The sequence below is a fragment of the Streptomyces arenae genome, assembly GCF_022343545.1.
Taxonomy (GTDB): domain Bacteria; phylum Actinomycetota; class Actinomycetes; order Streptomycetales; family Streptomycetaceae; genus Streptomyces; species Streptomyces humi.
Genome location: NZ_JAKQYH010000043.1, coordinates 170,392 through 228,062 on the forward strand (window position 1 = coordinate 170,392; position 57,671 = coordinate 228,062).

Annotated in this window: 45 protein-coding genes and 1 tRNA gene (2 of these 46 only partly in view); 28 read left to right on the forward strand and 18 right to left on the reverse strand. The window is 71.7% G+C overall.

The annotated features are described in order from the left end of the window. Together MB828_RS18880 and MB828_RS18885 are read right to left on the reverse strand one after the other, a co-directional pair. Positions 1 to 4,798, reverse strand: the 5' portion of a protein-coding gene (locus tag MB828_RS18880; RefSeq protein WP_301649243.1) for an RHS repeat domain-containing protein. It extends 1,736 nt beyond the left edge of the window; 4,798 of the gene's 6,534 nt are visible here — the first part of the coding sequence; the start codon lies at positions 4,796 to 4,798; its stop codon lies beyond the left edge, outside the window. A gap of 72 nt (positions 4,799 to 4,870) precedes the next feature. Next, positions 4,871 to 8,521, reverse strand: coding sequence for a LamG domain-containing protein (locus MB828_RS18885; protein WP_301649244.1), 3,651 nt, complete (start codon positions 8,519 to 8,521; stop codon positions 4,871 to 4,873). Positions 8,522 to 8,867: 346 nt separating this feature from the next. Between MB828_RS18885 and MB828_RS18890 the strand changes: the two genes are divergently transcribed. The 7 genes from MB828_RS18890 to MB828_RS18920 all read left to right on the forward strand — a co-directional run bounded on the left by MB828_RS18890 (position 8,868) and on the right by MB828_RS18920 (position 16,886). After that, a complete protein-coding gene (locus MB828_RS18890) occupies positions 8,868 to 9,914 on the forward strand; it encodes an ABC transporter substrate-binding protein (protein WP_301649245.1) in 1,047 nt (348 codons plus the stop codon). Between the two features lie 46 nt (positions 9,915 to 9,960). Next, entirely contained in the window at positions 9,961 to 10,797 is an 837-nt protein-coding gene (locus tag MB828_RS18895) for a siderophore-interacting protein (protein ID WP_133021771.1), read from the forward strand. A 124-nt stretch (positions 10,798 to 10,921) separates the two neighbouring features. Continuing rightward, entirely contained in the window at positions 10,922 to 12,388 is a 1,467-nt protein-coding gene (gene desA, locus MB828_RS18900) for a lysine decarboxylase DesA (protein WP_133021770.1), read from the forward strand. Continuing rightward, on the forward strand, positions 12,372 to 13,655 hold the full coding sequence (locus MB828_RS18905; RefSeq protein WP_301649246.1) for a lysine N(6)-hydroxylase/L-ornithine N(5)-oxygenase family protein: 1,284 nt from the start codon (positions 12,372 to 12,374) through the stop codon (positions 13,653 to 13,655). The genes desA and MB828_RS18905 overlap by 17 nt, the downstream gene beginning before the upstream one ends. Then, complete coding sequence (locus tag MB828_RS18910) at positions 13,652 to 14,197, forward strand: GNAT family N-acetyltransferase (RefSeq protein WP_133021768.1); 546 nt, start codon at positions 13,652 to 13,654, stop codon at positions 14,195 to 14,197. The genes MB828_RS18905 and MB828_RS18910 overlap by 4 nt, the downstream gene beginning before the upstream one ends. Then, the gene (locus MB828_RS18915; RefSeq protein ID WP_301649247.1) at positions 14,194 to 15,963 is read left to right on the forward strand and encodes an IucA/IucC family protein; all 1,770 of its coding nucleotides are present in this window, start codon (positions 14,194 to 14,196) and stop codon (positions 15,961 to 15,963) included. The genes MB828_RS18910 and MB828_RS18915 overlap by 4 nt, the downstream gene beginning before the upstream one ends. A gap of 62 nt (positions 15,964 to 16,025) precedes the next feature. After that, on the forward strand, positions 16,026 to 16,886 hold the full coding sequence (locus MB828_RS18920; RefSeq protein WP_301649248.1) for a DUF4429 domain-containing protein: 861 nt from the start codon (positions 16,026 to 16,028) through the stop codon (positions 16,884 to 16,886). A gap of 24 nt (positions 16,887 to 16,910) precedes the next feature. Here MB828_RS18920 and MB828_RS18925 read toward each other — a convergent pair whose 3' ends face one another. Then, positions 16,911 to 18,476: a purple acid phosphatase family protein gene (locus tag MB828_RS18925; RefSeq protein ID WP_301649249.1), complete on the reverse strand. Its 1,566-nt coding sequence runs from the start codon at positions 18,474 to 18,476 to the stop codon at positions 16,911 to 16,913. A gap of 165 nt (positions 18,477 to 18,641) precedes the next feature. On the opposite strand from MB828_RS18925, the gene MB828_RS18930 reads away from it, so the two are divergent. Both MB828_RS18930 and glmS read left to right on the forward strand, forming a co-directional pair. After that, complete coding sequence (locus MB828_RS18930; protein WP_133022331.1) at positions 18,642 to 18,899, forward strand: hypothetical protein; 258 nt, start codon at positions 18,642 to 18,644, stop codon at positions 18,897 to 18,899. Positions 18,900 to 18,930: 31 nt separating this feature from the next. Next, on the forward strand, positions 18,931 to 20,748 hold the full coding sequence (gene glmS / locus MB828_RS18935) for a glutamine--fructose-6-phosphate transaminase (isomerizing) (RefSeq protein WP_133021764.1): 1,818 nt from the start codon (positions 18,931 to 18,933) through the stop codon (positions 20,746 to 20,748). Between the two features lie 241 nt (positions 20,749 to 20,989). On the opposite strand, the gene MB828_RS18940 is transcribed toward glmS, so the two are convergent. Beyond that, on the reverse strand, positions 20,990 to 21,556 hold the full coding sequence (locus tag MB828_RS18940; protein WP_301649250.1) for a GPR1/FUN34/YaaH family transporter: 567 nt from the start codon (positions 21,554 to 21,556) through the stop codon (positions 20,990 to 20,992). A gap of 94 nt (positions 21,557 to 21,650) precedes the next feature. Next, the gene (locus MB828_RS18945; RefSeq protein ID WP_046731599.1) at positions 21,651 to 22,178 is read right to left on the reverse strand and encodes a universal stress protein; all 528 of its coding nucleotides are present in this window, start codon (positions 22,176 to 22,178) and stop codon (positions 21,651 to 21,653) included. Between the two features lie 332 nt (positions 22,179 to 22,510). Between MB828_RS18945 and MB828_RS18950 the strand changes: the two genes are divergently transcribed. The 4 genes from MB828_RS18950 to MB828_RS18965 all read left to right on the forward strand — a co-directional run bounded on the left by MB828_RS18950 (position 22,511) and on the right by MB828_RS18965 (position 25,293). Further along, positions 22,511 to 22,825, forward strand: coding sequence for a hypothetical protein (locus tag MB828_RS18950; RefSeq protein ID WP_301649251.1), 315 nt, complete (start codon positions 22,511 to 22,513; stop codon positions 22,823 to 22,825). A 377-nt stretch (positions 22,826 to 23,202) separates the two neighbouring features. Beyond that, positions 23,203 to 24,375 carry a helix-turn-helix domain-containing protein gene (locus MB828_RS18955; RefSeq protein WP_133021763.1) on the forward strand — a complete coding sequence of 391 codons (1,173 nt, stop codon included), beginning with the start codon at positions 23,203 to 23,205 and terminating at the stop codon, positions 24,373 to 24,375. 129 nt (positions 24,376 to 24,504) lie between these two features. Next, positions 24,505 to 25,107: an oligoribonuclease gene (gene orn, locus MB828_RS18960; protein WP_133021762.1), complete on the forward strand. Its 603-nt coding sequence runs from the start codon at positions 24,505 to 24,507 to the stop codon at positions 25,105 to 25,107. Between the two features lie 113 nt (positions 25,108 to 25,220). Further along, positions 25,221 to 25,293 (forward strand) — tRNA-His (locus MB828_RS18965). A gap of 145 nt (positions 25,294 to 25,438) precedes the next feature. On the opposite strand, the gene MB828_RS18970 is transcribed toward MB828_RS18965, so the two are convergent. Then, complete coding sequence (locus MB828_RS18970) at positions 25,439 to 28,453, reverse strand: S53 family peptidase (protein WP_301649252.1); 3,015 nt, start codon at positions 28,451 to 28,453, stop codon at positions 25,439 to 25,441. Between the two features lie 364 nt (positions 28,454 to 28,817). Here MB828_RS18970 and MB828_RS18975 point away from each other — a divergent pair, with 364 nt between their 5' ends. After that, positions 28,818 to 29,393 carry a TetR/AcrR family transcriptional regulator gene (locus tag MB828_RS18975; protein WP_301649253.1) on the forward strand — a complete coding sequence of 192 codons (576 nt, stop codon included), beginning with the start codon at positions 28,818 to 28,820 and terminating at the stop codon, positions 29,391 to 29,393. 128 nt (positions 29,394 to 29,521) lie between these two features. Continuing rightward, on the forward strand, positions 29,522 to 30,316 hold the full coding sequence (locus MB828_RS18980) for an SDR family NAD(P)-dependent oxidoreductase (RefSeq protein ID WP_301649254.1): 795 nt from the start codon (positions 29,522 to 29,524) through the stop codon (positions 30,314 to 30,316). Positions 30,317 to 30,379: 63 nt separating this feature from the next. On the opposite strand, the gene MB828_RS18985 is transcribed toward MB828_RS18980, so the two are convergent. From MB828_RS18985 to MB828_RS19010, 6 genes are all read right to left on the reverse strand, one after another. Then, positions 30,380 to 30,943: a dihydrofolate reductase family protein gene (locus MB828_RS18985; protein WP_301649255.1), complete on the reverse strand. Its 564-nt coding sequence runs from the start codon at positions 30,941 to 30,943 to the stop codon at positions 30,380 to 30,382. A gap of 353 nt (positions 30,944 to 31,296) precedes the next feature. After that, complete coding sequence (locus tag MB828_RS18990) at positions 31,297 to 32,352, reverse strand: LacI family DNA-binding transcriptional regulator (RefSeq protein ID WP_301649256.1); 1,056 nt, start codon at positions 32,350 to 32,352, stop codon at positions 31,297 to 31,299. Positions 32,353 to 32,447: 95 nt separating this feature from the next. After that, entirely contained in the window at positions 32,448 to 33,905 is a 1,458-nt protein-coding gene (locus tag MB828_RS18995) for a GH1 family beta-glucosidase (protein WP_301649257.1), read from the reverse strand. A 207-nt stretch (positions 33,906 to 34,112) separates the two neighbouring features. After that, entirely contained in the window at positions 34,113 to 35,033 is a 921-nt protein-coding gene (locus tag MB828_RS19000) for a carbohydrate ABC transporter permease (RefSeq protein ID WP_133021747.1), read from the reverse strand. A gap of 14 nt (positions 35,034 to 35,047) precedes the next feature. Further along, a complete protein-coding gene (locus MB828_RS19005; RefSeq protein WP_046731583.1) occupies positions 35,048 to 36,040 on the reverse strand; it encodes a carbohydrate ABC transporter permease in 993 nt (330 codons plus the stop codon). Positions 36,041 to 36,552: 512 nt separating this feature from the next. Continuing rightward, positions 36,553 to 37,869, reverse strand: coding sequence for an ABC transporter substrate-binding protein (locus tag MB828_RS19010; protein WP_133021745.1), 1,317 nt, complete (start codon positions 37,867 to 37,869; stop codon positions 36,553 to 36,555). A gap of 1,089 nt (positions 37,870 to 38,958) precedes the next feature. Here MB828_RS19010 and MB828_RS19015 point away from each other — a divergent pair. Further along, a complete protein-coding gene (locus MB828_RS19015) occupies positions 38,959 to 40,389 on the forward strand; it encodes a GH1 family beta-glucosidase (RefSeq protein ID WP_301649258.1) in 1,431 nt (476 codons plus the stop codon). A 182-nt stretch (positions 40,390 to 40,571) separates the two neighbouring features. Then, entirely contained in the window at positions 40,572 to 41,249 is a 678-nt protein-coding gene (locus MB828_RS19020; protein ID WP_301649259.1) for a hypothetical protein, read from the forward strand. Between the two features lie 77 nt (positions 41,250 to 41,326). Here the strand turns inward: MB828_RS19020 and MB828_RS19025 are convergent, their stop codons facing one another. From MB828_RS19025 to MB828_RS19035, 3 genes are all read right to left on the reverse strand, one after another. Next, positions 41,327 to 42,805, reverse strand: coding sequence for a glycoside hydrolase family 18 protein (locus MB828_RS19025; protein ID WP_301649260.1), 1,479 nt, complete (start codon positions 42,803 to 42,805; stop codon positions 41,327 to 41,329). A 111-nt stretch (positions 42,806 to 42,916) separates the two neighbouring features. Next, positions 42,917 to 44,326, reverse strand: a complete 1,410-nt coding sequence (locus MB828_RS19030) for a sensor histidine kinase (RefSeq protein ID WP_301649261.1) — start codon at positions 44,324 to 44,326, stop codon at positions 42,917 to 42,919. Next, positions 44,323 to 45,033, reverse strand: coding sequence for a response regulator transcription factor (locus MB828_RS19035; protein ID WP_206306345.1), 711 nt, complete (start codon positions 45,031 to 45,033; stop codon positions 44,323 to 44,325). The genes MB828_RS19030 and MB828_RS19035 overlap by 4 nt, the downstream gene beginning before the upstream one ends. A gap of 98 nt (positions 45,034 to 45,131) precedes the next feature. On the opposite strand from MB828_RS19035, the gene MB828_RS19040 reads away from it, so the two are divergent. The 4 genes from MB828_RS19040 to MB828_RS19055 all read left to right on the forward strand — a co-directional run bounded on the left by MB828_RS19040 (position 45,132) and on the right by MB828_RS19055 (position 47,902). Further along, the gene (locus tag MB828_RS19040; RefSeq protein ID WP_301649262.1) at positions 45,132 to 45,650 is read left to right on the forward strand and encodes a hypothetical protein; all 519 of its coding nucleotides are present in this window, start codon (positions 45,132 to 45,134) and stop codon (positions 45,648 to 45,650) included. A gap of 88 nt (positions 45,651 to 45,738) precedes the next feature. Beyond that, complete coding sequence (locus MB828_RS19045) at positions 45,739 to 46,404, forward strand: MFS transporter (RefSeq protein ID WP_301649263.1); 666 nt, start codon at positions 45,739 to 45,741, stop codon at positions 46,402 to 46,404. Positions 46,405 to 46,433: 29 nt separating this feature from the next. Next, the gene (locus tag MB828_RS19050; RefSeq protein ID WP_301649264.1) at positions 46,434 to 47,297 is read left to right on the forward strand and encodes an MFS transporter; all 864 of its coding nucleotides are present in this window, start codon (positions 46,434 to 46,436) and stop codon (positions 47,295 to 47,297) included. Next, positions 47,294 to 47,902, forward strand: coding sequence for a TetR family transcriptional regulator (locus tag MB828_RS19055; RefSeq protein WP_301649265.1), 609 nt, complete (start codon positions 47,294 to 47,296; stop codon positions 47,900 to 47,902). The genes MB828_RS19050 and MB828_RS19055 overlap by 4 nt, the downstream gene beginning before the upstream one ends. A 48-nt stretch (positions 47,903 to 47,950) precedes the next feature. Here the strand turns inward: MB828_RS19055 and MB828_RS19060 are convergent, their stop codons facing one another. Together MB828_RS19060 and MB828_RS19065 are read right to left on the reverse strand one after the other, a co-directional pair. After that, positions 47,951 to 48,823: a spermidine synthase gene (locus MB828_RS19060; protein ID WP_301649266.1), complete on the reverse strand. Its 873-nt coding sequence runs from the start codon at positions 48,821 to 48,823 to the stop codon at positions 47,951 to 47,953. A 55-nt stretch (positions 48,824 to 48,878) separates the two neighbouring features. Continuing rightward, on the reverse strand, positions 48,879 to 49,283 hold the full coding sequence (locus tag MB828_RS19065) for a hypothetical protein (protein ID WP_301649267.1): 405 nt from the start codon (positions 49,281 to 49,283) through the stop codon (positions 48,879 to 48,881). Between the two features lie 255 nt (positions 49,284 to 49,538). On the opposite strand from MB828_RS19065, the gene MB828_RS19070 reads away from it, so the two are divergent. Continuing rightward, a complete protein-coding gene (locus MB828_RS19070; protein WP_301649268.1) occupies positions 49,539 to 51,017 on the forward strand; it encodes a hypothetical protein in 1,479 nt (492 codons plus the stop codon). Positions 51,018 to 51,049: 32 nt separating this feature from the next. Here the strand turns inward: MB828_RS19070 and MB828_RS19075 are convergent, their stop codons facing one another. After that, positions 51,050 to 51,646, reverse strand: coding sequence for a histidine phosphatase family protein (locus tag MB828_RS19075; protein WP_301649269.1), 597 nt, complete (start codon positions 51,644 to 51,646; stop codon positions 51,050 to 51,052). Positions 51,647 to 51,890: 244 nt separating this feature from the next. On the opposite strand from MB828_RS19075, the gene MB828_RS19080 reads away from it, so the two are divergent. The 6 genes from MB828_RS19080 to MB828_RS19105 form a co-directional block, all read left to right on the forward strand. Continuing rightward, positions 51,891 to 52,844 carry a phosphatase PAP2 family protein gene (locus MB828_RS19080; protein ID WP_133021733.1) on the forward strand — a complete coding sequence of 318 codons (954 nt, stop codon included), beginning with the start codon at positions 51,891 to 51,893 and terminating at the stop codon, positions 52,842 to 52,844. Continuing rightward, a complete protein-coding gene (locus MB828_RS19085; RefSeq protein ID WP_301649295.1) occupies positions 52,798 to 53,916 on the forward strand; it encodes a hypothetical protein in 1,119 nt (372 codons plus the stop codon). Before MB828_RS19080 ends, MB828_RS19085 begins: the two co-directional genes overlap by 47 nt. Continuing rightward, positions 53,907 to 55,496 carry a hypothetical protein gene (locus MB828_RS19090; protein ID WP_133021732.1) on the forward strand — a complete coding sequence of 530 codons (1,590 nt, stop codon included), beginning with the start codon at positions 53,907 to 53,909 and terminating at the stop codon, positions 55,494 to 55,496. Before MB828_RS19085 ends, MB828_RS19090 begins: the two co-directional genes overlap by 10 nt. Next, positions 55,493 to 56,833 carry an AAA family ATPase gene (locus MB828_RS19095; RefSeq protein WP_301649270.1) on the forward strand — a complete coding sequence of 447 codons (1,341 nt, stop codon included), beginning with the start codon at positions 55,493 to 55,495 and terminating at the stop codon, positions 56,831 to 56,833. Before MB828_RS19090 ends, MB828_RS19095 begins: the two co-directional genes overlap by 4 nt. A 278-nt stretch (positions 56,834 to 57,111) precedes the next feature. Beyond that, positions 57,112 to 57,477: a hypothetical protein gene (locus MB828_RS19100; RefSeq protein WP_301649271.1), complete on the forward strand. Its 366-nt coding sequence runs from the start codon at positions 57,112 to 57,114 to the stop codon at positions 57,475 to 57,477. 149 nt (positions 57,478 to 57,626) lie between these two features. Then, on the forward strand, positions 57,627 to 57,671 hold the start of the coding sequence (locus MB828_RS19105; protein WP_301649272.1) for a bifunctional DNA primase/polymerase. It continues 564 nt past the right edge of the window; only the first 45 of its 609 coding nucleotides appear in the window; its start codon is at positions 57,627 to 57,629; the stop codon falls past the right edge of the window.

Sequence of the window (57,671 nt, forward strand, 5' to 3'; positions counted from 1 at the left end):
CGAAGCACTGGTTGTCCGCCGCCGACGTCCCGCCGAGCGTGGTGGGGTCGAGGACGGAGGTGACGTTGCCCGCCTCGTCGTAGGCGTAGTTGAGCTCCTGGAGCTCGTAGCCGTGGGTCTGGTCGGTGACCGCGGACTGCTTGAGACGGCCCGTGCCCTCCTCGAAGGTGTTGGTGATGTACGCCTTCTTGGTGCCGGTGGCGGAGGAGGTGCCCAGGGTCAGCTGTTCGGTCTCGCCCACCGCCGAATAGCTGGTGCCGAGGACGTAGCCGCTGGCGCCGGAGACGGTGGTGGGCAGACCGACGCCGTTGTAGTCGGTGTTGATCTGCTCGGCCGCCAGACCACCGGCGGCGGGCTCCTTGGTGTACTGGCGGGTCCCGTCGACGTTGTAGTACGAGGAGAAGTCGAGCGTGGCGGAGGGGATCGCGCCCGAGGTGACCAGGGCGTCACCGGCCGGCAGGACGATCTGGCTGCCGGTGGGGTGGTACAGGGCGTCGTAGGCGGTGACCTTCTTCGTGTAGGCCGTGCCCGAGCTGCCGCTGCCGCCGACGTAGCGGACGGCGGTGTCCAACTGTCCCTTGGCCGCGGTGTCGTAGGTGTAGGCGGTCAGCTGGTTGGCGGCGACCTGCTCCTCGGTGGTGGAGGTCAGGTCGGCGGTGGCCGGGGCACTCCAGGTGCCGGAGACCCGGCCGAGGGTGTCGTAGGCGGAGATCACCACGCGCCCGGCCGCGTCCTTGATCCAGGAGACCTGGTCGAGGCTGGTGTAGCCGGTGGTGGTCCGCCCCTTGTCGGGGTCGGTGGAGGTGACCTTGCGGCCGTAGAGGTCGTAGCCGTAGGACCAGACGGAGCCGTCCGGTCCGGTGATCGTCGACTCCTTGCCGTCCGGGGTGTAGGTGAAGGACGTGGAGGTGTAGGCGGATCCGGTGCCGCTGCCGTAGGCGGCGTCCGCCGGGGAGGTGCCGGCGTACTCGCGCCGCTCCACGGTGCGGCCCAGCGCGTCGGTGACCAGCCGGGTCGCGGAGCCGCCGGACAGGCCGGTGGTCGCGCTGGAGTCACCGGTGTAGACGGTCGACGTGGTCCAGCGCTTGACGCCGTAGACGTACAGGGTGTTGTCGGTGGCCCGTTCCGCGCCGTCGAACGTGGTCGAGGTCTGCTGGGCGGCCTCGCCGTACTCGGCTCGGGTGTAGGTGCCGTTCGGTGTCTTGTCCTGGTCGAAGATCTGCGCGTACGTCTCGTAGGCGAGGCCCCGGCTGTCGTAGCGGGTGTCGGTCAGCAGCCGGCCGCCGAGCGCGCTCGGGGACTGGGTCTGCAGGGGGCGTAGCAGTGCGTCGTAGATGCTGTAGGCGGTGTTGTAGGTGTCGCCGTCCGCCTTCAGCGTCGAGGTCGACGTCCAGGAGGGGGCGTCGGCGGTGACCGAGTAGGCGTAGGTGTGGTTCGCCGACTGGCCGGAGGAGCGGGAGCGGTTGGGCAACCAGACCGAGGTGACCCGGCCCAGCGCGTCGTACGCCGTCTCGGTCAGCTTGGTGTTGACGTCGAAGACCTTGGTCTTGGAGCCGCGCGCCGGGTCCAGGTAGGTGTAGCTCTTCTGGCTCTTGGGGTTGGTGATCACCGTCCGGGTCAGCGGGCCGGCGTCGGTGGGGGTGTAGGCGGCGCTCGTGGTGTTGCCTGCCGCGTCGGTGACGGACAGGGGGCGGCCGAGCTTGGTCGTCGACGTGTCGTAGGCGGTCCTGCTGACGGTCCCCCAGGAGGTGGGCGCGCGTTCGCCGCCGGTGGCGCCGGCCGGGTAGGCGGCGGCGCGGCCCTTCCAGGTGGCCAGGCCCAGGGTCGGCGTCTGGGCGGCACTCCACGCGGTCGCCGAGGTGTTGTCGTAGACGGTCGCGGTGTCGGAGAGCACATCGCCCGGGCTCGCGGCGGACGTCGGCAGGCTCAGTGCCGTCTCGGCCACCGAGCAGGGCCGGCCGACGGTCCGGGTGCGGGAGGGCAGGGCGGTGATGCCGAGCGCGTCGTTGCGGGCGTACCAGGTGCGGGTGCAGGTCTCGTCGCCCGACTTGGCGGTGTCGCCCGAGTCGTCGACGGTGGCGGCCATGCCGTAGTCGTCGTAGGTGGTCGCGGTGGTGCGGGTGCGCCACTTCGCGGTGGCGGTCAGATAGGTGTGGGTGTACGCCTTGGCCTCGCGGACGTAGTAGGCCTCGGTGTCCGCGTACGACTTGTGCTGGGTGGCCGTCTTCCTGGACCAGGGGTCGTGGACGGTGACGCCGACCGGCGTCGACCCGTCATAGGTGATCCTCTCGCGCAGGAAGCCGGCGTAGGGCTCGCTGTCCGTCTGGTCGGCCACGTCGAGACCGCTGACGTCGACACCCGCGACACTCGCCGGACGGCGGGCGCTCGCGTCGAGTTTGCCGTCCGCGTCCAGCAGCCGGTCGCCGTCCATGCCCTGCAGGTAGACCGAGACGGTCTTGCTGCGGGTGGTGCCCGTGCCCTTGGTGGCGGTGACCTGGCCGTAGCCGCGGAAGACCGACCAGGTGCGCTCGTCGGCGGGGGTGAACGGGTTGTCGTCGTAGTGCCAGGCGGGATCCGCGTAGGAGTACTGGTACTCGACCGCGTCGTTGCCGCCGGTGGGGTCGGACACGTCGACGGCGAGGACGCGGTACTTGTGGAACCAGTCGATCGACGCCTCTTCGGCACCGTTGATGTTCCAGAACTGCGGGTAGCAGGACTTGGTGTTGTGGTCGGCCTTGGCCGGTATGTTCGAGCCGCGCACGCACTCCGGCTCGGAGAGGGTGACGCGGGTGATGGAGCCGGTCTCCGAGGTGACGCTCTCGATGCGGGGGCGGGACAGCGGGAGGATGTCGTCGGTGGCGTCGACGCGGTTCTCCCGCATCTGGTAGGTGAAGTCCACCGGCGGCAGGGTGATGGCGGTGCCGTTCCTGCCGGTGTGCCGCAGGCTCTTGAGCACCAGCGTCTGGTCGCTGGTGTCGCCGATGTCACCGCCGTCCAGGAACTGCTGGGTGAACGCCCATGAGTCGACGGCGGTGAAGTCACCGGACACCGCCGACCAGGCGTACGTGTCGAGCTGGGTGAGCCGCTTGCGGGTGAAGAAGAACGGGCCGCGGACATCGCAGTCGGCGTCCTTCTTGCAGATCGCGTCGGAGGGCACGTCCGGCCAGTTGTCGGCCGTGGAGTCCTTCAGTTCCGAGCAGTCGGAGGCGGTGCAGCGCTCCTCATAGGTGAAGGTGACCTTGTCGGAGGTGACGCCGGTGAACAGGGTGTCGGCGCGCTGCCCGTAGAGGATCCTGTCGAGGCGGCCGCCGCGGATGTACTCGGTCGTGGCGGTGGAGGCGCCGTTCTTGCCGTAGTAGTTGGTCTCGGGCGTGTACCAGTACGTCATGGCGTTGCCGTTGAGGTCCTCGACGTAGTCGAGGTTCCAGCGCCAGGCCTGGGTGACGGAGCGGTCGGCGAAGGCGGAGCCCTGGTCGTAGCCGGGTTCGCCGGAGTCGTCCCCGTAGACGGGCACGGTCCACACCGAGTTGGTGCGTTCGGTGCCGGCGCCGGCGAGCTTGTTCAGACCGAAGACGTACTTGGTGCCTTCGCCGGTCGTCACCGTCCAGTACTCGCCGTTGCCGTCGCCGTTCTCGGCGCCGGTGGAGTGGGTGACGGTGGAGGCGTCGTCGTTCTTCAGCCGCCAGACGCCGGTGGTGTCGTCCTTGACGAGCTCACCGGACTTGCCGTTGAGAACCAGGGAGGCGTTGTCGTACTTCCAGCACAGGTCCGACTTGCCGCTCTGACCGTCCTTGTCGCAGCTGCCGTAGGACCGCTCGACATAGGAGCCGGAGGTGAGCTCGAAGCCCTCACCGATCGAGGTGGACTGGTTGTTGGTGGAGGCCGTGCGCCCGTCGACACCGCCGGAGTCGTACGACAGTTCCAGGTCGGGCTGGGGGCCGATTGCGGCGGGCGGCGTGGCCAGGGGGTAGGACCAGGTGAACGCTCCGGACGAGCCGCCGGCCTCCCAGGTCGAGGACGAGGACAGCGGGGTCGCCGAGTAGTCGCCCGCGCCGGACGTGGAGGTGCCGGAGGTCGCGGCCAAGGCCAGCACGGTGGCGGAGGAGGCCGGGGCGAACGCGACGTCCGCCGAGACGGTCTGCCCGTCGCTGTCGTTGTCCGAGGCAAGCGGCGCCCGAGTACGGCAGGCGGCCTTCTCGGGCGTGGTCAGCGCACACTCCGGGAGCCGCACCACCCCCAGCCGCCCCGACCAGCCGCCCCCGTACGCCGACGCGAACGCCGAGTAGTCCACGGTCAGACGGGCGCGGCCCGGCTTCGTGGCCGTCGCCGTGAGCAGGACGCCCTTGATGCCCGCCGCGGCCGTGGTGCCGCGGTCGAGGACACGGATCGACGCGTCGCCGTCCGCCGCGTTGCCCACGCTGCCCCGGGCGACCGTGACCGGGAGCCCGCCCGGCTCGGCCGTGGTACGGCCCGAGCGGCCGCGGGGCACGGCGACGGTCGCCCGGCCCGGCCTGGGCCAGGCGGCGTGCTGTTCCGCGGTGGCCCGGCGGGCCTGGGCGGAGTTGCGCTCGCGTGCCGCGGCGACGGCCGCGCGGGCCTTGTCCGCGCCGAGGCCGGTGACCGCCCGGACATCGCTGTCGCGCTGCTTCGGCACCTCGGGGCGCCCCAGGCCACCCGTCACGGCCTGGGCCGGAGCCGCGGCGGGCAACGCGCCGGTGGCCAGTGCGACGGCCAGTGTCACGACGATCCCGGCGCGTCTGCCGCGCAGCCAACGAAGCACTCTCGTACCGGTTTTCACGACATACCCCTGTCAAGGCACGGCCGCACACGCGGCCACGGAGGGAAAGAAGTCGGAGGAGGGCGGGCGGCGTCAGCCGCCGATCATGGTGTCGAGCTGGGTGCCGTCCGCCGCCGCGCCCGCCCAGATCCGGATGTCGGAGATCCGGCCGGGCAGGTAGTGACCCCAGGCGCCGCGCACGTAGTCCTTGCCCACGGCGAGTTCACCGGAGCCGACGACCGCGGTGAACGGGGTGTCGGTGTCGTTCTGGGTCGAGTCGAGGTAGAGGGCGACGGTGCCGGCCTGCGCGTCGTACACCCCGGTCAGCCGCACCCTGCTGCCGACCACGGCCGTGCTGTCGGAGTCGACCGCGGTGAAGGTGCCGTCGGCGGCCAGACGGCCGAACCGCCAGAAGCCGACGGGCACTTCGTAGGGGTTGTCGTCGTCGTCGAAACGGGTCTCCGTGCCGGTCGTCTCGTACCACAGGCCCCAGGCCGAGCCGTCGGCGGTGCGCTGGCCCAGTACCTGGCCGATGAAGCCGGCGCCCTTGGCGTTCAGGGCGGCCTGGTCGAGTTCGACCTCGGTGGTGACGGTGAAGGAACCGGTCTCGTCGACCACCGGTCCCGCGGTGCCGGCCGCGTCGTCGGTGCCGTCCAGGACGATCGCCTCACCGTCCAGTGCGGCGCCTCCGGTCAGCGTCAGCGAGCGCCCGTAGCCGGATACGGTGTCGGCCAGCGTGGTGCCGCTCGCGCCCTCGGGGTTCCAGGCGGCGACCAGTTCGGTGGCCGTGGCCGTTCCGGCGCTGTCCAGCAGTCTCGCCTCCTTGGCCACGTCGCCGGGCCGCAGCGCCTCCTGGAACACGGCGACCTCGTCGATGCGGCCGCGCCAGTACTGCGTGTAGGTGCCGTGCGCATAGCTCGCGCGGCCGATCTGCAGTGCCCCGTCCGGGGTCTGCTTCTCCCCGCCGGCCGGCACGGCGACCGGGTCGCCCTGTGCGCGGCCGTTGACGTACAGCTGGATGGTCTTCGCGTCGGCGTCGTAGACGGCCGCCACATGGGTCCACACCTTCAGCACCGGGCCTTCGGCGTCCGCCCCGTTGGTGACGTAGTGCCGGGTGCCCGCGCTGTCGGACCAGTCGTAGCGGAACACCCACCGCTTGGCGCCGGCCGAGTAGTAGAGGACGAATCCGGAGTCGTCACTGCCGGTCTGGGACAGGACGGCCCGGTACTCGGTGCTCTCCGTCAGATACGCCCAGGCCGAAACGGTGTACGAGGACTGGGTGTTCACGGCGGCGGTCGAGGTCGCCGCGTATCCGGACTGCCGGGTGGTGTCGGAGGTGTCGTTGAGCCACAGCGAGCGGTCGCCGTCGCCCCGCCGGCCGAACCCGGACCAGCCGGCGCCGGTGGTGTAGAGGGTGGCGGGGTGCCGGGTGCCCTCGGTCGCCGCGGAGTCGGCGGCGAGCGTGACGCCCGAGTTGGCCACGCCGTCGTCGAAGTGCCAGCGGCCGGTGGCTCCCTGGCTCTCCTGCACGTTGAACTTCACGCTCGCGATGGCGCCCCAGCGGCCGCTGCCCACGTTGTCCAGGGCCCGTACCTGGAGCACCTGGGTGCCGGCCAGGTCGGGTGCGATGGCCTTCTTCACCGTCGTCCCGGTGACCGTGGCCGACCAGGCGCTGGAGGAGGACAGCTTGTAGCGGTACCCCACGACCGTGGCCGCGTCGCCCGACGCCGGGGAGAAGGTGAAGTCGTCCTTGACACCGGGACCGCCGGCCGGGGCGCAGGCGTTGGCCGTGCAGGCCGTGTACTTCGTCCCGAACGTGATCACCGGCGCCTTGGGGGCCGTCGTGTCGACCTTGAAGTAGCACCAGCCCTTGGTCGTCACCGTGCTGTGCGACTCCAGATAACTGGCACCGCCGTTGTAGTAGGAGCGGGTGAACACCGCCATCCGGTAGGTACCGCCGTCCGCCAGTGTCACCGGTGAACTGACCGACACCTTCTGGTTGTCGTTCACATAGCCGGGACTGACCGGCCGTACCGGCTCGGTGACCACGGCCCAGGTGCCGTCGGTGGCCTTCTTCTGCACGTAGAAGTGCGTGCGCAGGTTCGCCTCGGACTCCCCTCCGGAGAGGGTCTGGGCCACCGCGCTGAAGGTGGGCGTCGGGTCGGACAGCACCGCCGGGTCGCTCGCGTCCGTCTCGCAGGAGGAGATCTCGCCCGACAGCACACCGGGGCTGGTCGGCGGCGCCGGGACGCCCACGTAGTCGACGTCCAGCACGGCGTCGTCGTCGAACCGCTTCCAGCCGTTGGGGTCCGACTCGTTGTACGCCTTCAGCATCAGCGTCAGCCGGGAGAAGTCACCGGCGGCGAAGGACTTCACGGTGTCGGTGAGGTTCTCGTAGTTCTGCGCCGGGTCGTCGTTGAACTCGATCGGCGCGTCCGGCTGGCTCGGGTCGCAGGCGGAACCGCGGCCCGCGGACACCGTGCGGTCGCCCATGATGTCCCAGCCGCTGGTCGGCCCCGGCCATCTGGTCGCGGACGAGATGTTCGGCGTCCGCACCAGCTGCACGGTGGTGTGGGTGCAGGACATCGACCAGCGCTCGGTCACCCGGAACGTGGCGTCCAGCACCCGCTTGCCGCGCAGCGCGGTCGGCGCGAACTCGAAGTACATGCGCTGCTTGTAGCCGGAGCCGCAGTAGTAGGCGTAGCCGCCGGTCACGTAGGTGCCGCAGTAGCCGACGCCCTCTCCGTCGTCGCCGCCGGAGAAGTTGTAGAAGGTGTCGCCGTCCGAGGACAGCAGGGTGCGCTCGGACTCCCCCCAGGAGACGTCGGGGTCGATGTAGAGCGGGAAGACCGTGTCGTCGCCGGTGAGCAGGCCGGCGTCGGGCACCACGGTGATCGAGTCGTCGTCGGCGGTCACGGGCAGCACGGCGGACGCGTCGCCGTCGCTGGGGCCGGCCGCGGGGTCGGGGGCCTCGGCTCCGTCGGAGGCGACCGGAGTGTCGGCCGCCCGCAGGGACATGGCCGACGTCCCGGCGGGTGTCGCCGTGTCTCCGGCCGAGTCCCACTGGCGGGCGGTCGGTGTCCGGAACACCGCGTTGCCGTCGGCGTCCACGGCGTTGAGACCGCCGCCCGCGCCCTCGCTCAGGGTCAGCCCCTCGGCCCGTACCGGGAAGTCGAGCCGCTTCAGTTCGTCGCTCGCCGCGGCCCCGGCCGTCTTGACGACGAGCGCCTCGCGGTAGCCCTCGGTGGTGGCGGTCATCCGCAGGTCCACTCCGGGCAGCACCTCGGAGTAGACGGCCGATGCGCCGTCCAGGGTGGGCTCGGGCAGCGTGCCGGGCCAGCCCACGGTCAGCGAACGGCCGCCCTCGGCCACCGTCACCAGGCCGGCGCCGTCCCCGCCGCCGGAGAAGGACACGTCCGCGACCGCAGCCCGCGGGCCCACGGTCCCGTCGGCGCGGCGCTCCAGCGTGGCGTCCGGTTCCGCCCAGGAGCCGTCGGCCCGCTCGACGCGGACCGGCACGGTCGAGAGGCTGAGGGAGAAGGTGCTGCCGTCGGGATTGGCGTAGGTCGTGGCGTATTCGGTGCGGTCGCCCTTCACCTCGACCCGCTCATTGCTGTCGACGGCTTCCTGCGAGGCTTTCTGTGCCTCGGTCAGCTGCGCCTGCGGATTCTGCCCGGCCACGGCGGGCGCCGGAATCGCCGTGAGCGTGCCCGCGCTCACCGCGACGACCGCGGCCAGACTCAACAAGCCTCTTGTGACACGGTTATGACGATGCGTCAGCTCAGGTCTCACTACAGCCCCCCGTAGTCCCCAGGTCCCCACCGGGGGCAATTTTTACGCACCTTGACCGACCATGGTCAAGATTGAACTCGGGATTACTCGCCTTTTGGTCCGTCGCCGGAAATCAGGGGCGGAGAGAATATGAACACGCGGTTAATGCGGGGCGGATGGAAAAAGCGCCGGGAAAAAGCGCCGCCCGTCGCGCGACGTTCGCGCGGGACCCCGGACACTGGACATCACGTGAGGTTAGGCTAACCTAAGCGACGACCTGTCCGGCGGGGTTTCCGCACGTCCGAAAGCAGCCACAGCCATGTCCAACGCCAGAGCAGCCCACCTCACCCGCCGTGGCATCCTCGCCGCCGGCGGCGCCCTCGGCCTCGGTGCCGTGCTCGCCGCCTGCGGTGACGACGACAAGAGCGGTGGCTCCTCCGGCAAGGGGACGACGGCCGCCGATTCCGGCCCCTGGAGCTTCAAGGACGACCGCGGGACCACGGTGAAGCTGGACAAGGCCCCGGCGAACATCGTCGCGTTCGTCGGTGTCGCCGCCGCGCTCCACGACTACGGCGTCGAGGTCAAGGGCGTCTTCGGCCCGACCACGACCAAGGACGGCAAGGCCGACGTCCAGGCCGGCGACATGGACGTCAGCAAGCTGACCGTCCTCGGCAACGCGTGGGGCCAGTTCAACGTCGAGAAGTACGCGGCCCTCGCCCCCGACGTCCTCATCACCACGATGTTCGACGCGGCCGGCACCCTCTGGTACGTCCCGGACGAGTCCAAGGACAAGATCGCCAAGCTCGCCCCGAGCGTCGGGATCTCCGCCTACGACCGTCAGCTGACCGTTCCGCTCCAGCGGGTCTGGGCCCTCGCCGAGTCGCTCGGCGCGGACCTGACGGCGAGCAAGGTGGTGGACGCCAAGAAGCGCTTCGAGGCCGCGTCCACCCGGCTGCGGGCCGCCGCCAAGGCGCACCCCGACATCAAGGTGCTGGCCGGGTCCGCCGCCCAGAGCCTGTTCTACGTCTCCGGCACCAACCTCTCGGTGGACCTGGAGTACTTCAAGGCGCTCGGGGTGAACTTCGTGGAGCCCTCGGCGTCCGTGCTGAAGAAGAGCGGCGGCTGGTACGAGGACCTGAGCTGGGAGAACGTCGACAAGTACCCGGCCGACGTCATCATGATGGACGACCGCTCGGCGACCATCCAGCCGGCCGACATCACCGAGGCCACCTGGAAGAAGCTCCCCGCGGTCCAGGCCGGCCAGGTCATCGCCCGCTCCCCCGAGCCGATCTTCTCCTACGACAAGTGCGTCGCGATGGTGGAGAACCTCGCCAAGGCCCTGGAGACCGCGAAGAAGGTCAGCTGACCTTCCCTCCGCGCCCCCTACAACTTCCTGACTCCCAGGAGCTCATATGACGACGGCCGTAGCCGCCCCGTTCCGTTTCTTCTCCCTCCGGGTCGTACGGACGAGGCGGCTCGGTCCGTCTCTGGTCCGGGTCACCTTCGCCGGTGCGGACCTGGCGCACTTCCACTCCCACGGACACGACCAGTCCCTCTCCCTGTTCCTCCCGGCACAGGGGCGCGCCGAGCCCGTCGTCCCGATCGAGCTGGGCGACAGCTGGTGGCAGGGCTGGCGTGAACTCCCCGACGACGTACGGGCCGTGATGCGCTCGTACACACTGCGGGCGCTGCGCCGGGATCCCGACGAGATCGACATCGACTTCGCGCTGCACGGCATCGGGCCGGGTGCGGCCACGCCCCCGGGGCCCGCCTCCCGCTGGGCGGCACGGGCCGGCGCCGGGGATCCGGTGGTGCTGCTCGGCCCGGCGGTCGCGGACAACCGGGCGATCCGTTTCCGGCCGCCGGAGGACACCGATCTGGTCCTGGTCTGGGGTGACGAGACGGCCGTGCCCGCCGCGACCGCGATCCTGGAGGCGCTGCCCGCCGGGACCCGGGCCCGCGCCTGGCTGGAGGTCCCGCACGCCGGGGACGTCCAGGACGTGGTCACCGGGGCGGACGTGGAGATCACCTGGCTGACCGGCGGGCGCGGCGCCCTGGCGGAGATCCGCGCCGCCCGGCTCCCGCGCTGCGAACGGCCGTACGTCTGGATCGCCGGCGAGGCGGGGCGGGTGCGGGAGCTGCGCCGGCATTTCGTCCGGGAGCGCGGGACCGACCGCCGCCGGGTCACCTTCGTCGGCTACTGGCGGCAGGGCCTGACGGAGGAACAGCTCCGGGCGGCCGGCGAGTAGTTGGGGGCCGGAGTGACCGCCGTCACGGGAGAGGCAGCGTTTCGCTCGCGTTACTTAGGTTAGGCTAACCTAAGTGGAGCTGATCGCTCCGCCCCTCGCACGGATCGTCCCGGAGGCCCCCCTCATGCGCTCGCACCTGCTCAATGACCTCACCGCGGAGCACTACCGCCGCCGCGTGACCGAAGGAGTAGAGCGGGTGGCGGCCAAACTCGCCGCCACCGACCGTCCGTTCACGGGTGTCGGCGTCGACGCCCTCGCCCCGCGCGTCGACCGCATCGACCTCGACCGTCCGCTGCACGACACCTCCGCGGTCCTGGACGAACTGGAGGACGTCTACCTCCGGGACGCGGTCTACTTCCACCACCCCCGCTACCTCGCCCACCTCAACTGCCCCGTGGTCATCCCGGCGGTGCTCGGCGAGGCGGTGCTCTCCGCCGTCAACTCCTCCCTCGACACCTGGGACCAGTCGGCCGGCGGCACCCTGATCGAGCGGAAACTGATCGACTGGACGGCCGCCCGCATCGGCCTGGGCGAGGCCGCCGACGGCGTGTTCACCTCCGGCGGCACCCAGTCCAACCTCCAGGCGCTGCTGCTGGCCCGGGAGGAGGCCAAACCGGGGCCGGGTGGGCGGGAAGGGTCCGCAGGCCTGGCCGACCTGCGCGTCTTCGCCTCCGAGGTCGGCCACTTCAGCGTGCAGAAGTCGGCGAAACTGCTCGGCCTCGGCCCGGACGCGGTGGTCTCCGTCCCCGTCGGCCAGGACAAGCGGATGGGGACCGTCGCCCTCGCCCGCGAACTGGAGCGCTGCAAGAGGGACGGCCTGGTGCCGATGGCGGTCGTCGCCACCGCCGGCACCACCGACTTCGGCTCCATCGACCCGCTGCCGGAGATCGCCGAACTGTGCGAGCAGTACGGCGTGTGGATGCACGTCGACGCGGCCTACGGCTGCGGGCTGCTCGCCTCCCTGAAGCACCGGGACCGGATCGCCGGCATCGAGCGCGCCGACTCGGTCACCGTCGACTACCACAAGTCCTTCTTCCAGCCCGTGAGTTCGTCCGCCGTGCTGGTCCGGGACGCGGCCACCCTGCGGCACGCCACCTACCACGCGGAGTACCTGAACCCGCGCCGGATGGTGCAGGAGCGCATTCCCAACCAGGTCGACAAGTCCCTCCAGACCACCCGCCGTTTCGACGCCCTCAAGCTGTGGATGACCCTGCGCACCATGGGCGCCGACGGCATCGGCGAACTCTTCGACGAGGTCTGCGACCTGGCGGCCGAGGGCTGGCGGCTGCTCGCGGCCGACCCGCGCTACGACGTCGTCGTCGAGCCCTCCCTGTCCACCCTCGTCTTCCGTTACATCCCCTCCGCCGTGACCGACCCGGCCGAGATCGACCGCGCCAACCTGTACGCCCGCAAGGCCCTGTTCGCCTCCGGCGACGCCGTGGTCGCGGGCACCAAGGTCGGCGGCCGCCACTACCTCAAGTTCACCCTGCTCAACCCCGAGACCACGACGGCCGACATCACCGCCGTCCTCGATCTGATCGCCGGCCACGCCGAGCAGTACCTGGGAGAGTCCCTTGACCGCGCGTCCTGAGAACCCGACCACCGTCCATGACTTCGTGGGGATCGGACTGGGCCCCTTCAACCTCGGACTCGCCTGCCTGACCGAGCCGATCGCCGAACTGGACGGCGTCTTCCTGGACGCCAAGCCCGCCTTCGAGTGGCACGCGGGCATGTTCCTGGACGGCGCCCACCTCCAGACCCCTTTCCTGTCGGACCTGGTCACCCTGGCCGACCCCACCTCGCCGTACTCCTTCCTCAACTACCTGAAGGAGAAAGGCCGGCTGTACTCGTTCTACATCCGCGAGAACTTCTACCCGCTGCGGGTGGAGTACAACGACTACTGCCGCTGGGCCGCCGGCAGACTGACCAACGTCCGCTTCGACACCACGGTGACGGAGGTCCGCCACGAGGACGCGGACGGGGTGTACGTCGTCGCCACGGCCGGCGGGGAGACCTACCGCGCCCGCCGGCTGGTCCTCGGCACCGGCACCCCGCCGCACATCCCGGCGGCCTGCGAGGGCCTGGGCGGCGACCTCGTCCACAACTCGCGGTACCTCGGGCACCGCGAGGCGCTCCAGGCCAAGGAGTCGATCACGCTGGTCGGCAGCGGCCAGTCCGCCGCCGAGATCTACCGCGACCTGCTGAGCGAGATCGACGTCCACGGCTACCGGCTGAACTGGGTGACCCGCTCCCCGCGTTTCTTCCCGCTCGAATACACCAAGCTCACGCTGGAGATGACGAGCCCCGAGTACGTCGACTACTTCCACGCCCTGCCCGAGGACACCCGTTACCGGCTCACCGCCGAACAGAAGGGCCTCTTCAAGGGCATCGACGGCGACCTGATCAACGAGATCTTCGACCTGCTCTACCAGAAGAACCTCGGCGGCCCGGTCCCCACCCGGCTGCTCACCAACTCCTCGCTGGAGGGCGCCACGTACGACAACGGCACGTACACGCTGAGGCTGCGCCAGGAGGAGCAGGGCAAGGACTACGAGATCGAGACCCAGGGCCTGGTCCTCGCCACCGGCTACCGGTACGCCGAGCCCGAGTTCCTCAGGCCCGTCCGTGACCGGCTGCGCTACGACGCGCACGGCAACTTCGACGTGGCCCGCAACTACGCGATCGACGTCACCGGCCGGGACGTGTTCCTCCAGAACGCCGGCGTCCACACCCACAGCATCACCAGCCCCGACCTGGGCATGGGCCCCTACCGGAACGCGTACATCATCCGCGAGCTGCTGGGCTCGGAGTACTACCCGGTGGAGAAGACCATCGCCTTCCAGGAGTTCGCCGTATGAGCACGACGACCACGACGTTCGCCTTCCGGCCCCTCGACCCCCTCCGGGACGCCGAGCTGCTGCACTCCTGGGTGACGCACCCCAAGGCGGCCTACTGGATGATGCAGGACGCGCGGCTGGAGGACGTCGAGCGGGCCTACATGGAGATCGCGGCCGACGAGCACCACCACGCGCTGCTGGGGCTCGGCCCGGACGGTGCGCCCGCGTTCCTGATGGAGCACTACGACCCCGTCCACCGGGAACTGGTGGGGCTGTACGAGCCCGAGCCGGGCGACGTCGGGATGCACTTCCTGACCCCCGCCACCGACACACCCGTGCACGGCTTCACGAAGGCCGTCATCACGGCCGTCGTCGGCCGTCTCTTCGAGGACCCGGCGACCCGCCGGATCGTCGTCGAGCCGGACGTCGGCAACACGGCCGTGCACGCACTGAACGAGGCCGTCGGGTTCGTGCCCGTACGGGAGATCGAGAAGCCGGAGAAAAGGGCGTTGCTGAGTTTCTGCACCCGGGAGCGGTTCGAGCGGGCGGTGGCCGCCGTATGAGCCTCGCAGACGCGGTCGCCCACCTCTCCCCCGAGCGCTGGGAGAAGGCCAACCGGCTCCTGATACGCAAGGCGCTCGCCGAGTTCGCCCACGAGCGCCTGATCACCCCGGAGGCGGACGGGCCGTCGTACGTGGTCCGCAGCGACGACGGGCTCACCCGCTACCGCTTCACCGCCGTCCGCCGCGCCCTGGACCACTGGCAGGTCGACCCGGACTCCATCAGCCGTACCCGGGACGGCGCCGAACTGCCGCTCGCCGCCCTGGACTTCTTCATCGAGCTGAAGGACTCCCTGGGGCTGAGCGACGAGATCCTGCCGGTCTACCTGGAGGAGATCTCCTCCACCCTCTCCGGCACCTGCTACAAGCTCACCAAGCCCCAGGTCCCGGTCGCCGAGCTGGTGCGCGCCGGCTTCCAGGCGATCGAGACCGGGATGACCGAGGGCCACCCCTGCTTCGTCGCCAACAACGGACGGCTCGGCTTCGGCGTCCACGAGTACCTGTCGTACGCCCCGGAGACCGCGAGCCCGGTCCGGCTGGTGTGGCTGGCGGCCCACCGGTCGCGTGCCGCGTTCACGGCGGGCGTCGGCATCGAGTACGAGTCCTTCGTGCGGGAGGAGCTGGGCGAGGAGACCGTCGACCGCTTCCACGGCGTCCTGCGCGACCGGGGCCTCGACCCCGCGGACTACCTCCTCATCCCGGTCCACCCCTGGCAGTGGTGGAACAAGCTCTCCGTCACCTTCGCCGCCGAGGTCGCCCGCGCGCACCTGGTCTGCCTGGGCGAGGGCGACGACGAGTACCTGGCCCAGCAGTCCATCAGGACCTTCTTCAACCGCTCCCACCCGGAGAAGCACTACGTGAAGACCGCCCTTTCGGTCCTCAACATGGGCTTCATGCGCGGGCTCTCGGCCGCCTACATGGAGGCCACCCCGGCGATCAACGACTGGCTGGCCCAGCTCATCGACAACGACCCGGTGCTGAAGTCCACCGGTCTGTCGATCATCCGGGAGCGGGCGGCCGTGGGCTACCGGCACCTGGAGTACGAGAAGGCCACCGACCGCTACTCGCCGTACCGCAAGATGCTGGCCGCGCTGTGGCGCGAGAGCCCGGTGCCGGGTCTCCGGGAGGGCGAGTCGCTCGCGACGATGGCCTCCCTCCTCCATGTGGACCACGAGGGCGCGTCCTTCGCCGCCGCGCTCGTCGAGCGGAGCGGGCTGACGCCGAAGGAGTGGCTGCGGGCCTACCTGCGGGCCTACCTCACCCCGCTGCTGCACTGCTTCTACGCCTACGACCTGGTGTTCATGCCGCACGGCGAGAACGTCATCCTGGTCCTGGCGGACGGCGTGGTCCAGCGGGCCGTCTACAAGGACATCGCCGAGGAGATCGCGGTGCTGGACCCGGACGCGGTACTGCCGCCGGCGGTCGAGCGGCTGCGCGTCGAGGTCCCCGACGACCAGAAGCTGCTGTCGGTCTTCACGGACGTCTTCGACTGCTTCTTCCGCTTCCTCGCCGCGAACCTCGCGACCGCGGGGGTCCTCACGGAGGACGACTTCTGGCGGACGGTCGCCGAGGTCGTCCGCGCGTACCAGGAGTCGGCACCCGAACTCGCCGACAGGTTCGAGCGGTACGACATGTTCGCGCCCGAGTTCGCGCTGTCCTGCCTGAACCGGCTCCAGCTGCGCGACAACCGGCAGATGGTGGACCTCGCGGACCCGTCGGGCGCCCTCCAGCTGGTCGGAACCCTGAGGAATCCCGTCGCGGGGTTCTGACCGGGCCGGCGGGCGCCCCCGGGTACGGTCCTCGGGGGCGCCCGCGGTGGAACAATCCCCCCATGGCGGAAATCATCCAGAAGGACGGCATCTGGGTCTTCGACGGAGACGCCCTGCGGCTGACCCCCGGGCGGGACCGGAACGTCGGGACGCTGCGCCGGGCGCTGGGTGAACTGGTCGTGCCGCTGGACGCGTTGGCCGGGGTCTCGTTCGAACAGGGCCGCAGGGCGGGGCGGCTGAGGCTGCGGCTGCGGGACGGCTCCGATCCGCTGCTGCACGCCGCCGGGGGCCGGCTCGCCGAGATCCACGACCCCTACCGGCTGACGGTCGAGCCGGACCGGTACGGGGTCGCCGAGTACTTCACCGACGAGGTGCGCGACGCGCTGCACCTGGCGCGGGTGCCGGGGACGCCGGTGAGCGAGTACCTGCTGCCGGGCCCGCCGCTGCCGCTGTCGGTGTCCGCCGGGGACGGCACCGCCTCCTTCGACGGGGAGCGGGTGCGGCTGGAGTGGAACTGGAAGACGGAGGACTCGAAGGCCGCCGCCGGACCGCGGACGCTGGACCTGGCGGACATCCTGGGCGTGGAGTGGCAGCCCTCCGCCGGGCTGGAGAACGGCCATCTGCGGTTCCGGGTGCGGGGCGCGCCGGCCGGGACCCGGGCCAAGTACGACCCGAACGCGGTGGAGCTGTGGGGGTTCGGACGGGACCCTTTGATGGCGCTGGTCGCGGCCGCGGTGCAGGCCCGGCTGCCGCACCCGTCGGCGGCCGCCGTGGCGGGCGTACCGCGGCGGGCTCAGGCGCCCGGGGCCGATCACGACGCGCTGCTGCGCCGGCTGCGGGAGCTGGGCGAGCTGCACCGCGCGGGCGTCCTCACCGACGAGGAGTTCACGACGGCCAAACAGGCGGTCCTCAGGGAGCTGTGAGGACCGCCTGCCGCCGGCCTGTGACTACTTGGCCTTGCGGGCCACCGTGAAGTGGTCGATGCGGTCGCCGGTCTCGGCTATGCCCGACACCTTCAGCTTGGCGTACTGGCCGCGCGGGGCGGGCTCGACGTCCACGCGCAGGAACGAGTAGTTGAGGTAGCGCACCCGGGACCAGGTGACGGTCTCGTTGACCTTGCCGTCCTTGGTGTTGATGAAGGAGGCGACGGAGTCGACCTCGTTCAGGTGGCCCTCGTAGGAGTCGGGGGCGGTGAAGGCGTAGAGGCTGCGGCCGGCCGCGCCCGCGGTGACGTACACGACACCCTCGGTCTCGGGGTAGGCGGTCTCGCCGATCGGGAGCTTCTTGACGACCTTGTTGCCCTTGATGACGTCGGTGCGCTCGTACTGGTGGTTGTGGCCGTTGATGACCAGGTCCACCGTGTACTTCTCGAACAGCGGCACCCACTCCTGTCGCACGCCCCCCTCCGAGGCGTGCGCCGTGGAGGTGCAGTAGGCGCAGTGGTGGAAGAACACGACGATGAAGTCGATGTCCTTGTCGGCGCGGAACTTCTTCAGCTGCGCCTCGAACCACTTGGTCTGGGTGCCGCCCGAGATGCCGAGGTTGGCCGGGATCTCGAAGGAGACGTCGTTCGGGTCGAGCGAGATGACCGCCGTGTTGCCGTGGACGAAGGAGTAGACGCCCGGCAGGTTCTTCTTGTCCGGCCCGTTGTCGGGGAGGCTGAAGCGGGCCTCCTCGCCGCCGTAGCCGTTGGGCGAGTACCAGGCCTCCATGTCGTGGTTGCCGTACGACACCATCCACGGCACGGACTTGGCGACCGACTCGGTCTGGGCCAGGAACTGGTCCCACACGCGGGAGTCGAAGCCGGTGTCCGCGGTCTTGCCGGCGCCGGACGGGTCGGCGTAGGCGATGTCACCGGCGTGCAGGTGGAAGCTGGGGTTCTGGCCGAGGATCAGGGCGTCGTTGGCCAGGCCGTGGTAGCTGACGCCCTGGTCGCCGAAGGCGGTGAAGGTGAACGGCTCCTTGTGGCGGGGGGCGGTGGTGAAGGTGCCGATGGTGCCGGCGAACTTCGGGGAGGCGGGGTCGAAGCCGTCGTGGCCGACGCCGTAGTAGTACGTCTTGCCGGGCTTGAGGTTGGCCAGCTTGGCGTGCACGTAGTACTGCGTGTGGTCGCCGCTGGCGCCGATGCCGGCCGGGGTGTAGAGGGAGCGGACCTCGGCGTCGATCCTGACGGAGAGGTGCGAGGCGTGGGTGCCGATGCGGACGAAGGGCCGCTTGACCGCGACCGGGACCTGCCAGGAGATCGTCATCTCGGTGCCGGCGTCGTTGCCGTAGGCGAGGTGCCGGCCGAACGGGGCCACGTAGGCGCCGTCGACGTACTGGGTGGCGGGGGCGGAGGACTGCGTGGGGACGGCGGCCTGGGCGGTGCCGCCCAGCACGAAGGAGCCGCCCGTGACGGCGCCGAGCGTGACGGCGCCGCCTCTGATCATGGAGCGCCGGGAGAACTTGGCGCGGAGGTACTCGTGCTGCTCGGCCATCGTCATGCGGTCGGCGAGCTCATCGGGTACGCCCATACGAGGAATGTCCATGGCGTCTGAAAATCGTCTCCACAAGCAACGTGGCGCAAGACACAGGATGGACAGGCTGCGAACAGCACCCCATAAGAGATTCAACAGACCGTTGCCCGGAATCGGGCAGGATTCTTGCGAAACCGACGCCGGTACTTCAGGATCTACCGGGTGCACGACGAACTGGTTGATCATCTGACGCGGTCCACGCCCCTGAGCCGGGGCGAGGCGCTGCGGGTGATCCAGGACGTGCTCGCGTACTTCGACGAGACGGCCGGGGACTACGTCCGGCGCCGCCACCGCGAACTCCAGGCGGAAGGCCTGGTGAACACGGAGATCTTCGAACGGATCGAGGCGGATCTGAAGTACAGGGCGGTCGCCCCGCCGGAGTTCACCCTCCGGCAGTTGCGCCGCATCGTCTACGGCTGACCCATCAGGTCGAGGATCGGAACACCTATATATGTGCGGGATTGTCGGATACATCGGTAAGCGCGACGTTGCTCCCCTTCTTCTCGAAGGTCTGCAGCGGCTGGAATACCGCGGTTACGACTCGGCGGGCATCGTCGTCACCACCCCGAAGACCGGCGGCCTGAAGATGGTCAAGGCCAAGGGCCGGGTCCGCGACCTGGAGGCGAAGGTCCCGGCGCGCTTCAAGGGCACCACCGGTATCGCCCACACCCGCTGGGCCACCCACGGCGCGCCCTCCGACGTGAACGCCCACCCGCACATGTCGGCCGACCAGAAGGTCGCCGTCGTCCACAACGGCATCATCGACAACGCGGCCGAGCTGCGCCGCAAGCTGGAGGCGGACGGCGTCGAGTTCCTCTCCGAGACCGACACCGAGGTCCTCACCCACCTGATCGCCCGCTCGCAGGCGGAGACCCTGGAGGAGAAGGTCCGTCAGGCGCTGCACGTGATCGAGGGCACCTACGGCATCGCGGTCATGCACGCCGACTTCCCCGAGCGCATCGTGGTGGCCCGCAACGGCTCCCCGGTGGTCCTCGGCATCGGCGACAAGGAGATGTTCGTCGCCTCGGACATCGCGGCCCTGGTCACCCACACCCGGCAGATAGTGACCCTCGACGACGGCGAGATGGCCACCCTCAAGGCCGACGACTTCCGGACGTACACCACCGAGGGCACCCGGACGACGGCCGAGCCGACCACCGTGGAGTGGGAGGCCGAGTCGTACGACATGGGCGGCCACGACACGTACATGCACAAGGAGATCTTCGAGCAGCCCGACGCGGTCGACCGCGTGCTGCGCGGCCGGATCGACGACCGCTTCTCCACCGTGCACCTCGGCGGCCTCAACCTGGACGCCCGGGACGCGCGTGCCGTGCGCCGGGTGAAGATCCTCGGCTGCGGCACCTCGTACCACGCGGGCATGATCGGCGCCCAGATGATCGAGGAGCTGGCCCGTATCCCCGCGGACGCCGAGCCGGCCTCCGAGTTCCGCTACCGCAACCCGGTGGTCGACCCGGACACCCTGTACATCGCCGTCTCGCAGTCCGGTGAGACGTACGACGTCCTCGCCGCCGTCCAGGAGCTGAAGCGCAAGGGCGCGCGGGTGCTGGGGGTGGTGAACGTGGTGGGCTCCGCGATCGCCCGCGAGGCGGACGGCGGCACGTACGTGCACGCGGGCCCGGAGGTCTGCGTGGTGTCCACGAAGTGCTTCACGAACACGACGGTCGCGTTCGCGCTCCTCGCCCTCCACCTCGGCCGCATCCGTGACCTCTCGGTCCGCGACGGCAAGCGGATCATCGAGGGCCTGCGCAAGCTGCCGGCCCAGATCTCGGAGATCCTCGCCCAGGAGGCGGAGATCGAGAAGATGGCCGCGGAGTACGCCGAGGCCCGCTCGATGCTCTTCATCGGCCGCGTCCGGGGTTACCCGGTGGCCCGTGAGGCCTCCCTGAAGCTGAAGGAGGTCTCCTACATCCACGCGGAGGCCTACCCGGCGTCCGAGCTGAAGCACGGTCCGCTGGCGCTGATCGAGCCGGCCCTCCCCACGGTGGCGATCGTCCCGGACGACGACCTGCTGGAGAAGAACCGGGCGGCCCTGGAGGAGATCAAGGCCCGCAGCGGCAAGATCCTCGCGGTGGCCCACCAGCACCAGGAGAAGGCGGACCGCACGATCGTCGTCCCGAAGAACGAGGACGAACTCGACCCCATCCTGATGGGCATCCCCCTCCAACTCCTCGCGTACCACACGGCGAAGGCCCTGGGCCGCGACATCGACAAGCCGAGGAACCTCGCGAAGTCGGTGACGGTGGAGTAGGACCGTTTACGCGTGCGGGCCGGTGGGGGCTTGTCGCGCAGTTCCCCGCGCCCCTTTGGGGCGCGTTGATACTGACGTCGATTCAGCGCCCCGTCAGGGGCGCGGGGAACTGCGCGAGCAACCCCCACGCACCCGCACGGGCCACACGACCGAACGGACCCCCACGTGTGCCACCAAGGCAACGGGGGGTCCGCTCTCTATGTCGCCGGGGACGCCCAACTCCCCGGCGTCGGCTGCCATATCAGCCGTGGGCCGTCACCCCACGCCCGGCAGCCCGCCCCGGCAGCACCGTCGGCCAGTGCGCGAGCGCGGCCGTCGCGGCGTACCAGGCCACCGCCCCCGCGGCCACCGCGACCCAGCCCCCGGCCTTGGCCAGTGACGAACTGTCGGCGAAGTTCGCGACGGCGAGCACCAGCATCGCCAGGAACAGCAGCCCGTACACGCCCTGTCCGAGCTGGTCGCCGCCCGCGAGGGTCAACGACAGGGCCACGAGGGCGAAGAGGAGCAGGAAGAGGCCGGCGCCGTTGGCCGAGGTGTGGTCGCCGGACGAGACGGCCCAGGTGAACCAGAGGGCGCCGAGCGCCACCCAGCCCGTGCCGTTCACGGTGTCACGGTCACGGAAGGCCAGCAGGCCGACGAGGAACAGGGCGACTCCGCCCACGTAGTGGGCGATTGACACGGCGTCGGACGTGGTCACGTCGTCGATGACGCCGGTGGTGCCGAGGCCGAACGCCAACAGGGTGATCCCCAGGGCGAGTCGGCCGGCCACGGTAGTGGTTCCGCTTCCCGCAGAGACGTCGTTGTCCACGGCGGGCTCCCTTCATGCTCTGTGCAGTTGTACGCGGTGACCGATATATGCCCTTCACAAGGGCACAAACACCTCTGCATGGCAGAACGGAGAGTTACGGAATGACAACGACGGGTCGCTTGGCCCGCTTGGCGAGCCGTCCGGCGACGGAGCCGAAGATCCGGCCGACGATCCCGTGGGTGGACCCCACGACGATCGCGTCCGCCTCGTACTCCCGCCCCACCTCTTCGAGTTCGTGGCAGATGTCACCGCCGCGCTCGACGAGGATCCAGGGCACCTCGGAGAGGTAGTCGGCACAGGCGAGTTCCAGACCGAGCACCTCGGTGCGGTGGTCCGGCACGTCGACGAAGACGGGAGGCTCGCAGCCGGCCCACACGGTGGTCGGCAGTCGGTTGGCGACGTGAACGATGATCAGCCCGGTGCGGGAGCGGTGGGCCATGCCGATCGCGTAGGCGAGGGCGCGCTCACTGGAGGTGGAACCGTCGAAGCCGACGACCACCCCGTGCTTGAAGGCGGGATCGCAGGAAGGGCGTGCCTCTTCCGCCGCCAGGGCATCGGCCGCCGTGGGGTCGGCGACCGGCCGCTTGCGGTCCGCTGGATCGAAGAATTCGTGACCGGCCATGGCTGTCTCGGCGTTGTGATCCTTATATATGGGAGGGACGACAGAGTGCGGCGGAGCTGTGTCCGGGAAACATCTTCCCAAGCCCATACCCCCAAGGGTACGGCGGCACGCCTCCTCAGCCCAGATCCCGCGCACGCTCCGTAGGGGACTTTCCCCGGAGTCGGTAAGGGGTTCCCCGGAGCATGCACGAGCCGCGCCCGTAACGCAATGGTTGCTGCCCCGTACAGGCGGTTTGCACAGGATTCGGACAGGCCCGAGGCGTACGCACGGTGACCGTCGGCGCCGACGGGCGTTGATCACGGTACGAGTGCACCACGACAGGGAGTACGACGATGTCCGGACCGCGTCCCACCGCCCGCGATCCGCGCTCCGCCGGACGCCGTTCGCGCCCCGCCCCGGACACCACGGGCGACGTGGTCCGCTGGGCCGCGTTCTCCTGCGTCCTCGTCCCGGTGGTGCTCCTCTGGTACGGCACCTCGCTGGCCGGTACGGCCGGCACCGCGCTGGGCCTCGCCGCCGTCACGGCGGTGTGCCGGTTCCTGCTGCGGCGGTCGGAGCGCGCGACGGCGCCCCGGGGCGGCGGACGTCACACCAGGGGCACCACACCGGACACCAGGAGCACGACGGGTACGACACCGGTCGACTGACCGGTTTCGACACCCTGGAACGCTGCTTTTCAGCCAACTTCCCGACCCTGTGCAAGAGGACCCCCCACTCCCCCCGAACCCCCGTTCCACCTGCACGGACAGGGTCCGGGAGACCCCGTGCACCCTATGCGGTTTGGCCACTGACACGAGGCGCACTTCCCTGCACGGCCCGCGAGTGCAACCCTTCGTGATCGAATGCTTCACGCCAAGTTGTCATGTCGACAATCGACGGCGTGTCGAACTGGTCAACGCGACACCGCGGGAACCAGTAGATTCGATCTTGACGTCTTACGGCGGGGGACTCGTGCAGGACCGAGGGGAAACGTGCAGGAGCGACACAACCGAGGAGCCGCGACCACCGAGGGGGGCTTAGCAGTATGAGCCACGACTCCACTGCCGCGCCGGAAGCCGCGGCCCGGAAACTGTCCGGGCGACGCCGCAAGGAGATCGTCGCGGTGCTGCTGTTCAGCGGCGGCCCCATCTTCGAGAGTTCCATACCGCTGTCGGTGTTCGGGATAGACCGCCAGGACGCCGGCGTGCCGCGCTACCGACTGCTGGTGTGCGGCGGCGAGGAAGGCCCACTGCGGACCACAGGGGGCCTGGAACTCACCGCGCCGCATGGCCTGGAGGCCATCTCGCGCGCCGGGACGGTCGTCGTACCGGCCTGGCGCTCGATAACGGCGCCACCACCGGAGGAGGCGCTGGACGCGCTGCGCCGCGCCCACGAAGAGGGGGCGCGCATAGTAGGACTGTGCACCGGGGCGTTCGTCCTGGCCGCCGCCGGACTGCTGGACGGCCGCCCGGCCACCACGCACTGGATGTACGCGCCGACGCTGGCCAAGCGCTACCCGTCGGTGCACGTCGATCCACGCGAACTCTTCGTGGACGACGGGGACGTGCTGACCTCGGCCGGTACGGCGGCCGGGATCGACCTGTGTCTCCACATCGTGCGCACGGACCACGGCAACGAGGCGGCCGGGGCCCTGGCCCGCCGCCTGGTGGTCCCGCCGCGCCGCTCGGGCGGTCAGGAGCGCTACCTCGATCGGTCTTTACCAGAGGAGATCGGCGCCGACCCGCTGGCCGAGGTCGTCGCCTGGGCACTGGAGCACCTCCACGAGCAGTTCGACGTGGAGACGCTGGCGGCACGCGCGTACATGAGCCGCCGGACGTTCGACCGCCGTTTCCGGTCCCTGACCGGCAGCGCCCCGCTCCAGTGGCTGATCACACAGCGGGTGCTCCAGGCGCAGCGCCTCCTGGAGACGTCGGACTACTCGGTGGACGAGGTGGCGGGCCGCTGCGGCTTCCGCTCCCCCGTCGCGCTGCGCGGCCACTTCCGCCGCCAGCTCGGCTCGTCCCCGGCCGCGTACCGGGCGGCGTACCGGGCCCGGCGCCCCCAGGCGGACCGTGCCGACACCCCGGAACCGGCGCCGCTGCCGCCGTCGGGTCCGCTGCCGGTCCAGTATCCCGAGGGGGTACTGCCGATGCAGACCCGCAGGACAGCGGCGGTGGGCCTGTCGGCCAGCCTGCCGGGCCCGCGCACGGGCAGCTGAACCGCGCCGCCGCCCACCCGACCGAGTCGGGTGGGCGGTCGCCGTTCCGGGGCTCCGGCCCGCCGCCTCGCCCACAAGGTCACCGCACGGCCGGTCCGGCTCGCGGCGGCGCGCCGTAAGGTTAGACACATGAACGATCGCATGGTGTGGATCGACTGCGAGATGACCGGCCTCTCGCTGTCCGACGACGCGCTCATCGAGGTGGCCGCGCTGGTCACCGACTCCGAGCTGAACGTGCTCGGCGAGGGCGTGGACATCGTCGTCCGTCCGCCGGCCAAGGCACTGGAGACGATGCCGGAGGTGGTGCGGCAGATGCACACCGCGTCCGGGCTCCTCGACGAACTGGCCGGCGGCACGACGCTGGCCGAGGCCGAGGAGAAGGTCCTGGCCTATGTACGGGAGCACGTGAAGGAACCCGGCAAGGCCCCGCTGTGCGGAAACTCCGTCGGCACCGACCGCGGCTTCCTGTCCCGGGACATGCCGGCCCTGGAGGGCTACCTGCACTACCGGATCGTCGACGTCTCCAGCGTCAAGGAGCTGGCCCGGCGCTGGTACCCGCGGGCGTACTTCAACAGCCCGGAGAAGAACGGCAACCACCGCGCCCTCGCCGACATCCGCGAGTCGATCGCCGAACTGCGCTACTACCGCGAGGCCGTCTTCGTACCGCAGCCCGGCCCGGACTCGGACACCGCGAAGAAGATCGCCGCCAAGCACGTCCTGCCTGCCCAGTAGCCGTACCCGGGGCCCCGGAGGGCCCCCGGAAAAGCCGTGCACGAGCACCCCTCCGGACCCTGTACACTTTTTCTCGGCCGGTCGGAGAAACCACAAAGTCACCGCCGGTCGTGGTGGGTGTAGCTCAGCTGGTAGAGCACCTGGTTGTGGTCCAGGATGTCGCGGGTTCGAGTCCCGTCACTCACCCTTGCAAGAGAGGCCCCCGGGCTGCGGAGACGCAGACCGGGGGCCTTTTCGTCGTCCGGCGCCGCGTGCGCACGACGACGCCCCGCCGGCCGGAAGGGTCGGCGGGGCGTCGCGGTGGTGCCGTCGGTGGGGGCGTCGGTGGGCGTCAGCTGATGTAGCCGGCCACGTCCGCGAGCACGTGGGTGGTGCTGCTCGCGTAGAGGTCCACCTTGCCGTCGGAGCCGACGGGCACGATGACCTGGTTGGCGATCGTCCTGCCCTGCGCCCAGTTCAGGTTGGAGGCCGTCGGACGGCTGCCGCCGTCGGCCCAGGCGGAGAGGTACCCGCTGCCCGTGGTGCCGGTGACGGTGACGGTCAGCACGACGGCCTTGACGCCGGTGGACGGGATGCCGTCGCGCCCCGAGATCTGCAGGGCCAGCGTCTTGCCGGCGCCCAGCGCCGTCGTCTGCCGGGTGTCCAGCAGGCGCAGCGGGGTGACCGTGTCGAAGGTCGAGCCGCTGGTGGAGAAGTAGCCGGAGACGTCGGCGATCACGTGGCTGGTGCCGTGGACGTAGACGCTGACGTTGCCGTCGCTGCCGATCGGCACGACCACCAGGTTGGGGATGGTGGTCCCGGTGGCCGACCAGTTGACGTTGGACGCGGTCGGCCGGGTGGCGCCTTCGGGGTAGGCCTCCAGGTAGCCCCCGCCGACGGTCTGGGTGGCCGTCAGGTTGAGCACCACGGAGGTGGCGGCGGTGGGCACGCCCCCATGGCCGCGGACCTTGAGGCTGACCACCGCGTTGGAGATCTTGCTGGTGGTGGGGATGCCGACCTTGGAGCGGGTGTCCAGCAGGCGGGCCGGGGTCAGCGCCGTGTACTTCGAGCCGGTGGTGCCGCTGGTGTAGTAGCCCTGGACATCGGCGATCACGTGGGTGGTGCTGCTCGTGTAGAGGTCCACCACGCCGTCGCCCGCCACCTTCACGGTCGCCGAGGCGGCGATGGTCTGGCCGGCGCCGGTCCAGTTGAGGTTGCTGGTCGACGGTTTGCCGGTGCCGTCGGCCCAGGCGATCAGCGAACCCGCGCCCGTGGTGCCGGTGACCGTGAGGTTGAGCACGACGGCGGTCACGCCGCTGCTGGGGATCCCTCCGGCTCCCTCGATCTTGACCGGGGCGGTGCCGCCCGCGACCAGGGGCTTCGTGGCCGGGACGGAACTGAGGCCCCAGCCGGTGCCGTTGCGGGTGTCCAGCAGCCGCTTGGGGCTGCTGAGCGGGTGGAAGGTGGCGGCGCCCGTGGCGGCCGTGCCCTTGGCCGCGCACAGTGCGCTGGTCAGGCCGGCCTCCTTGGGCGAGCCCAGGCCGGTCACCTCGTCGTAGCCGGCCGCCGCCGTGTAGCCCGTGGCGTACACGGAGTTGTCGCCGCTGGTGACGTCCCAGAAGTTCGTCGGGTAGCTGCTCCGTGCGGCCTTGTAGAGGGCGTTGTTGAGGAAGCCGACCGGGCCGTTGGCCTGGCAGGCCGTGCCCGCGTTGGCCTGGACGACCGCGGCGGCCCAGGTCGGGGCCGCACCGCTGGTGCCGCCGACGAGGCCGGGGACGGGACTGGAGGACTGGCTGTCGTCCTGGAAGTAGATCGGATACCCGTCGGCCGGGTCCGCCAGGGCGGAGACATCCGGAACGGCACGCTTGCCGGTGGTGGCGACACCGCCCTGGTAGACGACGGGGGCCCAGCGCGAGGAGACGCCGCCTCCGGTGCCACCGGAGGCGTTGCCCCACGTCGTCTGGGTCGTGGTGCTGCCCGAGGTGGTCATCGTGGTGCCGCCGACACCGGTGACGTAGGGCTGGCTCGCGGGGTCGTCGACGGCCTTGGCCGTGGAGCCGGTCGCGCGGTAGCAGTCGCTGGAGCCGTCGTCGCCCGAGGCGGCGACGACGCTCTGGCCCTGGGCGGCGGCCTCCGCGAAGACGGTGTTCTCGGCGCTCGCGGTCGCGCTGCTCTCGACCGCCTCGCACTCACCCCAGCTGGTGGAGATGACCTGCGCCTGGTCGTCGGTGACCATCCGCTGGTAGACGTCGAGCACGTTCTGGTCGGTCGCGGACGCGGCGTCCGGTCCCTGGTAGTCGATGACGGCGGCGCCGGGCACCAGACCTATCAGGTCCTCGATGTCGAGCGCCGATTCCACGCCGACCGAACCGTCGGTGGCCGGCGCGCCTGCCCCTGCCGTCGTGTCAACGTACACGTGCGACACCGGGGTGCTGGTGCCGACGCAGGACTGGTACGCGGCGATGCTGCCGGCGTCGACGTTCTCCAGCTCGAAGACGGCCACGGTCTGTCCCGCACCGGCGGTGGCGGAGCTGCTCATCCCGTAGGCGCCGGCCAGCTTGCCGGGGCTGTAGTAGTCGGTGCCGTCGGTCAGACCCGAGCCGGTGAAGTCGGCGCAGAGTGACGGGGTGTACGTGTGGGCGGTCACCGTGCGCGAACCGCGTCCGGAGACGCCGGTGGCGGCAGAATCGTTCCTGCTCGCGCGGCGTACCGCGGAGTGGTGACTGCTGACGGTGTTGACGCTGCTCAGACCGACGATCCCGGTCACCGAGGACGCCACGTTCGCGGGCAGCGAGGGGGCCGAGGTGTTGAGGTAGTCGGTGGTGCCGTCCTTGAGCCGGACGTTGTGGAAGCCGGTGGCGAAGGCGTGGGACGCCTGCGCGGCGGTGGCGGTGACCGGAATGGACAGGCCGTCCGGGCTGACCCTGCCGGGAGAGAGACCGGCCGCCTTCAACGCCCCCGAGACCGCCGCGATGGTGGCCCGCGTGGGACCGAAGACGGAGGCGAACTGCCCCTTGGCCAGGTAGTGGTGGTACTGGGCGTTGCCCGGTGTGGACACCGCGGTGACGAAGTCCGCCAGCGACCGCGGGTCCCGCGGAGCCAGGTTCACACTGAGGTGCAGCGTGGTTCCCGACGCGGTCACGCCGGTCACCTTCGCGCCCGCGGGGACCCGCGGGGCCGCCCCTACTGGCCTCGGGGCGTCCGATCCGGCCGTCCCTCCCTGGGCGACCGCGCCACCGGCGGTCGCGGTGACGGCTATGAGGGCGACGGCCGCGGCGGAAGCCGCGGCGACCGCCCTGGCCCGTCTGCCGGTCTTGGCTGCCGCGTGCCCGGGACGTCCCGGGCCGGCGTGGACCTTCTTGGCCATGCAGAAATCTCCTAAAAAATGACGCACCGTCACAGCCATGGCTGTGACGGTGGCCGAAGCGTCACTCGGGCCGACAGGCGCGTCCACATCACGAGGCGTGCAGGAGCCATCCCTCTTAGCCGAAGTGTGCGCATTTCTTATCAGGTCATGACAGGCACTGTCTCCGGTCGCCCGAGAACCATGAACGGATCTTTACGCCGGCTGTGACCCGCCGGGGTGTCACCCCGGTGCGAGGGCGGCGGGGTTCCCGGCTCGGTGGACGCATGCCGGGCCGCGCCGCCGCACCTGCTCGCCACCGGCGCCGGACGGTCGTTCACGGGCAATTGTTGATTGAGTATTCCAGAAAACGCGCTACGCTGGCTCCATGGCACGCATCAGGGAGTTCGACATCGACCGGGCGCTGGACCGCGCCATGGACCTGTTCTGGCGCAAGGGCTATGCCGAGACCTCCCTGCAGGACCTGCTGAAGGAACTGTCGATAGGCAGCGGCAGCTTCTACGCGGCCTTCGGCTCGAAGGAGCAGCTCTACATACGGGCCCTCGACCGCTACACCTCGCTCCAGGGCCACGACCTGGAGACCGCCCTCGACGGGACACCCGGGATCCGGTCCGCGGTCCACGGGGTGCTCAGCGCCCTGATCGAGGCGGACCTGACCGACCCCACGCGGGGATGCCTCGTGGTCAGCGCCGCCACCCAGTGCGGTGGCCGGCCCGAGGCCGCGGACCGTGTCAGCACCGCGATCCGGCAGGTGGAGTCCTTCCTCACCGGCGCCCTGGAGCGGGCGCGGGCGCGGGGGGAGATCTCCCCCGAGAAGGACCCGAGGGAACTGGCCAGGTTCCTGACCACCTTCATCCAGGGGATCCGCGTCGTCGGCGGAGCCCGCATGGGGAGGGAGTTCCTGGAGGACGCCCTGTCCACGGCGATGCGCGCCCTGGACTGAGAGACCCAGGAAGACAGACCCTCACCTCACCTCACCTCACCTCACCTCACCTCACCTCGCCTCGCAGCGCCCGCACCCGCGGCCCGCCTGCCCAAGTTGTGTATTGATCAATCCAGAAAGGGACCGTCATGGAACTGCACCTCGAGAACAAGGTCGCCGTCGTCACCGGAGCCAGCAAGGGCATCGGCCTGGCAGTGGCCGAGAAGCTGGCCCGCGAGGGCGTCAAGGTCGTGACCGGCAGCCGCTCCTCCACTCCCGAGCTGGACGCCCTGGCGGCCGGTCACGACGTCACGATCGTGCCGGTCGACCTGTCCACCACGGCGGGCGCCGAGACCCTGATCCAGCGGGCCGTGGAGCGCCACGGGCGGCTGGACGTCCTGGTCAACAACGTCGGCGCCGCCGAGCCCCGCGAGTCGTTCCTCGAGGTCGACGACGCCGGCTGGCAGCGGATCTTCGACCTGACGTTCTTCAGCGCCGTCCGCGTCAGCCGCGCCGCCCTCCCGCATCTGATCGCGGCGGGGGACGCGGCCATCGTCAACATCAGCTCGATCAACGCCCGGCTGCCGTTCCCCATGGTGGTCGACTACTCGGCCGCCAAGGCCGCTCTGACCAACCTCAACAAGTCACTGTCCGAGGAGTTCGCACCCCAGGGCGTACGCGTCAACGCCATCGCCCCGGGTCCGGTCCGCACCCCGTTCTGGACCGCGCCGGGCGGCTTCGCCGACGCCACCGCCGCGGCCGCCGGCACCACCGCGCAGGAGGCGCTGGACGTCGTCGTGCCGCAGAGCATGGGCATCACGTCCGGACGGGTCAGCGAGGCGGGCGAGATCGCCGACCTCACCCTGTTCCTGGCCTCCCCGCTGGCAGCCAATATCACCGGCACGGAGATTCTGGTCGACGGCGGCCAGACCAAGACGCTCTGACGCCAGGACAGGCCGGACGTGCCCCGGCGGCCGCGGGCCGCCGGGACCACCGCGGCCGGACGGTCACTTCGCCACGCGGTGGCGGAGGAGGACGACGCCGGAGTCGAAGGTGCGGGTCTCGACGAGTTCGAGGTCCACCCGCCGCTCGTCCCGGGGGAAGTAAGGGGTGCCGCCGCCCACCAGTACCGGGTAGACCACGGTCCGGTACTCGTCGATCAGGCCGGCCGCGGCCGCCTCGACGGCGAGGGTCGCGCCGCCGATCGCGATCTCGCCCTCCCCCGGTTCGGCCCGCAACCGCTCGATCTCCTCCGCCAAGCCGCCGGAGAGCAGGCGGGCGTTGCCCCGCACCGCCGTGAGCGTGGTCGAGAACACCACCTTCGGGAGCGGCTTCCAGAGCGCGGTCCACTCGAGCATCGCGTCGTCGAGCGACGGGTCCTCGTCGGCGGTCTCCCAGTACAGCATCGTCTCGTACAGCCGCCGCCCCAGCAGGTGGACGCCGACCCCCCGGATCTCGTCGATCCAGAAGCGGAAGACCGCCGGATCGGGCGCCGACCAGTTGAAACCGCCGTCCGGCCCGACGATGTAGCCGTCGAGCGAGACGCCCATCGAATAGGTCACGCTGCGCATCAGGGGCCCTCCTCGGTGACAGGTTCGACCGTACGACCGCCCGGCGCCCCGGAACTCATCGCCGCACCCGGAACCTCAGCCGCCGCCGCCCCGCCGGGCCGCGACGACACCGCAGCCGTCCAGGTAGTCACGCACCCGCACCAGCCGCCCATCCCGGACGGCCAGGACCCGAGACCGAGCCGGGGCCGGGGTCGGAGGCCGGGGCCGGGGCCGGGGCCGGGGGCGGAGGCCAGGGGCGGAGGCCAGGGGCGGAGGCCAGGGGCGGAGGCCAGGGGCGGAGGCCAGGGGCGGAGGCCAGGGGCGGAGGCCAGGGGCGGAGGCCGGGGGCGGAGGCCGGGGGCGGAGGCCGGGGGCTAGGAGGATGTCCTGATCACCAGTTCCGTGGGGAGGACCGCGTGTTTGCGTTCGGGGCCGCGGGACTCGGCCGGGCGGCGGTCGGCGATCTCGGTCAGCAGCAGGTCGATCATCGCGCGCCCCATCTCCACGATGGGCTGGCGGACGCTGGTGAGCGGCGGCTCCATGTGGCGGGCGATGGCCGAGTCGTCGTACCCGACCAGCGCCACGTCGTCGGGGATACGGCGGCCCGCCTCGCGCAGCACCTGGCGGGCGCCCGCCGCCGTCACGTCCGAGCCGGCGAAGACCGCGTCCAGCGCGGGCTCGCGCTCCAGCAGCCGGGTCATCGCGCGCCGGCCGCCCTCCTCGGTGAAGTCCCCTGCCTCGATGAGGAGTTCGTTCACCTGATGACCGGCGTCGCGCAGCGCGTCCCGGTAGCCGTCGACGCGGCGCTGGGCACCGTACACGTCGAGGCGGCCGGTGATGTGCGCGATCGTCCGGCGGCCGCCGGCCAGCAGGTGCTCGACGGCCGAGCGGCCACCGCCGTAGTTGTCGGAGTCGACGGACACCAGCGTCTCGGCGGCGGACCGAGGACCGCTGATCACCGCGGGGATCTCCAACTGCGCGAGCAGGTCGGGCAGCGGGTCGTCGGCGTGCACGGAGACCAGCAGGACGCCGTCCACACGGTGGGCGGCCAGGTACTGGGCGAGCCGCTGGCGCTCCCGGTCGCTGCCCGCGAAGATCAGCAGCAACTGCATCTCGGTGTCGGAGAGTTCGGCGCCGACACCGCTGAGCATGTCGGAGAAGTACGGCTCAGCGAAGAACCGGGTCTCCGGCTCGGGGACGACGAGGGCGATGGCGTCCGTGCGGTTGGCGGCCAGCGCGCGGGCGGCGGTGTTGGGCACGTAGCCGAGTTCGTCGACGGCCGCCTCGACGGCCGCCCGGGTCGCGTCGCTGACCCGTGGCGAACCATTGATCACCCGCGACACCGTGCCGCGGCCCACACCCGCCCGGGCGGCGACCTCTTCCAGCGTCGGCCGCCGGGTTCCCCGGCCCCGCTCACCCTTGACCGTCATGGTCGCCGCCTTCCGTTCGCAGCCTTCAGGCCAGGAATGTAACAGCCGTCACCCGGCCGTTCCCGGCCCCGTCGTCCCCCGGGGAGAGTGCCGGGTCAGCCCTGCTCACCGGCGGCCGGCAGCGCGTTCTGGCGGATCACGTCCGCGTACCAGTGTGCGCTCGCCTTGGGGATGCGGCGCTGGGTGCCGTAGTCGACGTAGACGGCGCCGAAGCGCTTCGAGTAGCCGTAGGACCACTCGAAGTTGTCGAGCAGGGACCACAGGAAGTAGCCGCGTACGTCCGCGCCGTCGGCGACGGCCTGCCGGACGGCCTCCAGGTGCGCGTGCAGGTAGGCGATCCGCTGCGGGTCGTTCACCCGTCCCTCGGGGGAGACGTAGTCGTCGAAGGCGGCGCCGTTCTCGGTGACCATCAGGGGCAGCCGGGGGTGCGAGGCCGCGAGCCCGGTCAGCAGGGTGTGCAGACCGCTCGCGTCGATGGCCCAGTTCATCGCGGTGACCTGGTCGTTGGCCAGGTGGAAGGTCACGTCGTCGGCGCCCGTCCACGGCGAGTGGTCGCTCGCGCCGTGGCCGTCGTTGCGGGTGCCTGCGCCGCCCTCGACGGCCGCGGAGACCACGGTCGGGGAGTAGTAGTTGACGCCGAGCAGGTCGACCGGGCGGGAGATCTCGGTGAGGTCGCCGTCGTGCACCAGCTCCGCCCAGTCCACGAGGTGCGCGGTGTCGGCGAGCAGGTCCTCCGGGTAGGCGCCGTCCAGGATCGGACCGGTGAAGATCCGGTTGCCGACCGCGTCGATACGGCGGGCGGCCTCGGCGTCCGCGGCGCTGTCGGTCAGCGGGCGCACCTCGTGCAGGTTCAGCGTGATGGAGGTCTGCGCGGTCGCCGGCAGGTTGTCCCGCAGCACGCCGACCGCCCGGCCGTGCGCCAGGTTCAGGTGGTGCGCGGCGCGCAGGGTGGCCGCCGGGTCGGTACGGCCCGGGGCGTGCACGCCGGAGCCGTAGCCCAGGAACGCGCTGCACCAGGGCTCGTTGAGGGTGGTCCACACGCCGACGCGGTCCCCCAGGGCGCGGGCCATGATCTCGGCGTAGTCGGCGAAGCGGTACGCGGTGTCCCGCTGCGGCCAGCCGCCCGCGTCCTCCAGCTCCTGCGGCAGGTCCCAGTGGTAGAGGGTGACGACGGGGGTGATGCCCGCCGTCAGGAGTTCGTCGGTGAGCCGCCGGTAGAAGTCCAGGCCGCGCTCGACGGCGGGTCCGCGGCCGGTGGGCTGCACCCGGGACCAGGAGACGGAGAACCGGTAGGCCTTGAGGCCGAGGTCCTTCATCAGCGCCACGTCGCCCTGGTACCGGTGGTAGTGGTCGGCGGCGATGTCACCGGTGTCGCCGTTGCGGACCTTCCCGGGGGTGTGGCTGAAGGTGTCCCAGATGGACGGGGTGCGGCCGTCCTCGGCGGCGGCCCCCTCCACCTGGTAGGCGGCGGTGGCGGCCCCCCAGACGAAGCCGGGCGGGAAGGAGGTGTGGGAGGCCGACTGGGCGGTGGGCTCGGTTCGTACGGCGGTCATGGTGGGAACGCTCCCGGAGTGACGTGGGAAGGGGGGCAAGAGGGGCAAGGGGGCAATGGGGCAAGCGGGCCGAGGTGAGTCGGACGAGGTCCGGGTGCGGGGCCTGCTGCGGGGTCCTGCTGCGCGGGCGCCCGGCCGGGTACGGCCCGCGGGGGAGACGGGCCGTACGAGTGGCCGTACGACGGGACGGAGCGACGGCGACCGGGGTCAGCCCTTGACGGCGCCCGCCATGATGCCTCCGACGATCTGCTTGCCGAAGATCACGAAGACCAGCAGCAACGGCAGGGTGCTGATCAGCGCGCCGGCCATGACGATGCTCTGGTCCGGGGTGTAGGAGGCGCTGAGCTGGCCCAGTGCGACCTGGAGGGTGGGGTTCTCCTGGTTCAGGGCGAGGAAGGGCCAGAAGAAGTCGTTCCACGCCTGGACGAAGGTGAGCATGCCCAGCACCATCATCGCGGGCCGGGCCGCGGGCAGCACCACGTTCCACACGATGCGGATGTTGGTCGCGCCGTCCACCTTGGCCGCCTCGATGAGTTCGTAGGGCAGGGCCTCCAGCAGGTACTGGCGCATGAAGAAGACACCGAAGGCGCCGACCAGGGTCGGGAAGATCACCGACTCCAGCTTTCCGCCCCAGCCGATGTCCGCCATCATCATGAACAGCGGGACGACGCTGAGCTGCGGCGGGATCGTGAGGGTGGCGATGACGGCGGTCATCAGGGCGCCCCGGCCGCGGAACCGCATCTTGGCGAAGGCATAGCCGGCCAGCGTGCAGAAGAACAGGGTGGCCGCGGTGATGCAGCCCGACACGATCACGCTGTTGACGATGGCCTTGCCCAGGTTGGCCTGCTCCCAGGCGGTCTGGAGGTTGCTCCACAGCCTGCCGCCCGGCAGCAGTGGCGGCGGGCTGTCGAGGACGCGCTGCTGGTCGTGCGAGGCGGCCACCAGCGTCCAGTACAGCGGGAAGATCGAGCCCAGGCCGACGACGACCAGGGCGAGATAGGTGAGAGGGCCGCCCTTGAGCTGCTGTCCGGCGCCGAGCTTGAGGCGTACGCGGTTCCTGGCCGGGGCGGCGGCCGGCGGCCTCGGGTCGAGGTCCGGCGCGGTGTTGGTGGGGCTGGTCGTGGTCATCGATATCGCTCCCGTCAGGCCGCGTTCTTGCGCAGGAACCGGCCGACGATCAAGTTGATCAGGGCGATGAGCAGCAGCAGGGCGAGCATCGCCCAGGCGACCGCCGCGGCCGGACCGAGATGCCCCAGCTTCCAGCCGTAGTTGTAGAGGTAGATGCTGAGGGTTTCGTACTGGTGCTCGTTGCCGCCGGTGGAGCCGAGCGTGCCGCCCTGGAGCAGCAGCGGCTCACCGAACAGCTGCATGGAACCGATCGTCGAGATGACGATGGTGAACAGGATCGTCGGCCGCAGCGAGGGGATGGTCACCTTGCGGAACTGCTGCCAGCGGGTCGCCCCGTCGATGGAGGCGGCCTCGTACAGGTCGGTGGGCACGGCCTGCATGGCCGCCAGGTAGATGAGGGCGTTGTAGCCGGTCCAGCGCCAGATCACGATGACCGAGATGGCGATCTTCGAGGTCCATTCCCCGTTGCCCCAGTCGGTGTTGCCGATCCCGACGAAGTGCAGCACCCAGTTGAGGATGCCGCCGTCGGCCCGGAAGACCAGGGCGAAGACCAGGGCCGCGGTCGCCACCGAGGTGGCGTACGGGGTGAGGACGACCGTCCGCCAGAACGTGCTGGCGCGCAGCTTGTAGTTGAGGAGGTGGGCGAGGCCCAGGGCCACGAGCAGCTGCGGGACGGTCGAGATGACGCCGATCAGGAAGGTGTTGGTGACCGCCGTCCAGAACTCCGAGTCCTGGAGGATCTTGGTGAAGTTGTCGAAGCCGACCCATTCCGAGGTGCTGAGGCTCGTCATCTCCACCCGGTGCAGGGCGATCCAGCCCGTGTAGAGGAGCGGGTAGAGCCCGAAGGCACCGAAGACGAGGAAGAACGGGGCGATGTACGCGTACGGGGACGCGAGGTCGTCGAAGCGCCACAGCCGGCTGCGCCAGGTGCCGCGTCCGTTCGGCGCGGTACCGGAACCGCCGGCGGGCGGGGTGGGGGCACCCCGTGTGGGTGTCGTCGTTGCCACGGGGGATTTCCTTCCTGGGGGATCGGCCGGGGAACGGGGGCGGGACGAGGCGGGACTGGACCGGAGGGGACTCCCCCGGCCGCTGGACCAGACGGACTGGGCCAGGCGGGACGGGACCCGGACGGACTGGACCAGACGGACTGGACCAGACGGACTGGACCAGGCGGGACGGGACCAGGCGGACTGGATCAGGGCGGGCCGGGCCAGGCGGGGCGAGCTGCGTCGTCGGGTTCCGCCGCGAACGGGCGGCTGCCGGCGGCCGGCAGTGGGGCACCGGACCTTCCGCCGGCCCGGGGCCCACCGCGCCGTGGTGTCCGGCACGTCCTACCCACGTGCCGGACACCACGGCGCGGACCGCCGCCGGTGCCGACGGGGCCCGGTACGGAGCCCCGCCCACCGGTCCCGGTGACCGGGGGCGGGACGGGGCCCGGTGGCGGTGGCGGTGGCGGCCGCACGGCCCCGCACGCCACAGCGCGGCGCGGGCGGCCGGCGGGCCACCCGCACCGCGGTTGTCAGCCGATCACCTTGTCGATCGCCTCGGTCGCGGCCTTCCACGCGTCGGCGGGCTTGGTGCCCCGCTGCTCCATGTTGTTGATCTGCGTGGAGATCGTGTCCTTGATCGTCGCGTCCTTCGGGCCGAGCACCGCCTCGGGGATGGACTTGGCCTCGTCGGCGTAGATCTGGCCGATCGGCGCGTCGTTGAAGTACGGGAGCGTCGCGCTCTTCACGCTGGCGAGGTCATAGGCGCCCTTGTTCGACGGGAACACGCCGATCGCCTTGAACACCTCGGCCTGCTGCTCCGGCGCGGTCAGCCACTTGACGAGCTCGGCGGCCTCCTTGGTGTGCTTGCCGCTCTTGGGCACGGCCAGGAAGGAGCCGCCCCAGTTGGCGGCCGTCGTACCGGGCGCCTTGGCGATGTCCCACTTGCCCTTGAAGGCGTCACCGGAGTTGGTGGAGATCTGGCCGGCCATCCAGGCGGGGCAGGCCACGGTCGCCACGGTGCCCTTGCGCAGCGCCGCCGTCCAGGCGTCGGTGAACTGCGCGAGGCCCTGGGTCAGCTTCTTCGACGCGGCCTCGGCGGCCAGGTTCCAGCCCTGCTGCACGGAGGGGCTGTCCTTGTAGATCGCCTTGCCGTCGGCGTCGTAGTACTGCTGCGCGGAGGAGCTGACCACCGCGTTGTACATGGCGCTCGCGGAGTCCATGAAGTAAGTCCCGGACGGGGCCTTCTTCTTGTACTGCTCGCCGAGCTTGAGGTAGTCCTCCCAGCCGCCCGCGACGGCCTTGGCGACGGCGTCGCGGTCGGCGGGCAGGCCCGCCTTCTCGAAGAGGTCCCTGCGGTAGCAGAGGGACATCGGGCCGATGTCGGTGCCGGCGCCTATGACCGTGCCGTCCTTGGCGGTGGCCTGCTTCTCCTTCCAGGACACCCAGTCGTTCACGTCGATCGTCTTGCTCAGGTCGGTGAACTTGGCCGCCTGGGTGTCGGCGACCTCCTTGATGCGCCCCACTTCGATGCCGGTGACGTCGGCCAGGCCACTGCCCGTGTTCAGCTGCTGAAGGAGCTTCGGGTAGTAGTCCTGCTCGTTCGCGGTGGTCTCTTCCTTCACCGTGATGTTCGGGTGCAGCTTGTGGTACTTCGCGAACAGGTCGGCTTCCTTGTAGCCGAACTGGCCGAAGTCGGCCACCTTGAGAGTGATGTTCCCGTTGGAGTCCGAGCTGTCCGAGTCGCTGTCGCTGCTGCAACCGGTCAGCAGCAGGGCCGAGGCGGCGAGGACCGATGTGGTCACGGCCGCCGCTCTGCGGCCACGACCGCCGGTACGGGTGATGCGCATTCCACTACTCCTTGTTCCAGTGGGGAACGGGATCTCAGGAATCAGACCGCCGGGGTCCGACGGTCCGGACCTGCCCTCTCGGTGCGAGCAGCGGCCGGCCCACAGCACTCGGGTGTGCGGTGAAAAGGTGCTGGTCAACGGGGTGCGGTGACGACAGAGGGAAGGACCATGGGGTGGTTCGGTGCACACGGGGGACGTTCCCCCGACCAACCGTGGGACCGCTCCCACGCGGCATGCCGGAAGACTGGTTCCTGCCGGGCCAGCTGTCAAGACTTGAAAACGGCGTTGTTGCCCAAGCGTGTTCCGCGCGTCACGGGAATGTGTCGCCCCGCGGGGTTTCGCCGGCCGGACACCGGCCCGTCGCACGCAGGAATCACGCAGGTCACCGGTGCGGTGATCCCAGGGGCCACAGAAGTCGCAGGCTCCGAGGGGGCGTTGCCGGGGATTTCCCGCACGGAACGGGGGGCGGCGGGGACGGGCGCCGGAAGGTGAACGAAGCGGTTCACGGGCGGACCGAGGGTGCGGGGCGGCCGGCCGTCCCCGGCCGCCCGGAGCCGCACCACCGGCCACCCGCCGGCCCGTCCCGCGCCGCTGTCGGCCGCGGCTCCGTCGTGGCCGATCGCGCAGTTCCCCGCGCCCCTTACGGGGCCCGTTGCGCCACCCTGCGGAACACGCCACCCGCCTGCCCAGCCCCCGCCGACGTCGGCCGCGGCTCCGTCGTGGTTGATCGCGCAGTTCCCCGCGCCCCTTACGGGGCCCGTTGCGCCGCCCGGCGGATCGCGCCACCCGCCTGCCCAGCCCCTGCCGCCGTCGGCCGCGGCTCCGTCGTGGCTGGTCGCGCAGTTCCCCGCGCCCCTTACGGGGCCCGTTGCATCGCCCTGCGGATCACGCCACCCGCCTGCCCAGCCCCTGCCGCCGTCGGCCGCGGCTCCGTCGTGGTTGATCGCGCAGTTCCCCGCGCCCCTTACGGGGCCTGTTGCGCCGCCCCGCCGTCGGGTTGCGTGTGCTCGCCGGGCTGTGGCCTGCGGGGTTTGTTGTGGGAGCGCTCCCATGCATAATGGGGGGTCACCGACCCATGGGAGCGCTTCCATGACCGAACCGCTGACCGTGACCTTTCCTGCGGGCTTCCTCTGGGGTGCCGCGACCTCCGCCTACCAGATCGAGGGGGCGGTGCGGGAGGACGGCCGTACCCCGTCGATCTGGGACACCTTCAGCCATACGCCGGGCAAGACGGCCGGCGGCGAGACCGGTGACATCGCCGTCGACCACTACCACCGCTACCGGGACGACGTGGCGCTGATGGCGGAGCTCGGCCTGGGCTCGTACCGGTTCTCGGTCTCCTGGTCGCGGGTGCAGCCGACCGGCCGCGGCCCCGCCGTCCAGGTGGGCCTGGACTTCTACCGGCGGCTCACCGACGAACTCCTGACCGCGGGCATCAAACCCGCGATCACCCTCTACCACTGGGACCTGCCGCAGGAGCTGGAGGACGCGGGCGGCTGGCCGGAGCGGGACACGGCGTACCGGTTCGCCGAGTACGCGGGGATCGTCGGCGAGGCGCTGGGCGACCGGGTCGAGCACTGGATCACCCTCAACGAACCGTGGTGCAGCGCCTTCCTGGGCTACGGCTCCGGCGTGCACGCCCCCGGCCGTACCGACCCGGCGGCCACCCTGCGCGCCGCCCACCACCTCAACCTCGCGCACGGCCTCGGTACTTCGGCGCTGCGTTCGGTGATGCCGGCCCGCAACCGGCTCGCGATCAGCCTCAACTCCTCGGTGGTGCGTCCGCTTTCGCAGGACCCGGCGGACCTGGCGGCCGTCCGGAAGATCGACGACCTGGCCAACGGGGTGTTCCACGGCCCGATCCTGCACGGCGCGTACCCTCCGTCGCTGTTCGCTGCGACGGCGTCGGTGACGGACTGGTCGTACGTCCTGGACGGCGACCTGGCCGCCGTCCACCAGCCGCTGGACGCCCTCGGGCTGAACTACTACACGCCCGCCCTGGTGTCGGCGGCGGCCGGCGCGGCGGGCGGCCCGCGCGCGGACGGCCACGGCTCCAGCACCCACTCCCCCTGGCCGGGCGCCGACGACGTCACCTTCCACCAGACGCCGGGCGAGCGCACGGAGATGGGCTGGACGATCGACCCGACCGGCCTGCACGAACTGATCATGCGCTACAGCCGCGAGGCCCCGGGGCTGGCCCTCTACATCACCGAGAACGGCGCGGCCTACGACGACAAGCCCGACCCCGACGGCACCGTCCACGACCCGGAGCGCATCGCCTATCTGCACGGCCACCTCGCGGCGGTGCGCCGCGCCATCACCGACGGCGCGGACGTGCGCGGCTACTACCTGTGGTCCCTGATGGACAACTTCGAATGGGCGTACGGGTACGGCAAGCGGTTCGGCGCGGTGTACGTCGACTACGCGACGCTCGCCCGTACCCCGAAGGCCTCCGCGCACTGGTACGCGGAGGCGGCCCGCACGGGCACCCTGCCGCCGGCCCGGCCGGCGGCGGCCTGAGAGCCGGGGGCGCGGCCCTTGGGGGGTGCCGCGCCCCCTCCCCCCTCCCCCCGCTCCTCACAGAAACCGCTCAGCCGACGATCAGCGGCCTCTCAACTCCCCGGCGTCTCATGGTCCGTACGAGGTGACCGAACCTCGGATCGCACCCCGGATCGAACCTCGGGGCATCGGAGGACGTCATCATGGGTCTCATCGCGCTGGTGGTGCTGGCGCTGGTCGTCGCCGGGGCGGTGGCCTTCGCCGCCAGGAGCCCGCACCAGGCCGCGGCCGGTCCCGGCCCGACGGCGCGGCAGGACCTCGCCGCCGACGCCGGCGCGGAGGCCACTCGCTGGGTGGACCGGCTCGGCGGCGGTATCGCGACCCTGAACGGGGGCGACGACCGGGCGGCCCGGCAGGCGCTGGCGGACGCGACGGAACGGCATCGCGCGGCCCAGGCCCAGCTGGCGACGGCGTACACGCCGGCGCAGTACGCGCTGGTGACCCAGACCGCGGTGGAGGGCCTGCACCACGTACGGGCGGCCCGTACCGCCCTGGGCCTCGACCCGGGCCCCGCCCTGCCGCCGACGGGCACCGCCGCGGCGGGCCGGCAGGTGACGGTGGACGGCCGCACGTACACGTCCGCGGACCGCCCCGGCGCGGGCACTCCCTACTACTACCCCGGCGGCACGGTCGCCGGGCGCGCCGTCCCCGGCGGCTGGTACAGCACCCCGTGGTGGAAGACCGCCCTGGTCGCGGGCGCGGCGGGGGTGGGCGGCATGCTCCTGGCCGACGCGCTCCTCGACGGCTTCCACCATCCCGGGCCGCCCCCGCCGGCCGGTCCGGGCGGACCTGGCGGGTTCGGCGGCCCGGGGGTCTTCTAGCGGTACGGCGGAAGTCCGTGGTCCGGGCCGGTTCGAACGGCCCGGACCACGGACGTGCGGGGGGTGTCAGCGGTGCGTCAGCCGATCGCCTTGAAGGCGTTCGAGAAGGCGTACGGGTTCTGGACGACCGAGCTGCACGTGGCGTCCGCGGTGGGCTTGGCGCCGCCGGCGCACTGCTTGTCGCGGGTGGCCGACCACATCGAGAGGCCGCCGAGGCCCTTGGACTTGGCGAAGTCCACGAGCTGGGTGGCGTCGTCGACCTTGAAGATCTCGGTGGAGACGTCGTTGACGCCGATCATCGGGGTCACCGCGACCGACTTCCAGGCGGCGGCGTCGGAGAGGCCGAGGACGCTCTTGATCTGGGCCTGGGTGGCGGTGGCGGCCTGGGTGGCGTAGGTGCCCATGTCACCGTTGTACGAGGCGCCGTAGTCCATCGCCATGATGTTGACGGTGCTGATCCGCACGCCGTTGGCCTTGGCGTTCGAGAGCAGGTTCACGCCGTCCTGGGTGAGGCCCTCGGGCATCACCGGGAGGGTGAAGGAGACGTCCAGGCCCGGGTGGCTCGCCTGGAGCTTGGCTATCGCCTTGGCGCGGTTGGTGTTCGCCGTGGTGTTGGGCAGCGCGCCGCCCTCCACGTCGAAGTCGACCTTGGTCAGCTTGTAGGCGTCCACGGCCTTGCCGTACGCCGCCGCCAGCGCGTCCGCGGAGGAGCAGGTGGTGGCGAGTTCGGAGCCGGACGCGCCGCCGAAGGAGACCCGGACGTCTCCGCCCTTGGCGCGCAGCGCGCCGATCTGGGCGGCGACCGCGTCGCTGGACAGGTCCGACACCCCGCCCCACTTGGGGGTGCAGCCGCCGCCGTCGGTGATGAAGGCGAGGTTGTAGTTCTTCACGCCGGTCGCGTCCACGGCCGCGAGCAGGTCGAACGCCGGGTAGAGGGAGGTGTCGACGTAGGGCGCGAAGCCGGCGGAGGTGGTGGTGCCGGATCCGGTGCCGGTGCTCTGGGAGGGGGAAGCCGTGGGGGTCGGCGTCGCGGTCGGTGTCGCGGTCGGTGTCCGGGTCGCGGACGGAGTGGGGGTGGGTGTCGGGGTCGGGGACTGCGTGGGGCGGCCGCTGGGCTCAGGCGTCGCCGTACCGCCCGTCGAGCAGCTCGCGTCGTCGATGCGACAACCGGTCGGGTCCCCGCTGCCGTTCACGACGAAGCCGACGGTGACCGACTTGCCGGCCGCGAGGCCGTCGGTGTCCCACTTCGCCGGCTTCACGGTGACGTGCTGACCGCTCACGCTCGACTCGGCGTTCCACAGCGAGCTGAGCTTCGCGCCGGCCGGCAGGTCGAACTCCAGGGTCCAGTTCTTCTCCGTCGCACCGCTGTTGTTCGTGACGACGTACTGCGCGGTGTACCCGGTCGACCAGTCGCTGGTCTTCGTGTACGCGGCGCCGACCCCGGCGGCCTGCGCGATGCCGCTGAACACGAGGGCGCCGCCGCCGACGACGGCCGCCGCGACCAGACCGCCGATCGCCTTGCTCCTGTTGCTGATTCTGCGCCGGTGCGTGCTCATGCGCGTGCCTGCCTTCGCCTGCCGAATGGGGTGGGGTGCGGCAGCACGCTAGCGACCGGGAACCGGACAAACGGCCTGATAGGGACGGCTGTCGAAGACCTTAGGGTGCGCTTAAGGAAGGGATCGGGAGCGATTAAAGGTCGAGACCATTTCCTGTCTGCGCGAACGGCGCCGCCGCACCGCGCCCCGGTGTCCCTTGCGTTCCGGTTGCCGGCCGCCCAGCTGGATCCAGATCCGGACCTCGGTCCCGCCGAGCACCGACGAGCCGATCCGCACGTCCCCGCCCGTCGACTCGGCGAGCCGGCGCACGATGTCCAGCCCCAGCCCGGTCGACCCGGCCGCCCCCGAACCGCGGCCGCGGGCCATCGCCGCCTCCGGGTCGCGGATGCCCTGCCCGGCATCCGAGACCAGCACGATCACCGCGTCCTCCGCGTTGTGCACGTCGACGGCGAAGGCGGTGCCCTCGGCGGTGTGCCGGAAGACGTTGCCGAGCAGCGCGTCCAGCGCGGCCGCCAGGTCCGCGCGGGCCACCGGTATCCGGACCGGCCGGTCCACCCCGGCCACCCGCCACTTGCGGCCCTCGTCCTCCGCGAGCGCCGACCAGAAGCCCATCCGCTCCCGCACCACCTCGGCCGCGTCGCACCCGGCGCCCGGTCCGACGGCCGCCGTCTGCGGTTTGGCCTCCCGGGCGGTACGGATGATGGTGTCGACCTCGCGCTCCAACTGGGCGACGGCGGCCCGGGTCTGCTCGGCGGCGGTGCCGTCCCCGAGCGAGGCCGCGTTCAGCCGCAGCACGGTGAGCGGGGTGCGCAGCCGGTGCGACAGGTCCGCCGCCAGCTCCCGCTCGTTCGCCAGCAGTTGTACGACCTGGTCGGCCATGGAGTTGAACGCGACGGCCGCCAGCCGCAGTTCCGTCGGCCCTTCCTCGGGCACCCGTGCCCCCAGCTTGCCCTCTCCCAGTTCGTGCGCGCCCTCGACCAGTCGCTGGGCGGGCTGCACCATCCGGACGCCCAGCCGGTCGGCGACGGCGACCGAGCCGACGATCAGCGCCAGGCCGACGGCGGCGAGCACCCCCCAGGCCGTGGAGACCCCGTTGGTCACCTCGGACTCGGGCACGTACACCTCGACGACCGCGATGGCGCCGGTGCCGAGCGCGACCGGTTGCAGCAGGGTCGACCCGCCGGCCACCTCCGTCGTGGAGGCCCGCCCCAGCTTCCGTACGGTCGCGATGTCCCCGTCGGCGGCGCGCTGCCGCCCGATGTCGACGGCGGGGCCGCCGCCGGCCGCGGGTATGTGCACGGCCATGCCCCGGTCGGCGCCCGCCGAGGCCACCACCCGCTCCAGCTTGTCCCGGTCGGTGGTGATGGACAGGGCCGGGGCGACGGCGGCGGCCTCCCGCTCGGCGTTGGAGAAGGCGCGGTCGCGGGCCATCTCCTTGATGACGAGACCGAGCGGGACCGCGAAGGCGACCACGACCATCGCGGTGACCGCCAGACAGACCTTGACCAGAGCCCATCTCATCCGACCGGCCTCACTTCCCCGCCCGGTGGCTCCAGCTTCACGCCGACCCCCCGAAGTGTGTGCAGATAACGCGGCCGGGCCGCCGTCTCGCCCAGCTTGCGGCGCAGCCACGACAGATGGACGTCGATCGTCTGGTCGTCACCGTAGGACTGCTGCCAGACCTCCGCGAGCAGTTCCCTGCGCGGTACGACGACACCCGGCCTGCCCGCCAGGAAGGCCAGCAGGTCGAACTCACGCCGGGTCAGGTCGAGCCGGGCGCCGTCCAACTCGGCCTGTCTGCGCAGCGGGTCGACAGTCAGTCCGCCCACGCGCAGCACACTCGACGGGGCGGGTTCACCGCCGCCCGACCGGGCCCGGCGCAGCACGGCCGCCATGCGCGCCGACAGGTGCTCGACGGAGAACGGCTTGGTGAGATAGTCGTCCGCGCCGGCGTTCAACAGCCTTACGATCTCGGCCTCGTCGTCCCGCGCGGTGGCGATGATCACCGGTACGTCCGTGATCCCGCGCAGCATCTTCAGGGCCTCGGAGCCGTCCAGGTCCGGCAGTCCGAGGTCCAGGACGACCACGTCGAAACGGAAATGGGCGACCTCGCGCAGCGCCTCCAGTGCCGTACCGACGCTGCGCACGGTGTGCGAGGCGTCGGTCAGCTGCCGGATGAGCGCCGAGCGTACGAACTGGTCGTCCTCGACCACGAGCACACTTGCCATGCGCCGCACCGTACGCCATGCGACGGGCGCCGGTCGGGGCCTGTGGATAACTCGGGCCGAGTGCGCTGGGCGCCGCCGCTGAGGCAGTATGGCCCGCGATGCGCAGAGGACTCGTACACGTACTGGCTTGGCTGCTCGCCACGGGCGCGGCGGTCACGCTGTCGTGGTGGGGCGTCCACACGGTGATGGCGGGCACCGCCTACGACCCGCCGCGCGCCCTCCCCATCACGGCGGCGGACGACACCCCGACGACGCAGGGCGCCAGGCCGCCGGCGTCCCCGAGTTCCCGCCCGCCCTCGCGGACCGCCGTCCCGCGCCCGTCGGTGACACCCGTCGCGACCCCCTCCCGCACCCCGACGGCCACCCCGAGCCCGTCGGCCACCGCCGGTGCCACCGCCTCGGGCCAGGTGAAGGCCTACGACACCGACGGCGGCCGGGCGGTCTTCGACCTGGGCGACACCAGCGCGACCCTGGTCTCGGCGACGCCGGGCACGGGCTGGTCGATGCAGGTGTGGAAGACGGAGACCTGGATCCGCATCGAGTTCGGCAAGAGCACGGACCGGGTGACGGTCTTCTGCACCTGGCACGACGGCCCACCGCATGTGGAGGTCTACTGACAGCGAAAGTGAAAGACAACTAGATATTGACAGTGGACTCCCATTTGGCAGTAGCCTCTCATTAGGTTGCTCCTCTCGGGAGGTTCACATGTCCGTGCACGACCTGTCCCAGTCCCCCCGCCGCTGGCTCGCTCTCGCCGCGCTCACCCTGAGCGTGCTGATCGTGGGCCTCGACGGAACCGTGATCAACGTCGCGCTGCCGACCATCGCCGGCGAACTCCACGCCGACAGCGCGCAGTTGCAGTGGATCGGCGGCGGCTACCTGCTGGCCCTGTCGGTGGCGATGCTTCCGGTCGGCCTGCTCGGCGACCGCCTCGGCCACCGGAAGCTCCTGCTCTCCGGCATCGCCCTCTTCGGCCTCGCCTCGCTGGCCGGTTCGCTGTCCGGCTCACCGTCGGCGGTCATCGCGGCCCGGGCCGTACTCGGCCTCGGCGCCGCCGCGATCATGCCGCTGTCCATGGCGATCCTGCCCCGGGTCTTCGCCAAGGAGGAGCTGCCCAAGGCCATCGCCGTATGGACCGCGGCCACCGCGCTCGGCATGCCCGTCGGACCGGTGGTCGGCGGCTGGCTGCTCGACCACTTCTGGTGGGGGTCGGTGTTCCTGTTCAACGTGCCCGTCGCCGCCGTCGCCCTGGTCGCCGGCCTGTGGCTGCTGCCCAAGGACGCCGACCGCGTGAAGACCGCACCGTTCGACGCCCTCGGCACCGGCCTGGGCGGTCTCGGCACACCGCACTGGTCTACGGCACCGTCCTGATCCCCGCGAACGGCTGGACCGGCCCGTCCGTGCTCGCCTCGCTGGCCCTCGCGGCCGTCCTGCTGACCTGGTTCGTGCTGCGCGAGCGCCGTCACCCGCACCCCGTCGTCGACCTGCGGCTGTTCGCCGACCGCCGCTTCCTGTGGGGCACGTTGATCGCCGTCTTCGTCAACTTCGCGGTGATGGGGATCCTGTTCGTCGTCCCGCAGTACCTCCAGGCCGTCCTCGGCAACGACGCCTTCGGTACCGGGCTGCGCGTCCTGCCCCTGATCGGCGGCCTGATGGCGGCGGCCGCGGCGAGCGAGCCCCTGGTCCCACGGCTCGGCGCCCGCACCGTCGTACCGGTCGGCCTGCTCGTGCTCGGCGCGGGCGCGCTGCTCGGCGCGACCACCGGTGTCACGGACGGCTACGGTTTCACGGCGCTGTGGCTCGGCCTGACCGGCCTCGGCTTCGGCCTCGCGGTCGTGCCCGCCACCAGCCTGGTCATGTCCGCGCTGCCCGAGGACAACACCGGCTCGGGCACCAGCCTCCTGGAGACCGTCCAGCAGCTCGGCGGCGTGCTGGGCGTGGCGGGTCTCGGCAGCCTGCTCAGCTACGGCTACCTGGCCCGCCTGCACACCGGCCGGCTGCCCGCGCCGGCGGCGGACGCGGCCCGCGACTCGGTGTCCGGCGCCGACGCCGTCGCCGCCCGGCTGCACGACACGGGACTGGCCGTCTCCGCGCACGAGTCCTTCGTCCACGGCATGAACCTGGTCCTCACGGCCTGCGGGACGATCGCCGTGCTCGGAGCCGTACTGGCCGCCGCCTTCCTGCCCGGCCGCGCCGCCTGCTCCCGCGGGTGCTCCCGTACGGTGGCCCGGTCGGCCGCCCAGCACGCAGAATCGGTGGCATGACGACGCACGAGACCTCCGCCGCACCCGCCGGCCTGCGAGAGCGCAAGAAGCGGCAGACCCGCGAGCGCATCCGCCGCGAGGCCTACCGGCTCTTCGCCGAGCACGGGTACGAGGCCACCACGGTCGACCAGATCGCGGACGCGGCGGAGGTCTCCCCCAGTACGTTCTTCCGGTACTTCCCCACCAAGGAGGACGTGGTCCTCCAGGACGAGTACGACCCCGCGCTGGCCGCCGCCCTGCGCGACCGCCCGGCCGGCGAACCCATCGTCGACGCGGTGCTCAACTCCCTGAAGGGGCCCATGGGAGAGATGCTCCAGCGGGACCGGGAGGACCTCCTGCTGCGCACCCGGATCTCCTTCACCGACCCGGCCATCCGCGCCCGCAACGTCGCCGAGCAGGAGCGCAGCGAGCGCGCCATCGCCGAGATCATCGCCGAGCGCACCGGCCGGGACGCCTCCGACCTGGAGATCAGGTGCGCCGCCGCGGCGATCATCGCGGTCTTCACCACGCTGGTCCGGCACTGGGTCGAGGGGGACGGCCAGGAGGACCTGGCGGAGCTGTACGAACGTCACCTGCCGTTGCTGTCCAGCGGGTTGCGTTTCTGAGAGTCGGCGGAACACCGACCCGGGGGTCAGCGGAACACCGACCGGGGGTCAGCGGAACACCGAGGGCGGCGGGGCCGGGGAGGCCACCGCGGCCTCGTCCGTCACGGGTACGGCCCCGCCGGTGAAGTCGGTGAGCTGTCTGCCGTGTTCGAGCCGGGCGGGGTGCGGGTCGGAGGCGGCCCGGCGGGTCAGTTCGGCTATGGGCAGCGGGCGGTCGGAGGCGACGAGGACCGCGTTGCCGAACCGCTTGCCGCGCAGCACGGCCGGGTCGGCGACCAGGGCGAGCTCGGCGAACCTGGCAGCGGCGGTGGCTATCTGACCGCGCAGGTGGGCGAGCGGCGGCCCGTCCGCGAGGTTGGCCGCGTACACGCCCCCCGGCCCGAGCGCCCTGCGCACCTCGTCCAGGAACTCCGTGGACGTCAGATGCGCCGGTGTGCGCGCCCCGCTGAACACATCGGCTATGACCAGGTCCGCCCAGGCCTCCGGGACCTTGCCGAGGCCGTCCCGGGCGTCCACGGACCGCACCCGGATCCGCGCGTTCGCGTCCAGCGGCAGCTCCCGCCGCACCAGCTGGACCAGGGCCGCGTCCCGCTCGACGACCTGCTGGGTGGACCGGGGCCGGGTCGCCGCGACGTACCGCGCCAGCGTGAACGCCCCGCCACCGAGGTGTACCACCCGCACCGGCCTGCCCGGCGGTGCCACGAGGTCGATGACGTGGCCGAGGCGCCGCTGGTACTCGAAGGAGAGGTACGCGGGGTCGTCGAGGTCGACGTGCGACTGCGGGGCGCCGTCGATGAGCAGCGTCCAGGCGCGGCCGCGGTCGGGGTCGGGTACGAGCTGCGCGAGGCCGCCGTCGACGGCCTCGACCACGGCTTCGACGGCGGCGGCCGACCGGCGCCGGGTGTTCCTGGACTTGCCCATGGGGTCATTTTCCCAGGTGCCCGCCGTGCGCGGAATCCAGGCGTCCGCGCGTACGTCAGCGGCAGCTGTCCGCCGCCCTGATCATCCGCGCCGCCTCTCCCAGCGCCCGGCGCAGCACCGCCGGGTCCGTCGTGAGGTCGGCCTCGCCGGGTGGCAGCAGCCAGTCGGAGCCCTCGACGGGCGGGTCCGGGTTGAGCCGCAGCCCACGCCCGTCGGTCCCGGTGCAGGTGCTGCCGGGAACGTCCCAGCCGGCCGCCGTGCCGGCCGGCACCACGAAGCCGAGGGTGCCGCCCCCGTCGTCGTGGAGCACGGGCCCCACCGCCTCCCCGGTCCCCCGGCGCAGGATGTCGACCGCCTCCAGGCCCTGCCGGGCCGGCACCGTCACGAGGTCGCATCCCGCATCGTCCGCCGCCGAAGTGTCCGGCGGCGTACGAGGATCGTTGCTCTGGCTGGTCTCCATCCCGGCCTCCACCGCGCAGCCCTCTTGCCGTCCATGGGGTCCAACGCGCCACCGCGTCAACGGCTACGGCGGAAGTCAGCCGCAAAGGATGGCAGTTCATGGCAGATCAGGTATGAGATATCCGGTTTGTAGCCAAACCCTGCGTCACGGGTCCGACACAGCAGGTACGTTCTTGCCCGCCGGAATCAGGGGTCCACTCGGACAACTCACCACGAGTCCGGCATGGTTCGACGGTTCGCACGAGAGGACCCGGCCATGGCGTCGTCCACCACGACCGCGTCGCAGCCCGATCGGCCGGTACGGCCGAACCTCGCCTTCCGGCAGCTGCGCGGCCGGCACTCGCCGGCCGAGTTCGCCGCGCTGGTCCGGCGTGCCGCCCGCGAGATCGGCGAGCGGGTGAGCTGTGACGCGCGCTACATCGGTCGGGTCGAGGCGGGGGAGATCCGCTGCCCGAACTACGCGTACGAACGGGTGTTCCTGCACATGTTCCCCGGCCGCACGCTCGCCGACCTCGGCTTCGCGCCGCGCTCGGCCGTCCGCGGACGCGCGGCACGGCCGCCGGAGGACGCGCCCCACGCGCCCCTCCCCCTCGCCCGGGGTGAGACGGAGGAGGCCGTCGAGCCGTATGACCCGCAAAACCCGTACCACCCGCATGAACCGCACAGGACGCGGAACCCGCAGGACCCGTTCGAAACGCACGACAACTACGAGGAGAGCGACGTGCTGCGTCGCCTATTCATGACCGGCGGGAGCGCCACAGTCGCCACCGCCACGCTGAGCCCCCTGGGCTTCACCATCGACGCGACGGCGGCGGGCCGGCCGGTGCGCCGTGCCGGGACCTCGCACGCGGCAGCCCTGGAGGAGGCCGTACGCCGGATCCGGCTGCTCGACGACCGGCACGGCGCCGACGGGCTCTACCGGCGCGCGGCGGCTCCGCTGCGCGCCGCGTACGCGCTCCTTGACGCGGGCGCCACCCGGCAGACGACCGCCGAGCGGTTGCACTCGGGCGCCGGTGAACTGGCCATCTCCGTGGGGTGGCTGGCGCACGACTCCGGCCGCTTCGACGACGCCCGCTCGCACTACGCCGAGGCGCTGGCGACCGCGCGGATGACCGGGGACCCGGGCCTCGAGGCGCACGCCTTCTGCAACACGGCGTTCCTGGCCCGGGACGCCGGCCGGCCACGGGAGGCGGTGCGCGCGGCCCAGGCCGCGCAGCGCGTCGGGCGCCCGCTGGGCTCGGCCCGCCTGATGTCCCTGCTGGCGCTGCGCGAGGCGGGCGGCTGGGCGGGGCTCGCCGACCGCACCGGCTGCGAACAGGCGCTGGCCCGTGCCCAGGCCCTCTTCGAGCGAGGCCACTCGGACGCCGACCCCGAGTGGATGAGCTTCTACGGAGAGGCCGAGCTGGAGGGCCTGGAGGCGCAGTGCTGGTCCACGCTGGGCGACTGGCGCAGGGCCGCGCGGCACGCGCGCCGGGCGGCCGACCTCCAGGACCCGCACTTCACCAGGAACATCGCGCTGTACACGGCGGAGCTGGCCGACGACCTCGCGCGCGGGGGGCGGCCTGACGAGGCGGCGACGGCGGGGATGCGGGTCCTGGAGCTGCTGGACCAGGTCCAGTCGTCACGCATCCAGGGGATGCTGGCGGGGACGGCCCGGGTGCTGCTGCCGCACCGGCGGGCCAGCGGGGTGCAGGAGTTCCTGGACCGGCACGCGTCGACACCGAGGGTCGTGTAGGGCGGCCCCCCCGAAGGGGCACGCCGACGGCGTCAGCCCGCCAGGTGCCCCAGGTCGTTCCAGCTCTCGATCGCGGGTTCGCCGTACGCCCATCCCAGCACCGAGAGCGAGGTCGGGTTGAGCCGGATTCGGGCCGCGAAGTCCAGCGGCAGGCCCAGCCAGCGCGCGCCGATCGACCGCAGGATGTGCCCGTGGGCGAACACCAGCACGTCCCGGTCGGCGGAGCGCGCCCAGGACACCACCTCGTCCGCGCGGGCGGTCACCTCGGCCAGGGACTCGCCCTCGGGAACGCCGTCGCGCCAGATCAGCCAGCCGGGACGGGAGGACTGGATCTCGGCCGGGGTCAGCCCCTCGTACGCCCCGTAGTCCCACTCCATCAGCGTGTCCCACCGGGTGGCCCGGTCGCCGAAGCCCGCCAGTTCGCACGTCTCACGCGCGCGTGCCAGCGGGCTGGTGCGCACCTCGGCGTCGGCGAGACCTTCGTACGGCGGCCGGTGCAGCCGCTCGCCGAGCAGCTTGGCCCCCCGCCGGCCCTCCTCCAGGAGCGGTACGTCGGTCCTGCCGGTGTGCTTGCCGGACAGCGACCACTCGGTCTGTCCGTGCCGGGCCAGCAGGATGCGCGGTGCCATGGAGGGTGAACCCTTCGGGAGAAATTCGGAAGCGGGACACCTCCATCATCGCCCACGCTGGGAACTCGCCGGGAATGCGCCGGGCCCCCGCCGGGCAGGCGCGGGCAGCGGGCAACCCGGCGGGCGCTCTCCGCGTCTTTGAGGGCTGAGCGCCCCGCAGGAGCGGGCGCGCGTACACCGTAAAGTGTCACGGTCGGCCCGCGGGGCGCCGCGCAGACAGGGACGAGAAGGGGGAGGCAGTCGGATGCCGCAGACCGAGAAACCGGGCACCGAGGTGACTGCGCGAACCCGGCTGCGCTGGTGGACCGAGCTGCCGCTGATCCTGCTGGTGTACGGCTGCTACACGGCCGGCCGGCTGCTCGCGCGCGGGAACACCGCCAGCGCCGTCGACCACGGTCTGGCGATCCTGCGCATCGAGAAGGACCTGCGTCTGAACGCCGAGCACCCGCTCAACCGGCTGTTCACACGCGAGCCATGGCTCGGTGTGCCGGCCGACTTCTGGTACGCCTCGCTGCACTACGTGATCACACCGGCGATCCTGGTCTGGCTGTTCCGCCGGCGCTCCGAGATCTACCGGGGGGCCCGCACCTGGCTGATGACGTCCACGTTCATCGGCCTGATCGGCTTCACCCTGCTGCCCACCTGCCCGCCCCGGCTGCTGGACGCGAAGTACGGGTTCGTGGACACCATGGCCCAGTACAGCTCGTACGGCTGGTGGGGCGGCCAGGCCAGCGCCCCGCGCGGGATGGGCGGCATGACCAACCAGTACGCGGCGATGCCGAGTCTGCACTGCGGCTGGGCGCTGTGGTGCGGGGTGATGCTGTGGCGGTACGGCAACAGCCGGCTGACCAAGGTCCTCGGGGTGGCCTACCCGCTGCTGACCGCGATCGTCGTGATGGGCACCGCCAACCACTACTTCCTGGACGCGGTCGCGGGTGCCGCCGTGATGGGCGCCGGGTTCCTGCTCGCGCCGTACGTGACGCGGGTCGCGGAGCTGGTCCGGGTCCGGGTCGCCCCGGGCACCTCGCTCGTCGCAGCACGCTCGGACGGCGCAGGTTCCCCGATTGTCAGTGGCGGATGCCAGACTTCGCCGGGTGAGCGAATTCCATCGCAGCGCGAGTCCTCTCTCGCCTCCGGAGCCGAACCGGACGCTGCCCCCACAGACGCGGGGGACGGCGCTCCGGCACCGGCTCGCTGAGCTGCGCGGCCCCGACGTCCCCGCCAAGGCCCTCGACGCGCGTGCCCTCGCGGCGCTCGCCGCGAACCCGGGGTGCCGCCGGCGGGCGATCCTGGACGGCGCCGGGGTGGACAAGACCGCGCTGGCGAGCGCGCTGGGTTCGCCGTCGGCGTTCGGCCAGTCGCAGTTCGCGCTGACCCGGGGCAACGCGTTCGAGGCGAAGGTGAAGGCGGACGGCGGCGCGGAGTTGCTGCGGCTGGTGCGCGCGCACCTGGACCCGGGCGCCGAGGCGGCCGAGCGGGCCGCCGTGCCCGACCTGTCCGCGATCGGCCCCGAGGGGCGTACGGCACGTACGGCGCTCGCCCTGCGGGAGGCCGGTGAGGCGGGCGGCTGGACACTGCTCGACCATCCGATGCTGGCCCTGGAGGTGGCCGGCTCCCCCGCGTTCCTGGAACCGGACGCGGTGGTCGTGCACCCCGACGGCGGCTGGACGGTCGTGGAGATCAAGTCCTTCCCGATGCTGGACGGTTCGGCCGACCCGGCGAAGGTGGGCGCGGCCGCCCGTCAGGCGGCGGTGTACGTCCTGGCCCTGGAGGCGGTCGCGGCCCGGCTCGACCCGTCCCCGCGCGTCCGCCACGACGTGCTGCTGGTCTGCCCGAAGGACTTCTCCAACCTGCCCACCGCGTCCGCCGTGGACGTCCGCAAGCAGCGGGCGGTCACCGCCCGGCAGTTGGACCGGCTCACCCGGATCGAGGAGATCGCCGGCACGCTCCCGGCGGGCACCTGTTTCGCCCCGGACCTGCCGGCCGAGCAGCTCACGGCGGCCGTGGAGGCCGTCCCGGCGACCTACGCGCCCGACTGCCTGTCCGCCTGCGAACTGGCCTTCCACTGCCGGCAGCGCTCCCGCGCGGCCGACGAGGTCACCGCGCTGGGCCGCGCGGTCCGCGCCGAACTGGGCGGTCTCACCACCGTGGAGGACGTGCTGTCGGCGGCCCGCGGCGAGAGCGGCGACCCCGCCGATCCGGCGGTCGCGGCCCTGCGCCGGGCGGCGGCCCTGCGGGCCGAGGCCCTTCAGGGGGCCGCGTGTCCCTGATCACCACCCTCGCCCGTCTGGAAGCCGTCAGCACGGGCGTCGCGCAGCCCGCCGCGACCGTCCGCCACCGGCATCTCTCCCGGCAGCCGCTGGTCTTCGTGCCGCTCACCACCTCCGGTGAGGCCGGCGCCCCGCTCGGCGCGCTCGTCGGCACCGACCGGGACGCCCCGCGGCTGCTGGTCGTACCGCAGCCGCGCGACCGTGACCTGCGGTTCGCCTTCCTCGCCGAACTGGCCGACGTGGTCCTGCCGTACCTGGACTCCTACGCCGGGTCCGTGGAGGCCGCCGAGCGCACCGAGACCGACCCGGAGACCGGCAAGCGGGTCAAGGTCGAGGTCGAACTGTGCGCGGACGCACCCCAGTTGATCGTGCCGGGGCGCGCCGGCGTCGAGTACGTACGGCTGCTGGGCCGGTCCATGCGGTTCCGGCGCACGGCGGAGCAGGACCCCGAGGCGCCCTACCCGGCGCCGCCCCGGGTGCCGCTGCTCGGCCGCTGGCTCACCCACTTCGGGGAGCGTGCCCGGGTTCCCGGTTCCTCCCTCCTGCTCGCCATGACGGACCTGCTGTCCCGGCACTGGGCGACCGGCCAGTCCGGCATCGAGGACCAGCACCTGGGCGCGCTGCTCGCCTGGATCGACCCTCCGCAGGGCAGCACGGGCGCGGCGGCCGCCCGCACGGCGGAGCTGGCGCGGGACACGGACGGGCAGTTGGTGTGCCCGCCGGCCGGTCCGGCCACCGACCCGGCGTTCGACAACAAGCTGCTCGCGCCCGCCTTCGAGCGCTACGACCGGGCCCGCACCGCCCTGGCCGGTGCCGAGGACGGCCTCCAGGCCGACACCCGGCTGGGCATCCTCACCGCCGCCGAGCGGGAGATCCGCGACCTGGTGGCGAGCCGGACCCGGCCCACCTGGGACGCGGTGTGGCGCGGCCTGGACCTGCTGCACCGGCTGCCGGAGGGGGCCAGGGTCGAGGAGCGGTGGACGCGCGACCGCTGGTCGTTCACCGGGCACCGGGACCGGGTGCTGGCCGGCGAGCCGCCGCAGCCGCGCCGGGACGACGCGGTCACCGCCGCCGGCAAGCTGGCCACCCGCGAGCGCGAACAGGCCAGGCTCGACGCCCAGGAGGCGCTGGACGACCCGCTGGTGATGGCGGGGCGGCGGCTGTCCGGGGAGGCGTTCGCGGGCGAGGTCCTCGATGTCGTCATGGCGTACAGCGAGGGCAAGCGGCCCAGCCCGCGCCCGCTGGTGACCGTGCGCACCGAGGACCGGCCGCAGCTGGCCGAGGGCGCGAAGACGTACCGCTCGCTGGGCGGCAAGCCGCAGTCGATGGAGTTCGTCGGGCACGAGGCGCCGGGGGTCGTCGTCCTGCGGGTGCTGGACAAGATGGGCCGGGGGAAGGAGCCGGAACCCGGCTCGGTCCCCGAGAAGGGCGACCGGCTCACCCTCACCCTGTTCGAGCACGAGCAGCGCGGCGGGGCGAAGCTGCCCGACCCGGAGGCGACCCCCTGGACGCACGGCGGGCCGCCCGGCGAGGGCGTGCCGGAGCCGGCCGACGCGATGACCCAGGAGGACGTCCTGTGACGACGACCACGGCCTTCGACCCGGGCGCCGAGGCCGCTCGCGCCACCGCCGCGATCCTGCACGACACCCTGCACGGCACCGACCGGGGTGTGGTCGTGGACTCCCCGCCGGGCGCCGGCAAGTCCACGCTGGTGGTCCGCGCGGCGCTCGAACTCGCCGACGCGGGCCGGCCGCTGATGGTGGTCGCGCAGACCAACGCCCAGGTCGACGACCTGGTGCTGCGCCTCGCCGAGAAGGACCCGGAGCTTCCGGTCGGCCGCCTGCACAGCAGCGACTCCGACCCGTACGACAAGGCGCTGGACGACCTGCCCAACGTCCGCAAGTCGGCGAAGGCGGCGGACCTCAGGGACACGCCGGTCGTGCTGTCCACGGCGGCGAAGTGGGCGCACGTCACGGTGGACGAGCCCTGGCGGCACGCGATCGTCGACGAGGCGTACCAGATGCGTTCGGACTCGCTGCTCGCGGTGGCCGGGCTGTTCGAGCGGGCGCTGTTCGTGGGCGACCCGGGCCAGCTGGACCCGTTCGCGATCGTGGGCAGCGAGCAGTGGGCGGGCCTGTCGTACGACCCCTCGGGCTCGGCCGTCTCGACGCTGCTCGCGCACAACCCGGGCCTCCCCCAGCACCGTCTCCCGGTCTCCTGGCGGCTGCCGGCGTCGGCGGCCCCGCTGGTCTCCGGCGCGTTCTACCCGTACACCCCGTTCCGCAGCGGCACCGGCCACGGTGACCGCCGCCTCTCCTTCTCCGTGCCCGCCGACGGCTCCGGCCCCGACCGGGTGATCGACGAGGCGGCGGAGTCCGGCTGGGGCCTCCTCGAGCTGCCCGCCCGGCACACCCCGCGCACCGACCCGGAGGCGGTGCGGGCGGTGGCGACGGTGGTCCGGCGGCTGCTCGACCGGGGCGGCGCGGCCGTGTCGGAGCGCTCACCGGATCCCACGCCCCTGACCGCCGACCGGGTGGCGGTCGGCACGGCCCACCGCGACCAGGCGGCGGCGGTCCGCGCGGCGCTGGCCGAGCTGGGCGTGAGCGAGGTCACCGTGGACACGGCGAACCGCCTCCAGGGCCGCGAGTACGACGTGACGGTGGTCCTGCACCCGCTCTCCGGCCGCCCCGACGCCACCGCCTTCCACCTGGAGACGGGCCGCCTCTGCGTGCTGGCCTCCCGCCACCGCCACGCCTGCATCGTGGTCTGCCGGGCCGGCGTGACCGACCTCCTGGACGCCTACCCGTCGACGGAACCGGTCCAGCTGGGCACCGTCGTGAAGTTCCCGGACGGCTGGGAGGCCAACCACACGGTCCTGGCCCACCTCACCGAACACCGCGTGTCCTGGAGACCCTGACCGACGCCCCGGCGCCCGCGCCGACAGGGGGCCCACGCGGCACCCCTCCGTCCGCCGGACGAAATCCGGCCCGCCGCCGGAGGCGGCCAACGGTCCCAGCCCCGGACGGCTGGGAGGCCAACCACACGGTCCTGGCCCACCTCACCGAACACCGGGTGATCTGGCGGGCCTGAATGGTCGGGGTGGGGGTACGCAGAGTGAGCCGGCGGCCCTGGGGTCCCCTTGCGCGGCGCGAGAGAATGGACGGTGGCCATCGAACCGTACGAGGAGGACCAGACATGGCGGAGCCCACGCCGCGACGGAACGAACCGCGGCTACGCCCCGCGCCCCTGCTCTTCGAGCCCGTGGCAGCGGTCGCCGACCCGGAGCACTTCTTCGGGCTGGAGTCGATAGACGACCCCGGGGCGCTGCTGGCGCGGGCGACAGAGCTGACCCTGGCGTTCCGGGTCGCCACCGACCGCGCGGTGGAGTTCCAGGCCATGGCCGCCGCCCAGCTCGCCGACCCGCGCCGCTTCGACCGGCTGACCCCGGCCGACATCGCCGAGCGGGCCGGGTGGACCGAGGACTACGCGAAGAAGATGGTCGAGTTCGGCCGGGACCTGCTGAAGGGCGCCGAGGGGGCCGAGCCGGCGGAACCCGTGTAGCGGGCGGAACCCGTGTAGCGGGCGGGCGGCCGGGCGCCACGACCCGGGGGGCATATGCCAGGCGGGCAAGATACCCCGCCGTGCCGGGCAGCGCCCCGGTTTCCGGCAACTCACGGCGAGCGGGCACTCACGAGGGGTATCACATCCCTATGAGCAGCACACCGTACGAGACCTTCCCCGGCCACCACGGCGAC

Bases quoted from the DNA above. Each gene is read 5' to 3' on its own strand.
- MB828_RS18890 (WP_301649245.1), top strand. From the start codon at position 8,868: ATGTCCAACGCCAGAGCAGCCCACCTCACCCGCCGTGGCATCCTCGCC.
- MB828_RS19070 (WP_301649268.1), top strand. From the start codon at position 49,539: ATGGCGTCGTCCACCACGACCGCGTCGCAGCCCGATCGGCCGGTACGG.
- glmS (WP_133021764.1), top strand. From the start codon at position 18,931: ATGTGCGGGATTGTCGGATACATCGGTAAGCGCGACGTTGCTCCCCTT.
- MB828_RS19080 (WP_133021733.1), top strand. From the start codon at position 51,891: ATGCCGCAGACCGAGAAACCGGGCACCGAGGTGACTGCGCGAACCCGG.
- MB828_RS19020 (WP_301649259.1), top strand. From the start codon at position 40,572: ATGGGTCTCATCGCGCTGGTGGTGCTGGCGCTGGTCGTCGCCGGGGCG.
- MB828_RS19100 (WP_301649271.1), top strand. From the start codon at position 57,112: ATGGCGGAGCCCACGCCGCGACGGAACGAACCGCGGCTACGCCCCGCG.
- MB828_RS18975 (WP_301649253.1), top strand. From the start codon at position 28,818: ATGGCACGCATCAGGGAGTTCGACATCGACCGGGCGCTGGACCGCGCC.
- MB828_RS18980 (WP_301649254.1), top strand. From the start codon at position 29,522: ATGGAACTGCACCTCGAGAACAAGGTCGCCGTCGTCACCGGAGCCAGC.
- MB828_RS19015 (WP_301649258.1), top strand. From the start codon at position 38,959: ATGACCGAACCGCTGACCGTGACCTTTCCTGCGGGCTTCCTCTGGGGT.
- MB828_RS19030 (WP_301649261.1), bottom strand. From the start codon at position 44,326: ATGAGATGGGCTCTGGTCAAGGTCTGTCTGGCGGTCACCGCGATGGTC.
- MB828_RS18990 (WP_301649256.1), bottom strand. From the start codon at position 32,352: ATGACGGTCAAGGGTGAGCGGGGCCGGGGAACCCGGCGGCCGACGCTG.
- MB828_RS18985 (WP_301649255.1), bottom strand. From the start codon at position 30,943: ATGCGCAGCGTGACCTATTCGATGGGCGTCTCGCTCGACGGCTACATC.
- MB828_RS18995 (WP_301649257.1), bottom strand. From the start codon at position 33,905: ATGACCGCCGTACGAACCGAGCCCACCGCCCAGTCGGCCTCCCACACC.
- desA (WP_133021770.1), top strand. From the start codon at position 10,922: ATGCGCTCGCACCTGCTCAATGACCTCACCGCGGAGCACTACCGCCGC.
- MB828_RS19075 (WP_301649269.1), bottom strand. From the start codon at position 51,646: ATGGCACCGCGCATCCTGCTGGCCCGGCACGGACAGACCGAGTGGTCG.
- MB828_RS19060 (WP_301649266.1), bottom strand. From the start codon at position 48,823: ATGGGCAAGTCCAGGAACACCCGGCGCCGGTCGGCCGCCGCCGTCGAA.
- MB828_RS18910 (WP_133021768.1), top strand. From the start codon at position 13,652: ATGAGCACGACGACCACGACGTTCGCCTTCCGGCCCCTCGACCCCCTC.
- MB828_RS19045 (WP_301649263.1), top strand. From the start codon at position 45,739: ATGTCCGTGCACGACCTGTCCCAGTCCCCCCGCCGCTGGCTCGCTCTC.
- MB828_RS19035 (WP_206306345.1), bottom strand. From the start codon at position 45,033: ATGGCAAGTGTGCTCGTGGTCGAGGACGACCAGTTCGTACGCTCGGCG.
- MB828_RS18925 (WP_301649249.1), bottom strand. From the start codon at position 18,476: ATGGGCGTACCCGATGAGCTCGCCGACCGCATGACGATGGCCGAGCAG.
- MB828_RS19040 (WP_301649262.1), top strand. From the start codon at position 45,132: ATGCGCAGAGGACTCGTACACGTACTGGCTTGGCTGCTCGCCACGGGC.
- MB828_RS18970 (WP_301649252.1), bottom strand. From the start codon at position 28,453: ATGGCCAAGAAGGTCCACGCCGGCCCGGGACGTCCCGGGCACGCGGCA.
- MB828_RS18895 (WP_133021771.1), top strand. From the start codon at position 9,961: ATGACGACGGCCGTAGCCGCCCCGTTCCGTTTCTTCTCCCTCCGGGTC.
- MB828_RS18955 (WP_133021763.1), top strand. From the start codon at position 23,203: ATGAGCCACGACTCCACTGCCGCGCCGGAAGCCGCGGCCCGGAAACTG.
- MB828_RS18920 (WP_301649248.1), top strand. From the start codon at position 16,026: ATGGCGGAAATCATCCAGAAGGACGGCATCTGGGTCTTCGACGGAGAC.
- MB828_RS19000 (WP_133021747.1), bottom strand. From the start codon at position 35,033: ATGACCACGACCAGCCCCACCAACACCGCGCCGGACCTCGACCCGAGG.
- MB828_RS19055 (WP_301649265.1), top strand. From the start codon at position 47,294: ATGACGACGCACGAGACCTCCGCCGCACCCGCCGGCCTGCGAGAGCGC.
- MB828_RS19010 (WP_133021745.1), bottom strand. From the start codon at position 37,869: ATGCGCATCACCCGTACCGGCGGTCGTGGCCGCAGAGCGGCGGCCGTG.
- MB828_RS18945 (WP_046731599.1), bottom strand. From the start codon at position 22,178: ATGGCCGGTCACGAATTCTTCGATCCAGCGGACCGCAAGCGGCCGGTC.
- MB828_RS18950 (WP_301649251.1), top strand. From the start codon at position 22,511: ATGTCCGGACCGCGTCCCACCGCCCGCGATCCGCGCTCCGCCGGACGC.
- MB828_RS19065 (WP_301649267.1), bottom strand. From the start codon at position 49,283: ATGGAGACCAGCCAGAGCAACGATCCTCGTACGCCGCCGGACACTTCG.
- MB828_RS18915 (WP_301649247.1), top strand. From the start codon at position 14,194: ATGAGCCTCGCAGACGCGGTCGCCCACCTCTCCCCCGAGCGCTGGGAG.
- orn (WP_133021762.1), top strand. From the start codon at position 24,505: ATGAACGATCGCATGGTGTGGATCGACTGCGAGATGACCGGCCTCTCG.
- MB828_RS19025 (WP_301649260.1), bottom strand. From the start codon at position 42,805: ATGAGCACGCACCGGCGCAGAATCAGCAACAGGAGCAAGGCGATCGGC.